Here is a 56,669-nt window from a genome sequence, read left to right as displayed (position 1 = left end):
CAGTCCAGGCGCTCGTTGCGTGCTTTCAGGCGCTCGACCACGGCCTTGGTGCCATGGTGGGCCGGGCCTTCCTCGTCGCTGGTGATCAGGAACGCGACCTTGCCGCGGTGGTCCGGGTAGTCCTGCACGAAGCGTTCGCTGGCAATCACCATGGAGGCCAGGCTGCCTTTCATGTCGGCGGCGCCACGACCGCAGAGCATGCCGTCGGCGTCGATCAGCGCTTCGAACGGCTCATGCTGCCATTGCTGCACCGGGCCGGTGGGTACCACGTCGGTGTGGCCGGCGAAGCACAGCACCGGGCCATCCTGGCTGCCGTGGGTGGCCCAGAAATTGTCGACGTCCTCGATGCGCATCGGCTCGAGCTGGAAGCCTACGGCGCCCAAGCGGTTCATCATCTGCGCCTGGCAGTCGGCGTCGACGGGGGTGACCGAGGGGCGACGGATCAGGTCGCAGGCCAGTTGAAGGGTAGGCGAGAGCTCGGCAGGGGCCGTCATGGGGAACTCCGGGGCAAGGCGGGGAAATCTGAGGGCGTTATCTTATATCAAACCGTCAGGCCAATGGGGCCGCTTTGCGGCCCATCGCGACACAAGGCCGCTCCTACAGGCGATCTCGCCATATCTGACGGGATGCGATCCCCTGTAGGAGCGGCCTTGTGTCGCGATAGGGGCGCAAAGCGCCCCCGGCAATCTCAGGCCTGCTGCGGCTCGGCGGCCTTTTCCCCAGGCTTGGGCAGCGAAGACAGGAACGCCATCACCAGCGCCGCCACATAAGGCAACGATTGCACCAGCAACATCGCCACCCAGAAGCGCATGTCCGAACTCGGCAGCCCCTGTACCAGGTAGATGCCCAGCGCTGCGCCCCACAGCAGCAACATGATGAACAGCTCTTCCCGCGCCTCGGAAATCGCCACCAGCAGCCCGTGGCTGTCGGCGTTCTTCGGTGTGCGGAAGAACGGCATGCTGCTGGTGAAGAACCCGTACAGCACCGCCTTGGCGATGGTATGCGACAGTGCCAGCCCGGCCAGCGCCGCAGCAAAGGCATCTTTCAGGTTCACCCCTACCGCGCGGCGGTAGAGGAAGATGATCTTGCCGACCTTGAAGAAGAACAGTGCCAGCGGCGGAATGGCAAAAATCATCAGCGGTGGGTCGACCCGGTGCGGCACGATGATCATCGCCGCCGACCACAGCAGCGCGCCGATGGTGAAGAAGATGTTCATGCCATCGGCGATCCACGGCAGCCAGCCGGCCAGGAAGTGGTAGCGCTGGCCGCGGGTCAGCTCGCTGCCCTTGCCGCGCAGCAGGGCGCTGGCGTGGTGCTTGATGATCTGGATGGCGCCGTAGGCCCAGCGGAAGCGTTGCTTCTTGAAGTCGATGAAGGTGTCGGGCATCAGGCCCTTGCCGTAGCTGTTGTGGGCATAGGCGGCCGACAGGCCCTTCTCGAATACCCGCAAGCCCAGTTCGGCGTCCTCGCAGATGCACCACTCGGCCCAGCCCAGCTCTTCCAGCACGCTGCGGCGGGTCATGGTCATGGTACCGTGCTGGATGATCGCGTCACGGTCGTTGCGGGTGACCATGCCGATGTGGAAGAAGCCCTTGTACTCGCTGTAGCACAGCTTCTTGAAGGCGCTTTCGTCCTGGTCGCGGTAGTCCTGCGGCGACTGCACCACGGCAATCTTCGGGTCGGCGAAGTGCGGCACCATGTGCTTGAGCCAGTTGCGGTCGACGCAGTAGTCCGAGTCGATCACCGCGATCACTTCGGCGTCCTTGGCGGTATGCGGGATCAGGTAGTTCAGTGCGCCGCCCTTGAAGCCGGCCAGGGGCGCGACGTGGAAGAACCTGAAGCGCTCGCCGAGCTTCTCGCAATGGGCCTTGAGCGGCTCCCACACGGCCGGGTCCTTGGTGTTGTTGTCGATCACCAGCACTTCGTAGTCTGGGTAATCCAGCGCGGCCAGTGCATCAAGGGTCTGTTTGACCATCTCCGGCGGCTCGTTGTAGCACGGCACATGCACCGATACCTTGGGCCGGTAGGCGCTATCGGCCTGCACCGGCAGGAATTCGCGCCGGCGCTTGTGTATCCATACTGCCTCGGCCAGTTCGTGGGCCTCGGTCAGCAGCACGATGAACACGCCCAGCGCGCCGAGGGCAAGCAGCACGCCTACGGTCAGGCTGAACCAGGTGCTGTATTGCTGGCTGTAGTCGTAGGCGATCCATACCAGCACCGACCCGCACAGGAAGGTGATGAAGGTCAGGAAGGTGCGGCCGCGCTGGCGCAGGGCCGAACCGTCGATGAACAGTACCATCAGGGCGATCATCGCCAGCACTACCGAGGCCACCGCCAGGGCGCGCCATTGTGGGATCGCCACCACCGGGCCGTCAAAGTTGAATTTCTGCTGGCGTTCGGCGTTGTACACGCCCCAGTAGGCGCCTACCGAGCCTTCGTCGCTGGCCTTCCACGGCTGGTCGTAGGCTTCGATGACGAAGTAATTGTAACCACGGCGGTTGAGGGTGTTGACCAGGGTACGCAGGTAGATGGCCTGGTCAGCCTGGGTGGCATCGGCGCCGCCGCGCATGCGGCCGTTGCTCGGCCAGCCGACTTCCGACAGCAGCAGGGGTTTGCGCGGGAACTGGTGCTTCAGCTCGCGGGCACGGTCGAGCACGAACTCGACCGAATCCTTCATTGGCACGAACTCCCAGTACGGCAGGATGTGCGCGGCAATCAGGTCGACGTGCTTGGCCAGCTGCGGGTTTTCCTTCCAGATGTGCCATTGCTCACTGGTGGTCACCGGCACCTTGACCGCTGCGCGTACCCGGTCCAGGTACTTGATCAGGTTTTCCGGGGTGACTTCTTCGCGGAACAGCGCCTCGTTGCCGACCACCACCCGCACCACGCTGCGCGAGGTGTTGGCCAGCTGGATGGCCGTGGCGATTTCGCGTTCGTTGCGCTCCAGGTCCGGGCTGATCCAGATGCCCAGCGTCACCCGCAGGCCGAATTCCTCGGCCAGGCGCGGGATATCCGCCTGGGTGCCCTCCACGGTGTAGATCCGGATGCTGTCGGTCAGTTTGCTCAACTGTTCCAGGTCCTGGCGCATCTCGTCGTCACTGGGGTACTGGCCCTTCTGCGGGCTTTCGCCCAGGCGGAACGGTGAATACGAGAAGCCAGAGATCTGCTCTGGCCAGGCGGGGGCGGAGACCGGGCGGTTGATCAGTGCCCAGAACCCGGTGAACAACGCGGCGATGGCCAGGACCACGACCAGGTTCAGGCCGAATTTACGTGAAGACATTGTCGTCCATATGTGTCGAAGTGATAGGACATTAAAGCAGGGTTGGTAGTCTCTTTCCTAACGATGCAGGCCATGGGCCCGCTGGCATATAATGCGCGCCGGTTTTTTGGGGTATGAACATGAGCACAGAAGATCCACGCTTCGCCGGCGTTGCCCGGCTGTATGGCGACCAGGGGTTGCACCGTCTGGGCCAGGCCCATGTGGCCGTGGTCGGTATTGGCGGGGTAGGCTCGTGGGCGGCGGAAGCGCTGGCACGCAGTGGCGTGGGCGAGATCACCCTGTTCGACCTTGACGATGTGTGCGTCAGCAACACCAACCGCCAGGCCCATGCCTTGGAAGGGCAGGTGGGGCGGCCCAAGGTCGAGGTCATGGCCGAGCGCCTGCGGGCGATCAACCCGGGGTGTACGGTGCATGCTGTCGCTGACTTCGTCACCCGCGACACCATGGTCGAGTACATCACCGAAAACCTCGACTGTGTGATCGACTGCATCGACAGCGTCATGGCCAAGGCGGCGCTGATAGCCTGGTGTCGGCGGCGCAAGATCGCCATCGTCACCACGGGGGGCGCCGGTGGGCAGATCGACCCGACACAGATCCAGATCGCCGACCTGAACAAGACCTTCAACGACCCGCTGGCCTCGCGGGTGCGTTCCACCCTGCGCCGCGACTACAACTTCTCGCGCAATGTCAGCCGCAACTATGGCGTGCCATGCGTGTTCTCAAGTGAACAGCTGCGCTACCCCAAGGGCGATGGCAGCGTTTGCCTGCAGAAAAGCTTCGTGGGCGAGGGCGTGCGGCTGGACTGCTCGGGTGGCTTTGGCGCGGTGATGATGGTGACCGCGACCTTTGGCATGGTGGCGGCGAGCAAGGCGGTGGAAAAACTGGTAGCGGGGGCGCGGCGGCCTTCAGAGCGGGTCAAGCCTGAATAGACCGCGTGGGCTTCTTCGCGGGCTTGCCCGTTACCACAGGTACTGCATCTCTCTCAAGAAAGGTGAAGATCCTGTGGCAGCGGGCGAGCCCGCGAAGAAGCCAGCACCGATTCAACAGTTGGACGCCAGCTCTGCCATCCGCTGCAACACTGCATGCAGCCCGTTGCTGCGCGACGGCGAAAGCTGGCGCTCCAGGCCAAGTTGAGTGAACCACTCACGCAGATCGAGCCCGGCAAGTTCTTCACTGGCCAACCCCTGCACCCGCACCAGCAACAACGCCAGCAGCCCGCGCAACAGGCGTGCATCGCTGCTGGCCTTGAACCTCCACAAACCCTCGGCCTGCTCGGCCACCAGCCATACCAGGCTTTCGCAGCCATGCACCCGGTTGGCCTCGGTCTTTTCAGTATCAGCCAGCGGTTCCAGCCGATCGCCCCACTGCATCAGCAGCCGCGCACGCTGTTCCCAACCCTTGCCCTGCTCGAAAGCTTCCAGCGCCTGGCGTGCCTGATCGGGCAAGGTCATCGCAACAGCTCCAGGCCTTGATCCAACGCCTCGAAGAAACGCTGCAAGTCATCGCTGTCGTTATACAGCCCCAATGACACGCGGATCGCGCCCTCCAGGCCCAAGCCCTTCAGCAGCGGCATCGCACAGTGGTGCCCGGCACGCACGGCAATGCCTTGCTCGGTCAGCAGGTGGGCGATGTCGGCGTTGTGCACGCCTTCGATGACGAAACTGGCAAGGGCCGCCTGTGGCGTCCCCAGGATGCGCACGCCATCGCGGTCTGCCAGGCCGCGCAGCAGGTGCTGGTGCAGGCTGGTTTCATGGGCTTCGAGTGCCTGGCCATCTAGGCTGGCCAGGTAGTCCAGGGTCGCACCCAGGCCGATCACCCCGGCGATCGGTGGCGTGCCAGCCTCGAATCCCAGCGGCGCCGGGCGGAAGCTGGCGCTGTGGTACTCGGCCAGTTGCACCATCTCGCCGCCGAACTGCCAATGGTGCAGCAGCTCCAGCGCCTGGCTGCGGCCGTACAGCACGCCCACGCCTTCCGGGCCGTACAGCTTGTGACTGGAGAACACATAGAAGTCGCAGCCAAGCTGCTGCACATCATGGCGGCCATGCACCACGCCCTGGGCACCATCGACCACGGTCAGCGCGCCTTGGGAGCGGGCGTGGGCCAGCAGTGCCGGTAAGGGTTGCCATGTGCCTAGCACGTTGGACAGCTGGCTCACCGCCAGCACCCGGGTGCGCGGGCCGATCAGTTGCAGCGCCTGGTCCAGGTCGATGCGGCCATGGGCATCCAGCGGCAGCACCACCAGACGCAGGTTGCGTCGACGCGCCAGCTGTTGCCAGGGCAGCAGGTTGGCATGGTGCTCCAGGGCACTGACGGCAATTTCGTCACCGGCCTCGAAGCGGTGTTCCAGGCCATAGGCCAGCAGGTTCAGCGCCGAAGTGGCGCCGTGGGTGAAGATGATCTGCCGCGAGTCCGGCGCATTGAGCCAGGCGGCAACCTTGTCGCGGCTGGTTTCGAAGGCCTGGGTCGCCAGTGCGCCGGGCAAGTGCTGGGCACGGTGCACGTTGGCTGCGCCATGGCCGTAGTAATGGCTCAGGGCATCGAGCAGGGCTTGCGGCTTCTGGGTAGTGGCGGCGCTGTCCAGGTAGGTCTGGTGCTGCCGTTGCAGGGCGGCGATGGCGGGAAAATCGGCACGCCAGGGGGAGGGCTGAAACATGGTCGCGGGGCCTGGAATGAAAATCGGGTCTGGCGTGGTGCCAGACCCGATCTTAACATTTCAAACGCTGAGAATCCGCTGTTCGCGAGCAAGCTCGCTCCGGCAGCGGTTGAAGGGTTCTCAGTTGTGCGCGTGCAGCGCCTCGTTCAGCTCGATGGCCGACTTGTGGGTCTTGCACTCCACCGCGCCGTTCAGCGAGTTACGGCGGAACAGCAGGTCGGTCTGGCCGGCCAGGTCGCGGGCCTTGACCACTTTGACCAGCTGGTTGTTCTCGTCCAGCAGGTTCACCTTGGTACCGGCGGTGATGTACAGGCCGGCTTCGACGGTGTTGCGGTCGCCCAGCGGAATGCCGATACCGGCGTTGGCGCCGATCAGGCAGCCTTCGCCAACCTTGATGACGATGTTGCCGCCACCGGACAAGGTGCCCATGGTCGAGCAGCCGCCGCCCAGGTCCGAGCCCTTGCCGACGAATACGCCAGCGGAAACGCGGCCTTCGATCATGCCCGGGCCTTCGGTGCCAGCGTTAAAGTTGACGAAGCCTTCGTGCATGATGGTGGTGCCTTCGCCGATGTAGGCGCCCAGGCGCACGCGGGCAGTGTCGGCGATACGCACGCCGGCCGGGACCACGTAGTCGGTCATTTTCGGGAACTTGTCCACCGAGAACACTTCCAGCAGCTCACCCTTCAGGCGCGCTTCCAGTTGCAGTTCGGCGAGTTCGGCCAGATCGACCGCGCCCTGGTTGGTCCAGGCCACGTTCGGCAGCAGCGGGAAGATGCCAGCCAGGCTCACGCCGTGCGGCTTGACCAGGCGGTGCGACAGCAGGTGCAGCTTGAGGTAGGCCTCTGGCGTCGAGGTCAGCGCGGCGTCTTCGGCCAGCAGGGTGGCGACCAGCGGCTTGTGGCTTTCGGCCAGGCGGGTCAGCAGGGCGGCTTGGGTGGCATCCACACCTTTCACGGCTTCGGCCAGTTGCGCGGCCTGGGCGTTGCTGAAGGCGATGGCCTGGTTGCCACCTTGGTAACCGAGAACAGGGGCTACTGCAGCGACCAGTTCGGCGCTCGGGTTGAGCAGCGGTTGTGCGTAGAACACTTCCAGCCAGGCGCCCTGGCGGTTCTGGGAGCCGACACCGAAGGCCAGGCTGAACAGGGTATTGGACATGTGATTACCTCGTGCGAAATAGGGTAGGGGCTCAGGCCAGGGCAGCGGCGTACAGGTCGGGCTTGAAGCCGACCAGGGTACGCGCGCCAAGGTCGAGCACCGGGCGCTTGATCATCGACGGCTGGGCCAGCATCAGCTCGACGGCCTTGGCTTGGTCGAGGTCGGCCTTGCTGGCGTCGTCCAGCTTGCGGAAGGTGGTGCCGGCACGGTTGAGGATGACTTCCCAGCCGTGTTCCTCGCACCAGCGGTTCAGGCTGTCACGGTCGATGCCTTGGGCCTTGTAGTCGTGGAATTCGTAGGCGATGGCCTGGTCTTCGAGCCAGGTACGTGCCTTTTTCATGGTGTCACAGGCTTTAATGCCGTAGAGCGTGTAGGTCATTGTGTGCATTGGGGTCACAGGCTGCCCCAATTTCTCCGTTTTCCGATTTCAGTCGCGGGATTATGCGGGAACGATCCTGTGAGCGCCACGGGTGTGCATGTCTTGGGTCTTGCAGTGTGTCGGAGACCGAGCGCCGCGCGGGCGGCGCTCGGTCTCCGACACACTGCAAGGCTCAAGGCATGCATCTGCTGGGCGATAAGGGGTCGAGCCTACGCCGTCATCAAGCCCAAGTATCATCATGTTACATATTCATCCACCACCTGCGACTATCGTGCAGCGGCCCCGAATCGCCCACCGCCGCTAACATATTGTTTCAATGGCGATGTTTCGCCCTGTTGTCGTTTCTGGTTCACAAAGGAAGCTTTCCCGGATGCAGTCCGCCTACACCGTCCTCATCCTGCTGACGCTGGTCAGCGTGTCGAAGCTGGTCGGCCGCATGATTCCGCTGCCCTTGCCGCTGGTACAGATCGCCGCCGGTGCCTTGCTCGCTTGGCCGACACTGGGCCTGCATGTGGCACTGGACCCCGAGCTGTTCCTGTTCCTGTTCCTGCCGCCGTTGCTGTTCGCCGACGGCTGGCGCATTCCCAAGCGCGAGTTGTGGCGCATTCGTGGGCCGGTGGTGGCGCTGGCCGTGGGGCTTGTACTGTTTACCGTGGTCGGGGCCGGTTACTTCATTCACTGGCTGCTGCCGAGCATCCCGCTGCCCGTGGCCTTCGCCCTGGCCGCAGTGTTGTCGCCAACCGACGCCGTGGCGGTTTCGGCCATTACCCAGGACCGCCTGCCCACCCCGCTGATGCACATGCTCCAGGGCGAGGCCCTGATGAACGATGCCTCGGGCCTGGTGACCTTCAAGTTCGCCCTGGCGGCGGCGATCACCGGGGTGTTCTCGCTGACCGACGCGAGCTTCAGCTTCGTACTGGTCGCCCTGGGCGGCCTGGCGGTGGGCGTGGCCCTGAGCTGGCTGATCGGCCGCCTGCGTGCCTGGATGATCGCTCGCGGCTGGGACGACCCGGCCACCCACGTGGTGTTCATGTTGCTGCTGCCGTTCGCTGCCTACGTGCTGGCCGAGCGCCTGGGCGTGTCCGGCATCCTTTCGGCGGTGGCCGCCGGCATGATGCAGAGCTGGCTCGACCTGCTGCCACGGCAGACCAGCACGCGCCTGCTCAACCGCAGTGTGTGGTCGCTGCTGGAGTTCGCTTTCAACGGCCTGATCTTCCTGCTGCTGGGCCTGCAGTTGCCGGACATCATCAAGGCCGTGGTCAGCCATGAACCCACCGTCTGGCCGACCTTGGCCTGGCGCTGTCTGGATGTGGTGGCGATCTTTGTGGCGCTGATCTTGCTGCGGTTCATCTGGGTCCAGAGCATCTGGCGCTCGATCGGTGTGGTACGCCGCTGGCGCGGCAAGCCGGCGCTGGTGCTGATGCCCACGGCGCGCTCCTGCTGGTTGCTGACCCTGGGTGGTGTGCGCGGTGCGGTCACCCTGGCCGGTGTAATGTCGATCCCATTGCTGATGGGAGCAGGCAAGGCCTTCCCGGAGCGTGACTTGCTGATCTTCATTGCGGCCGGTGTGATCCTGTTGTCATTGATCAGCGCCTGTATCGCGCTGCCGCTGTTGCTGCGCGGGGTGACCAAGAGCCCGGACGAGCGCTTGCACCAGGAGGTGCAGGAGGCCTGGCGACGCACGGCCGAGGCGGCGATCCATGCACTGGAGGCAGAGGAAGTGATCGACAGCAATGCGCCGCAGGATGCCGCCCAGGCGACCCTGGCGACCGAGTTGAAGGCGCGCTTGATGGCGGAATACCGCGATGAGCTGGACAGCTACAACGACAGTGCCGAAGCCAAGGCTCTGGCCGAGCAGATGGACCTGCTGGAGCGGCGTTTGCGCCTGCGGGCGCTGCGGGCCCAGCGGCTGGAGCTGTATGAACTGCATCGCCAGCATCTGGTGGGGGATGAAGTGGTGAGGCAGGTGCTGGGTGAGCTGGATATGAGTGAAGCAAACCTGGGGTCAGTCAGGTAGACCCCAAGGGGCCGCTTTGCGGCCCTGTGGGAGCGGGTTTACCCGCGAATCAGGCGACGCGGTGCATGGCACCGGCTGTGCCGGTGTTCGCGGGTAAACCCGCTCCTACAGGTACTGCACAACACTCGAGAGTTGTACGGCCCCTGTCGAATCAGCGGTTCTGCAGGAATTCGCGAATCCGCTCCGCCGCTTCGATACACTCGGCCAGCGGTGCAACCAGTGCCATGCGCACACGCCCGGCGCCCGGGTTCACGCCATCCACTTCACGCGACAGGTACGACCCCGGTACCACCGTCACATGCTGGGCCTCGAACAGGTCGCGGGTGAACTCGGCATCGCTGCCGGGTACCTTGGCCCACAGGTAGAAGCTGCCATCCGGGCGTTGCACATCCAGCACCGGCTGCAGGATATCCAGCACGGCGTCGTACTTGGCGCGGTACTGGTCGCGGTTCTCACGCACATGCGCCTCGTCCTGCCAGGCAGCGATACTGGCCAGCTGGGTTTGTACCGGCATGGCGCAGCCGTGGTAGGTACGGTACAGCAGGAACGGCTTGATGATCTCGGCGTCACCGGCGACGAAGCCCGAGCGCAGGCCCGGCAGGTTGGAGCGCTTGGACAGGCTGTGGAATACCACGCAGCGCTTGAAGTCGCTGCGGCCCAGTTCCGCACAGGCAGTCAGCAGGCCTGGTGGCGGGGCATCCTCGTCGAAGTACAGCTCGCTGTAGCACTCGTCGGCGGCAATCACGAAGTCATGTTCGTCGGCCAGGGCAATCAGCTTCTTCAGGGTGTCCATCGGCACCAGTGCGCCGGTGGGGTTGCCCGGCGAGCACAGGAACAGGATCTGGCAACGCTTCCACACTTCAGCCGGCACGGCGTCGAAGTCGGGGTTGAAGCCGTTGCTTTCCAGGCATGGCAGATAGTGCGGGGTGGCACCGGCCAGCAGCGCTGCGCCTTCGTAGATCTGGTAGAACGGGTTGGGGCTGACCACCAGGCCGTCATCGGCGCGGTTGACCACGGCCTGGGTGAAGGCGAACAGCGCTTCACGGGTGCCGTTGACCGGCAGGATGTGGCGGTCGGCATCCAGCCAGCCGGCCGGTACGCCGAAGCGCCGCTCGCACCACTGGCCAATGGCCTGGCGCAGGGCGGGCAGGCCGATGGTGCTTGGGTACACTGCCAGCTTGTCGAGGTTGTCGGCCATGGCCTGGGCGACGAACACCGGCGATTCGTGCTTCGGCTCACCGATCGACAGCGCGATGGCGCGCTTGTCCGCCGCAGGCTTCACGCTGCCCAGCAGGGCGCGGAGTTTTTCGAACGGGTAGGGCTGAAGCTGGGTCAAGGCATGGTTCATCGGCGCAAGGTCTCGTCAATCGTCTAATCGTTAAAAGGTCACGCGGGTAGGGCTGGCATCGCTGGCCTGGCCGGCCTGCAGCTGCTGGACGATGGCTTCCTGCAGTCGGCTGCACAGTTGCGGGTCGGACAGCGGCTGGTTGTCGGCATCGGTGATGAAGAACACGTCTTCCACCCGCTCGCCGAGGGTGGCGATCTTGGCGTTTTGCAGCGACAGGTCGAACTCCAGGAAGATCCGCCCCAGCCGGGCCAGCAGGCCAGGGCGGTCAGGTGCGGTGATTTCGAGGATGGTCACCGGCCGCTGGGCATCGTTGAGGATGGTCACCTGTGGCGGGAAGTCAAAATGCTTGAGCTGGCGCGGTACCCGGCGCTGGATGATGGTCGGGTAGTCCTCGGGGTTGCGCAGCGCTTCGGTCAGGCCGTCGCGAATCTGCTTGACCCGCTGCGGGTTGTCGCCGATCGAGCCGCCGTCGTTGTCCAGCACGATGTAGGTATCGAGGGTGAACTGGCTGCTCGAGGTGATGATCCGCGCGTCATGAATGTTCAGGTTCAACTGCGACATCGCCGCCACGGTCACGGCGAAGAAGTCGTGCTGGTCGGGGGCATAGATGAAGATCTGCGTGCCACCTTCGAATTCGCGCTGGGTGGTTTCCTTGATCAGCACCAGCGGCCCGCCATCGGCTGGCTGCTGGAGGATCGCGTCACTGTGCCAGGCCACGTCGGCAGCGGTGTGCTTGAGGAAGTAGTCATCCCCCAGCTGCGACCACAGCTGCTCGACATCGTCTGGGTCGGTGCCTTCGCGCACCAGGATATCCAGCGCCGCCGATTGGGTCTGGCGAATCTGCTCTTCGCGGTCCAGCGGGTTTTCCAGGCCTCGGCGCAGGGCGCGTTTGGTCTCGGTGTACAGCTGGCGCAGCAGGCTGGCCCGCCACGAGTTCCACAGGCTGGGGTTGGTGGCGTTGATATCGGCCACGGTCAGCACGTACAGGTAGTCCAGGCGTGTCTCGTCGCCCACGTGCAGGGCAAAATCGTTGATTACCTGAGGGTCGGACAGGTCCTTGCGCTGGGCGGTGGTCGACATCACCAGGTGGTTCAGCACTAGCCAGACGATCAGCCGGCTGTCCCAGGCCGGCAACTGGTGGCGCTCGCAGAACTTCTGCGCATCCACCGCACCCAGCTCGGAATGGTCGCCCTGGCGGCCCTTGCCGATGTCGTGATACAGGCCGGCCAGGTAGATCAGCTCGGGCTTGGGCAGGCGGCCCATGAGCTTGCTGGCCAGCGGGAATTTCTCGGACACCGGGGTGTATTGCAGCTTGCGCAGGTGCTTGATGAGGTTGAGGGTGTGCGCATCGACCGTATAGATGTGGAACAGGTCGTGCTGCATCTGCCCGACGATCAGGCCGAACTCCGGCAGATAGCGGCCAAGGATGCCGTAGCGGTTCATCCGCCGCAGGTTGCGGTGGATACCGATTTCACACTTGAACAGCTCGATGAACAGGCTGGTGTTGCGGATATCGGTGCGGAAAGTGTCGTCGATCAGGTGCCGGTGTTCGCGCAGCAGCCGCACTGTATCGGCGCGTACGCCCTTGATCTCGGGATGCTGAGCCATCAGCACGAAGATTTCCAGCATGGCGAACGGTGTGCGCCTGAACACGTTCGGCCTGACTGCCTCTATATAGCCATCATGCAGGCGGAAGCGCGCATTCAGCGGCTGGGTGGTGCCGCTGTCGTCATCGGCGAGGATGACCTCCTCGAAATGCTGGATGATCAGGTCGCACAGCTGGCTGATGCTCATCACCACCCGATAGTACTGCTGCATGAACTGCTCGATCGCCCGCTTGGGGTTGTCGTCGCTGTAGCCCAGCAGCGCGGCGATGCTGCGCTGGTGGTCGAACAGCAGGCGGTCCTCGGCGCGCCCGGCCAGCATATGCAAGGCGTAGCGCACCTTCCACAGGAAGTCCTGGGACGAGGCCAGCAGCTCGTTCTCGCTTTCCAGCAGGAAACCTTCGCCGGCCAGCGCGTGCAGGTTGAGGGTGCCGTACTGGCGGCGGGCCACCCACAGCACCGTCTGGATGTCGCGCAGGCCACCGGGTGAACCTTTCACATTGGGTTCGAGGTTGTACTCGGTGTCGTTGTACTTGTGGTGGCGGGCCTTGAGTTCGGCGCGCTTGGCCAGGAAGAAGTCCTTGCTCGGCCACATGTGCGCAGTGCTGGTCACCTCAAGCATGCGTTGGCGCAGAGCCTCGGGGCCGGCAATGGTGCGGCTTTCCATCAGGTTGGTGATGACCGTCAGGTCGGCGCGGGCCTGCTCGGCGCATTCGTCGACGGTGCGCACGCTCTGGCCCACTTCCAGGCCGATGTCCCACAGCAGGGTGAGAAACCTCTCTATGGCGTCGCGGTACTGCTCGTGTTCGGCAGCACCCAGCAGGATCAGCAGGTCGATGTCCGAATGCGGGTGCAGCTCACCGCGCCCGTAGCCACCGACCGCGACCAGGGCGATGCCGCTCTGGTCACCCCAGTCGAACTGGTTCCAGGCCTGTTGCAAGATGTTGTCGACGAGCCAGGCGCGGGCCTCGATCAGTGGGCGGATTTCGCTGCCACTGCGGAAACGCTTGTCGAGCACCTCGCCGGCCTGGCGGATGGCTTTCTTGAAGGCGGCGATGGGGCTCGCCTTGAGGGCCAGTTCCGCCTGGAACTGGCCGCGGTCGAACAGCTCGGGGTCCACCTGGGGCATCGCGTCACGTTCCTGTCGTGGGGGTGGCCTGTGGGAGTGCGGTCAGGCCGAGGTGCGCGGGATGGTGTCGTCCTTGCGCAGGGTGAAGATCTCGTAGCCGGTCGCGGTCACCACCAGGGTGTGCTCCCATTGGGCCGAGAGCTTGCGGTCCTTGGTGATGGCGGTCCAGCCGTCGCCCAGCACCTTGGTGTCGGCCTTGCCCTGGTTGATCATCGGCTCGATGGTAAAGGTCATGCCTTCCTTCAGCTCCATGCCGGTGCCGGCGCGGCCGTAGTGCAGGATCTGCGGCTCTTCGTGGAACACCTTGCCGATGCCGTGGCCACAGAACTCGCGTACCACCGAGAAGCCGTTCTTTTCAGCGTGCTTCTGGATCACTTCGCCGATGTCGCCCAGTCGGCAGCCCGGCTTGACCAGTTCGATGGCCTTGTACATGCACTCCTGGGTGACCTTGGACAGGCGCTCGGCCCATACCGGCACGGTGCCGACGTGGAACATGCGGCTGGTATCGCCGTGGTAGCCGTCCTTGATCACGGTGACGTCGATGTTCAGCGTGTCACCGTCCTTGAGCGGCTTGTCGTTGGGGATGCCGTGGCAGACCACATGGTTGATCGAGGTGCAGATCGACTTCGGGTAGCCCTTGTAGTTGAGCGGTGCCGGGATGGCCTGCTGGACGTTGACGATGTAGTCGTGACACAGGCGGTCCAGCTCTTCGGTGGTGACACCGGGCTTGACGTGTTCCTCGATCATTTCCAGCACCTCGGCGGCCAGGCGGCCAGCGATGCGCATCTTTTCGATGTCTTCTGCGGTCTTGATGGTGACGGTCATTACAGGCTCTCTACAGCGCCGTGCACGGCGCGAACAAACGGGAAAGGCCGGATTCTAGCAGAGCAGGGCGCCGATCGGTCGGGATAAAGGCGGCAATGCTGCTGTCTACAGCTGGCATTCTGGCGCGAAAGCCGGGGTGCTGCAAAAACCGCTGACGGACGCAACAGTATCCGGGTTCCGTTCGGTCGCGGTCTGTGGTATAAAATGCGCCGCTTTCGGGGACGACCCCGTCAGCACTTAACCCACACACGTGTCGACACGATGACCTGGGTGCCCCGAGTTGCAGAATTCGCGGGTTGGTCATTGGGATACGTGGAGGCCCAACCCGACTTATCAAGGAACTATCATGTCCCAAGTCAACATGCGCGATATGCTGAAGGCCGGTGTGCACTTCGGCCACCAGACCCGTTACTGGAACCCGAAAATGGGCAAGTACATTTTCGGCGCGCGTAACAAGATCCACATCGTCAACCTGGAAAAAACCCTGCCAATGTTCAACGACGCTCTGTCGTTCGTAGAGCGCCTGGCCCAGGGCAAGAACAAGATCCTGTTCGTCGGCACCAAGCGTTCCGCCGGCAAGATCGTCGCCGAGCAAGCTGCTCGTTGCGGTTCGCCGTACGTTGACCACCGTTGGTTGGGTGGCATGCTGACCAACTACAAGACCATCCGCGCTTCGATCAAGCGTCTGCGCGACCTGGAAACCCAGGCCGAAGACGGCACTTTCGCCAAGCTGACCAAGAAAGAAGCCCTGATGCGCTCCCGCGACCTGGAAAAACTGGATCGCAGCCTGGGCGGCATCAAGGACATGGGTGGTCTGCCAGACGCTCTGTTCGTTATCGACGTTGATCACGAGCGCATCGCGATCACCGAAGCCAACAAGCTGGGCATCCCGGTAATCGGCGTTGTCGATACCAACAGCAGCCCGGAAGGTGTTGACTACATCATCCCAGGTAACGATGACGCCATCCGCGCTATCGAGCTGTACATGACTTCGATGGCTGACGCAGTCATCCGCGGCCGCAACAACGTTGCCGGCGGCACCGAAGTTTACGCTGAAGAAGCGGCTGCACCTGCTGCCGAGTAATTAGACGCTAGCGTCGACTTGGCACGCAAAAAGGGGGCTCTGCCCCCTTTTTGCCACCTTGAAATCCTGCTGTCAGCATCGGCCCCGCATCATGGGCCCGCTGAGATAAACACAGTGGATTTGCAGAATTGAACGCCCGTGACGAACGGGTGGAATGGTTGAAAAACTTTCCAAGAGGATTTTGAAATGGCAGCAATTACTGCAGCGCTGGTCAAAGAACTGCGCGAGCGTACCGGCGAAGGCATGATGGATTGCAAGAAGGCCCTGGAAAAGGCCGGCGGCGACATCGAAAAAGCCATTGACGACATGCGTGCCTCGGGCGCCATCAAGGCCGCCAAAAAGGCTGGCAACGTCGCTGCTGAAGGCGCTATCGCCGTCAAGACCGACGGTAAATCCGCCGTCCTGCTGGAAGTGAACTCGCAGACCGACTTCCTGGCCCTGCAAGACGACTTCAAGGCTTTCGTAGCCGACAGCATCGAAGAAGCCTTCGCCCAGAAGCTGACCGACGCTGCTCCGCTGATCGCCTCGCGTGAAGCTGCTCGTGAAGCCCTGGTTGCCAAGTGCGGCGAGAACGTCAACATCCGTCGCCTGGTGCGCGTTGAAGGTGACGTTGTCGGTGCCTACCTGCACGGCAACAAGATCGGCGCTGCCGTTGTCCTGAAAGGCGGCGACGTCGATCTGGCCAAGAACATCGCCATGCACGTTGCAGCTTCGAACCCTGAGTTCCTGCTGCCGTCGGAAGTATCGGCCGAAGCCATCGAGCGCGAGAAGGGCGTCTTCCTGCAGCTGAACGCTGACAAGATCGCCGGCAAGCCGGAAAACATCGTCGAGAACATGATCAAAGGTCGTATCTCGAAGTTCCTGGCCGAAGCCTCGCTGGTCGAGCAAGCCTTCGTCATGAACCCGGAAGTCAAGGTTGGCGAGCTGGCCAAGAAAGCCGGTGCTGAAATCGTTTCCTTCACCTACTTCAAGGTAGGCGAAGGCATCGAGAAGCCAGTCGACGACTTCGCTGCTGAAGTTGCCGCTCAGGTCGCTGCTGCCAAGCAGTAAGACAGCCCCGTCTGTCGCCCCAAAGAGGCTGCCCGCTCACGCGCGCAGCCTCTTTGTCAAAACGGCGAAGGGTTTATAAGGCCCGTCGCCGCTGGCACCGAAGCGGTGCCACGCTACAGTTAGCAGGCTGCAAACAGCCCGCACGAATTTTCTAAAAGTACGCCGCAGGAGAGACTCGCAATGGCTCAGCAGGTGAGTGGTCGCCAACCTCGCTATAAACGCATTTTGCTCAAACTTAGCGGCGAGGCCCTGATGGGCTCGGAAGACTTCGGGATCGACCCGAAAGTGCTGGATCGCATGGCCCTCGAAGTTGGCCAGCTGGTAGGGATCGGTGTCCAGGTCGGCCTGGTGATCGGTGGTGGCAACCTGTTCCGCGGCGCCGCGCTCAGCGCAGCCGGCATGGACCGCGTCACCGGTGACCACATGGGCATGCTGGCCACCGTGATGAACGGCCTGGCCATGCGCGACGCGCTGGAGCGCTCGAACATCCCGGCCCTGGTCATGTCGGCCATTTCCATGGTCGGTGTCACCGATCATTATGATCGTCGCAAAGCTATTCGCCACCTCAACTCCGGGGATGTGGTAATTTTCTCCGCCGGTACCGGCAACCCGTTCTTCACCACCGACTCCGCGGCCTGCCTGCGCGCCATCGAAATCGATGCCGACGTGGTGCTGAAGGCGACCAAGGTCGATGGTGTGTACACTGCCGATCCATTCAAGGACCCGCATGCCGAGAAGTTCGATCACCTGACCTACGACGAGGTCCTGGATCGCAAGCTGGGTGTGATGGACCTGACCGCAATCTGCCTGTGCCGTGACCACAAGATGCCATTGCGGGTATTCAACATGAACAAGCCTGGCGCCCTGCTGAACATCGTGGTGGGTGGCGCTGAAGGTACTCTGATCGAGGAAGGCCAAGCATGATCAACGACATCAAGAAAGACGCGCAGGAGCGCATGGGCAAGTCTATCGAAGCCCTGGCTCGCAACCTCGCGGCAATCCGCACCGGTCGCGCCCACCCAAGCATCCTGGACAGCGTCAAGGTCACTGCCTGGGGTAGCGAGATGCCGCTGAACCAGGTGGCCGCGATCACCGTCGAAGATGCCCGCACCCTGAAGATCGTCGCCCACGACAAGAATCTCAGCGCCGCCATCGAGAAGGCCATCCTCACCTCCGACCTGGGTCTGAACCCGTCCAGCGCCGGCACCACCATCCGTGTGCCGATGCCGGCCCTGACCGAGGAAACCCGCAAGGGCTACACCAAGCAGGCCAGCGGCGTTGCCGAGGATGCCAAGGTGGCCGTGCGTAACGTGCGCCGTGACGCTCTGGCCGACCTGAAGAAGCTGACCAAGGACAAGGAAATCAGCGAAGACGAAGAACGTCGCGCCGCTGACGAGATCCAGAAGCTGACCGACAAGTACGTTGCTGAAGTCGATGCCGCCTTCAAAGCCAAGGAAAAGGACCTGATGGCCGTCTAAGGCCGGGGTTTTTTAATGGAAAAGACCAAGCCAGCGGCACCGTCCTCGGTGCCGCGTCATGTCGCGATCATCATGGATGGCAACAACCGCTGGGCGAAAAAACGCTTGTTGCCCGGTGTTGCCGGGCACAAGGCGGGTGTCGACGCCGTTCGCGCGGTCATCGAAGTCTGTGCCGAATCCGGGGTCGAGGTGCTGACCCTGTTCGCCTTCTCCAGCGAGAACTGGCAGCGTCCCGCCGAAGAGGTTGGTGCGCTGATGGAGCTGTTCTTCTCGGCCCTGCGCCGCGAGGCCAGGCGCCTCAACGAGAACAACATCAGCCTGCGTATCATCGGTGACCGTTCGCGTTTCCATCCCGAGCTGCAGGCCGCCATGCGCGAGGCCGAGGCGCTGACCGCCGGCAACAACCGCTTCATCCTGCAGATAGCGGCCAACTACGGTGGCCAGTGGGACATCGCCCAGGCTGCCCAGCGGCTGGCGCGGGAAGTGCAAGCCGGGCACCTGCGCCCGGAAGACATCACCCCGGGCCTGCTGCAGACCTGCCTGGCAACCGGCGAGCTGCCGCTGCCGGACCTGTGCATCCGCACCGGTGGCGAGCACCGCATCAGCAACTTCCTGTTGTGGCAGCTGGCCTACGCCGAGCTGTACTTCTCCGACCTGTACTGGCCGGACTTCAAACACGAGGCCATGCGCACCGCCCTGGCCGATTTCGCTTCGCGCCAGCGCCGCTTCGGTAAGACCAGCGAGCAGGTCGAGGCTGGAGCTCGTGCTTAATGCTTAAACAACGCATCATTACCGCGCTGATCCTGCTGCCGATCGCGCTGGGTGGCTTCTTCCTGCTCAACGGTGGGGACTTCGCCCTGTTCATCGGCTTCGTGGTGACCCTCGGCGCCTGGGAGTGGGCGCGTCTGGCCGGGCTCATGGCCCAGCCGCTGCGCATCGCCTATGCCGTGGTCGTCGCCGGAGCGCTGATGCTGCTGTACATCCTTCCGGAGCTGGCGCCCTGGGTGCTGGGCGCTGCGGTGATCTGGTGGGGGTTGGCCACCTGGCTGGTGCTTACCTATCCACGTAGTAGCGAGCTGTGGGCCAGTGCAGCCTGCCGGTTGCTGATCGGCCTGCTGGTTTTGCTGCCGGCCTGGCAGGGTCTGGTGCTGCTCAAGCACTGGCCGCTGGGTAACTGGCTGATCCTGTCGGTCATGGTGCTGGTGTGGGCTGCCGATATTGGCGCGTACTTCTCTGGCCGTGCCTTCGGCAGGCGCAAGCTGGCGCCTCAGGTCAGCCCTGGCAAGAGCTGGGAGGGCGTGTATGGCGGCCTGGCGGTCAGCCTGGTGATTACCCTGGTGGTCGGAATCAGTCGCGACTGGGGCTTCGGCCAGATTCTGCTGGGCCTGCTGAGTGCAGCCCTGGTGGTCATGTCTTCGGTGGTCGGTGACCTGACCGAAAGCATGTTCAAGCGCCGTTCCGGTATCAAGGACAGCAGCAACCTGTTGCCTGGCCATGGTGGGGTGCTCGACCGCATCGACAGCCTGACTGCGGCGATCCCGATTTTCGCCGTGCTGCTGTGGGCTGCCGAATGGGGTGTGATGTGAGCCGTCCGCAGCGTATTACCGTGCTCGGGGCAACCGGCTCCATCGGCCTGAGCACGCTGGATGTTATCGCGCGCCATCCCGACCGTTATCAGGTGTTCGCCCTGAGTGGCTATTCGCGTATCGACGAATTGCTTGCGCTGTGCGTGCGCCATCGGCCGACATTCGCCGTGGTACCGAATGCCGAAGCGGCAGCGCGACTGCGCGAAAGCCTGGTTGCGGCAGGTTGCGCCACCGAGGTGCTGGAAGGCGAGGCCGGGTTGTGCCAGGTGGCTTCTGCGTCGGAAGTGGACGCGGTGATGGCGGCCATCGTCGGCGCCGCCGGCCTGCGCCCCACCCTGGCGGCGGTCGAGGCGGGCAAGAAGGTATTGCTGGCCAACAAGGAGGCGCTGGTGATGTCCGGCGCGCTGTTCATGGAGGCGGTGCGGCGCAGTGGCGCCGTGCTGCTGCCGATCGACAGCGAGCACAATGCGATCTTCCAGTGCATGCCCGGCGACTACGCGCGCGGCCTGAGTGCCGTCGGCGTGCGCCGGATCCTGCTCACCGCCTCCGGTGGCCCGTTCCGCGAGACGCCCGTCGAGGCGTTGCTGGACGTCACCCCGGAACAGGCCTGCGCGCACCCCAACTGGTCCATGGGGCGCAAGATTTCCGTGGATTCGGCCAGCATGATGAACAAGGGCCTGGAGCTGATCGAGGCCTGCTGGTTGTTCGATGCCGCACCGGCCAAGGTCGAGGTGGTGGTGCACCCGCAGAGCGTGATCCACTCCCTGGTGGATTATGTGGACGGTTCGGTGCTGGCGCAGTTGGGTAACCCGGACATGCGCACACCCATCGCCAACGCCCTGGCCTGGCCCGAGCGGATCGATTCCGGGGTGGCGCCGCTGGACCTGTTCGCCATCGCCCGTCTGGACTTCCAGGCGCCCGACGAACAGCGCTTCCCTTGCCTGCGCCTGGCGCGGCAGGCTGCCGAGGCCGGCAACAGCGCACCGGCCGTGCTCAATGCGGCAAACGAGGTCGCAGTCGAGGCATTTCTCCAGCGGCGTATCCGCTTCCCGGAGATCGCGGGTATGATCGAACAGGTGCTCGATCAGGAGCCCGTCGTACCGCTGCCGTCGCTGGACGCGGTGTTCGCCGCCGACCAGCGTGCCCGGGAGCTTTCCCGTGAGTGGCTGAGGCGTCACGGTCGCTGATGCAGGCCCGCCACGGTTCACGAGGGGGCTGGGCATGATGCCAGCCCGCTGAACATCATTCGGAGATGGATATGACAGCGCTCTACATGATTATCGGCACCCTCGTAGCCTTGGGTGTACTGGTCACTTTCCATGAATTCGGCCACTTCTGGGTGGCACGCCGCTGCGGTGTCAAGGTGCTGCGCTTCTCGGTGGGCTTCGGCACGCCGCTGCTGCGCTGGCATGACCGCCATGGCACCGAGTTCGTGGTCGCGGCGATCCCGCTGGGTGGCTACGTCAAGATGCTCGACGAGCGCGAGGGTGACGTGCCGCCGGCGCTGATCGAGCAGTCGTTCAACCGCAAGACCGTACGCCAGCGCATCGCGATCGTCGCGGCGGGCCCGGTTGCCAACTTCCTGCTGGCCATCCTGTTCTTCTGGGTGCTGGCGATGCTGGGTACCCAGCAGATCCGCCCGGTGATCGGCGCGGTCGATGCGGGCAGCCTGGCAGCATCGGCAGGCCTGACCGCAGGTCAGGAAATCGTCTCCATCGACGGCAAGCCGACCAATGGTTGGTCTGCGGTCAACCTGCAACTGGTTCGCCGCCTGGGCGAGAGCGGCACCTTGCAGGTTGGCGTGCGTGAAGAGGGCGCCAGCGCCGAGCGCCAGCTGCAGGTGAAGCTGGACAGCTGGCTCAAGGGCGCCGACGAACCGGACCCGATCCAGTCCCTTGGGCTGCACCCTTGGCGCCCGGCGATCTTGCCGGTGTTGGCCGAGATCGATCCGAAGGGGCCGGCTGCCGCTGCGGGCCTGAAAACCGGTGACAAGCTGCTGGCGCTCGATGGCGTGGCAGTAAGCGAATGGCAGCAGGTGGTCGATGCCGTGCGGGCCCGCCCGCAAACCAAGGTTGTGGTGCGCGTCGAGCGCGATGGTGCTGTGCTGGACATCCCGGTCACCCTGGCGCGCAAGGGCGAGGGCAAGGCGGCCGGTGGCTATCTGGGCGCCGGGGTAAAAGGTGGCGAATGGCCTGCCAACATGCTCCGCGAAGTCAGCTACGGCCCGCTGGATGCGGTGGGTGAGGGCTTGTCACGCACCTGGAACATGAGCGTCCTGACCCTTGAATCGCTGAAGAAAATGCTGTTCGGGGAGCTCTCGGTAAAAAACTTGAGCGGACCGATAACCATTGCTAAAGTGGCGGGCGCTTCAGCCCAGTCCGGCGTGGGGGATTTCCTGAATTTCCTGGCCTACCTGAGCATAAGCCTGGGGGTTCTTAACCTGCTGCCCATCCCGGTTCTGGATGGGGGGCATTTGCTGTTTTACCTGGTCGAGTGGGTGCGCGGTCGTCCGCTGTCGGATCGGGTGCAAGGTTGGGGGGTCCAGATCGGTATCAGTTTGGTCATAGGGGTGATGTTGCTCGCCCTGATCAACGATCTGGGTCGACTATAAAGCTTCGCTCAATTGCGAAACCTGCCGTCTTGTCGCGGCGGGCTGTTTATTGCCAGTTGGAATAAAAGGACTTCATGAAACGTCTGCTGCTAACTGCGGTCATGTCCGCACTGATGATCGCTGAAGTTCACGCCGAGTCCTTCACCATCTCCGATATCCGCGTCAATGGCCTGCAGCGGGTTTCCGCCGGCAGTGTCTTCGGTGCCTTGCCGCTGAACGTCGGCGACCAGGCCGATGACCGCCGACTGGTGGAGTCGACCCGTTCCCTGTTCAAGACCGGCTTCTTCCAGGACATTCAGCTGAACCGCGATGGCAATGTCCTGATCATCAACGTGGTCGAACGCCCGTCGGTGTCGAGCATCGAGATCGAAGGCAACAAGGCCATCAGCACCGAAGACCTGATGAAAGGCCTGAAGCAATCCGGCCTGGCCGAAGGCGAGATCTTCCAGCGTGCCACCCTCGAAGGTGTGCGTAACGAGCTGCAGCGCCAGTACGTGGCCCAGGGCCGCTATTCGGCCGAGGTCGACGCCGAGGTGGTGCCGCAGCCGCGCAACCGCGTGGCGCTGAAGATCAAGATCAACGAAGGCACCGTCGCCGCCATCCAGCACATCAACATCGTTGGCAACAACGTGTTCGACGACGAGACCCTGGCGCAGCTGTTCGAGCTGAAGACCACCAACTGGCTGTCGTTCTTCAAGAACGACGACAAGTACGCCCGCGAAAAGCTCTCCGGTGACCTGGAGCGCCTGCGTTCCTACTACCTGGACCGCGGCTACATCAACATGGACATCGCCTCCACCCAGGTGTCCATCACGCCGGACAAGAAACACGTCTACATCACCGTCAACATCAACGAAGGCGAGAAGTACACCGTCCGCGACGTGAAGCTGTCCGGTGACCTGAAGGTGCCGGAAGACCAGGTCAAGTCGCTGCTGCTGGTGCAGCCTGGCCAGGTGTTCTCGCGCAAGGTGATGACCAGCACCTCCGAGCTGATCACCCGCCGCCTGGGTAACGAAGGCTATACCTTCGCCAACGTCAACGGCGTGCCGCAGCCGAACGATGAAGACCACACCGTCGACATCATGTTCGTGGTCGACCCGGGCAAGCGTGCCTACGTCAACCGCATCAACTACCGCGGCAACACCAAGACCGAAGACGAAGTGCTGCGTCGCGAAATGCGCCAGATGGAAGGCGGCTGGGCCTCGACCTACCTGATCGACCAGTCCAAGACCCGCCTGGAACGCCTGGGCTTCTTCAAGGAAGTGAACGTCGAGACCCCGCCGGTGCCGGGCACCGACGACCAGGTCGACGTCAACTACAGCGTCGAGGAACAGGCCTCCGGCTCGATTACCGCCAGCGTCGGCTTCGCCCAGAGCGCCGGCCTGATCCTCGGTGGCTCGATCAGCCAGAGCAACTTCCTCGGTACCGGTAACAAGGTATCCATCGGCCTGACCCGTTCGGAATACCAGACCCGCTACAACTTCGGCTTCGTTGACCCCTACTTCACTGCCGATGGCGTGAGCCTGGGCTACAACGCCTTCTACCGCAGCACCGACTACGACGACCTCGACGTCGACGTGGCCAGCTACGCGGTGGACAGCTATGGTGCAGGCGTCAGCCTCGGCTACCCGATCAGCGAGACCTCGCGCCTGACCTATGGCCTGAGCGTGCAGCAGGACAAGATCAAGACCGGCAAGTACACCGTTGACGAGATCTTCGATTTCCTCGAAGAGGAAGGCGACAGCTTCCTGAACTTCAAGGCCTCGATCGGCTGGTCGGAGTCGACCCTGAACAAAGGCGTGCTGGCGACCCGTGGTCACTCGCAAAGCCTGACCCTGGAATCCACCATTCCGGGCAGCGACCTGTCGTTCTTCAAGCTCGACTACCGCGGCCAGCTGTTCAAGCCGATTACCAACGACTACACCCTGCGCCTGCACACCGAGCTGGGCTATGGTGATGGTTACGGCAGCACCTCCGGCCTGCCGTTCTACGAGAACTACTTCGCGGGTGGCTTCAACTCCGTCCGTGGCTTCAAGGACAGCAGCCTGGGCCCACGCAGTACCCCAAGCCGCGGCGAGGCCAACGGTGGCAAGCCAGGCACCATCGCCGACCCGGACCAGGATCCGTTGCCGTTTGGTGGCAACGTGCTGGTACAAGGTGGTGTGGAGCTGCTGTTCCCGCTGCCATTCGTCAAGGATCAGCGTTCGCTGCGCACGTCCGTGTTCTGGGATGTGGGTAACGTGTTCGACACCAATTGCGGCAACCAGCCTGATTGCGAGAAGGTCGGTTTCTCGGGTATGGCCAGCTCGGTCGGCCTGGGCGTGACCTGGATCACCGCACTGGGCCCGCTGAGCTTCAGCCTGGCAATGCCGGTCAAGAAGCCGGACGATGCCGACACCCAGGTGTTCCAATTCTCTCTGGGCCAGACCTTCTGAGGTCGGCCCTCGCTTAATGACAACGGTTTATCCAGGAGTGCATCGTGCGTAAGTTGACCCAACTGGCCGTAGTGGCCGCGGCGCTTGTCGCCACCCCGGCTTTCGCCGAAATGAAGGTTGCCGTCCTGAACTATCAGATGGCCCTGCTGGAGTCGGACGCCGCCAAGAAATACGCGGTGGATGCCGAGAAGAAGTTCGGCCCGCAACTGACCAAGCTGAAAAGCCTGGAAAGCAGCGCCAAGGGCATCCAGGACCGTCTGATCAAGGGCGGCGACAAGATGCAGCAGCAGGAGCGCGAGCGCCTGGAACTCGAGTTCAAGCAGAAGGCCCGTGACTTCCAGTTCCAGTCCAAGGAACTGAACGAAGCCAAGGCCGTTGCTGACCGCGACATGCTCAAGCAACTGAAGCCGAAGCTGGATGGCGCTGTCGAGGAAGTGATCAAGAAAGGTGGTTACGACCTGGTCCTCGAGCGTGGCGCGGTCATCGATGTCAAGCCTCAGTACGACATCACCCGCCAGGTCATCGAGCGCATGAACCAAGCCCGTTGATATGACCGTGACCATGACGCTAGGCCAGTTGGCCGAGGCCCTCGGCGCCACTCTCAAGGGGCCCGAGGCGCTGCAGATTACCGGGCTGGCCACCTTGCAGGAGGCTGGCCCAGGTCAGTTGAGCTTCCTCGCCAACCCGCAGTACCGCAAGTTCCTGGATAGCAGCCAGGCGGCTGCGGTGCTGCTGAAGGCAGCGGACGCCGAAGGCTTTGCCGGCAATGCGCTGATCGTCGCCGACCCGTATCTGGCCTACGCGCGCATCTCCCACCTGTTCGACCCCAAACCCAAGGCTGTGGCGGGTATTCATCCCAGCGCCGTGGTGGCCGAGGACGCGCAGGTGGATGCCAGTGCCAGCATCGGGCCGTTCGCGGTCATCGAAAGCGGTGCGCGCATCGCGGCCAATGTCAGTGTGGGTGCACACTGTGTGGTCGGTGCCCGTTGCGTGATCGGTGAGGGCGGCTGGCTGGCCCCGAGGGTCACCCTGTACCATGATGTGACCATCGGCAAGCGTGTGGTCATCCAGTCAGGTGCCGTGATTGGCGGTGAAGGCTTCGGTTTTGCCAACGAGAAGGGCGTGTGGCGCAAAATTGCCCAGATCGGTGGTGTTACCATCGGCGACGATGTGGAAATCGGTGTCAACACTGCGGTCGATCGCGGGGCACTGTCGGATACGCGCATCGCTGATGGGGTCAAGCTCGACAACCAGATCCAGATCGCCCACAACGTGCAGATCGGTGAGCATACGGCCATGGCTGCATGCGTCGGGATTTCCGGCAGCACGCGCATCGGCAAGCATTGCACCATTGCCGGAGGTGTCGGCATGGTGGGTCATATCGATGTCTGTGATAACGTTTTCGTGTCTGGGATGACCATGGTGACCCGTTCGATCACCGAACCGGGTGCCTATTCTTCCGGCACTGCCATGCAGCCACTGGCTGAATGGCGCAAGAGCGCCGCGCGTATCCGCCACCTGGACGACATGGCCAAGCGTCTCCAGCAGCTGGAAAAACGCGTCGATACCGTGACCTCAGGTGGCCAGCCGACATCAGAAGGCTGATACCATTCCCTGAGCAAGAGTGAACAGTCGCTAGCTGGCTCCTCTTTGGACTGCAAAAGGAGCGTGTGGTCAGCACCTGCGCTCCCTATTCTTATTACAGGCTTCCCCCCCGAAATGATGGACATCAACGAGATTCGCGAATACCTGCCTCACCGTTACCCGTTCCTGCTGGTGGACCGCGTGACGGAGCTGGACTACGAGGCCCAGAGCATTCGTGCCTACAAGAATGTCAGCATCAACGAGCCGTTCTTCAACGGCCATTTCCCGGCGCACCCGATCATGCCGGGCGTCCTGATCATCGAAGCCATGGCACAGGCCGCGGGTATCCTCGGTTTCAAGATGCTCGACGCCAAACCGGCCGATGGCACCCTGTACTACTTCGTCGGCTCCGACAAGCTGCGTTTCCGTCAGCCCGTACTGCCGGGTGACCAGTTGGTGCTGGAAGCCAAGTTCCTCAGCCGCAAGAGCATGATCTGGAAATTCGAGTGCCGCGCCCTGGTCGACGGCAAGCCCGTTTGCTCGGCAGAAATCACCTGTGCGGAACGCTCCCTATGAATTCGATTGATCCTCGGGCCATTATCGACCCGTCGGCCAGGCTGGCCGATGGTGTCGAGGTCGGCCCCTGGTCGATCGTTGGCCCTGATGTGGAGATCGGGGAGGGCACCGTTATCGGCCCGCATGTTGTGCTCAAAGGGCCGACCCGCATCGGCAAGCACAACCGTATCTTTCAGTTTTCCTCGATCGGCGAAGACACCCCGGACCTCAAGTACAAGGGTGAGCCGACGCGCCTGGTGATCGGTGACCACAATGTGATCCGCGAAGGGGTGACCATCCACCGCGGTACCGTCCAGGACCGTTCGGAAACCACCGTCGGTGACCATAACCTGATCATGGCCTATGCCCACATCGGCCACGACAGCGTCATCGGCAACCACTGCATCCTGGTCAACAACACGGCCTTGGCCGGCCATGTGCACGTGGGGGATTGGGCGATCCTGTCCGGTTACACCCTGGTGCACCAGTACTGCCATATCGGTGCCCACGCGTTTTCCGGCATGGGCACGGCGATCGGCAAGGATGTCCCGGCCTTCGTCACCGTGTTCGGCAGCCCGGCCGAAGCCCGCAGCATGAACTTCGAAGGCATGCGCCGCCGGGGTTTCAGCGACGAGGTGATCCATGTGCTGCGCCGTTGCTACAAAATTGTCTATCGCCAGGGCCTGACCGTCGAAGACGCGCTCAAGGAGCTGGACGAACTGGCTGCGAAGCACCCTGAGGTCGATCTGTTCCGCCAGTCGATCGTGAACTCCGCCCGCGGCATCACCCGCTGACATGGCCCAGCTTTGCGTAGCCTTGGTCGCAGGTGAGGCCAGCGGCGATATTCTCGGTTCAGGCTTGATGCGTGCCATCAAGGCACGCCACCCCGATGTACGGTTCATCGGCGTTGGTGGTCCCTTGATGGAAGCCGAAGGCCTGCAATCCTATTTCCCCATGGAGCGCCTGGCCGTGATGGGCCTGGTCGAAGTGCTGGGGCGCCTGCGCGAGCTGCTCAAGCGGCGCAAGCTGCTGATAGAGACCCTGATCGGTGAAAAACCCGATGTGTTCATCGGCATCGATGCCCCCGACTTCACCCTCAACATCGAACTGAAACTGCGTCAGGCCGGGATCAAGACCGTGCACTACGTCAGCCCGTCGGTATGGGCCTGGCGGCAGAAGCGTGTGCTGAAGATTCGCGAAGGCTGCGACCTGATGCTGACGCTGTTGCCATTCGAGGCGCGGTTCTATGAAGAGCAGGGCGTGCCTGTGCGCTTCGTTGGCCACCCGTTGGCCGATACCATCCCGCTAGAAGCCGACCGCCCTGCGGCGCGTGCCGCGCTGGGCCTGGGCGAAGGGCCGGTAGTGGCGTTGATGCCGGGCAGCCGGGGCGGCGAAGTAGGGCGCCTGGGGGCACTGTTCCTGGATGCTGCCGAAAGGCTGCGCCAGCAGGTACCGGGCGTGCGTTTCGTACTGCCCTGTGCCAATGCCGCGCGTCGCGCCCAGGTCGAGCAGATGCTCGAAGGGCGTAAGCTGCCGCTGACCCTGCTCGATGGCCATTCGCACCAGGCCCTGGCGGCCTGTGACGCGGTGCTGATCGCCTCGGGTACCGCTACCCTCGAAGCGCTGCTGTACAAGCGGCCGATGGTTGTGGCCTATCGCCTGGCGCCCCTGACCTACTGGATCCTCAAACGCCTGGTAAAGAGCCCCTACGTTTCGTTGCCGAACCTGCTGGCCCAGCGTGCGCTGGTACCCGAGCTGCTGCAGGATGACGCTACAAGCGAAGCACTGGCCAATACCCTGGCGCCGCTGGTAGCCGATGGCAGCCGGCAGACCGGAAGTTTCGACGAAATTCACCGCACCCTTCGCCGTGACGCCTCCAACCAGGCGGCCGAGGCGGTACTGGCCTTGCTCAAGGACCGCTGACATGCAAATTGGACTGGACTTCAACCTGGTCGAGGACCTGGTCGCGGGCGTCGACGAAGTGGGCCGTGGCCCGCTGTGCGGTGCAGTCGTGACCGCGGCGGTAATCCTCGACCCGGCGCGCCCGATCCTCGGCCTGAACGATTCGAAGAAACTCACCGAAGCCAAGCGCGAAGCGCTGTTCGACGAGATCTGCGAAAAGGCCTTGAGCTTCTGCATTGCGCGTGCCGAGGTCGAGGAAATCGACCGCCTGAATATCCTGCATGCGACCATGCTGGCCATGCAGCGCGCGGTGGAAGGCCTGCACATTACACCGAAGCTGGCCCTGATCGACGGTAACCGTTGCCCGAAACTGGCCGTACCGGCGTCGCCGGTAGTCAAGGGCGATAGCCAGGTGCCGGCCATCGCGGCGGCGTCGATCCTGGCCAAGGTGACCCGTGACCGGGAGATGAGCGCATTCGAGCTGATCTACCCAGGTTATGGCATTGGTGGGCACAAGGGCTACCCGACCCCGGTGCACCTCGAGGCGCTGGCACGGTTGGGGCCTACGCCCATTCATCGGCGTTCCTTTGCCCCGGTGCGGGCCGCGTGGGACGCACGTGAAGGCGTTACCGACTCCCTGATCTGACCTCTGGGGCCGCCTTGCGGCCCTTCGCGGGCACGCCCGCTCCCACAGGTATGGCGCCGTTCCCGAGGGCGATGATATTCCTGTGGGGGCGGGCGTGCCCGCGAAGGGCTGCGAAGCAGCCCCAAAAAACATCCCCATTTACGCTACAATCCCGCCCTTGTCGTTCAGCACTGCTACAGGATCTTCCATGTCGGTTCCCTTCGTTCACCTGCGCGTCCACTCCGAATTCTCGCTGGTCGACGGCCTGGTGCGGATCAAGCCGCTGGCCAAGGCGCTGGCCGGGATGAACATGCCGGCGGTGGCGATCACCGACCAGAGCAACATGTGCTCGTTGGTCAAGTTCTACAAGACTGCCATGGGCGCGGGCATCAAGCCGATCTGCGGCGCCGACCTGTGGCTGGCCGCTGCCGACCCGGAAGCACCGCTGTCGCGTATCTGCTTCCTGGCCATGAACCCCAAGGGGTACCGCAACCTCACCGAGCTGATCTCGCGCGGCTGGACCGAGGGCCAGCGCAACGGCCTGGTGATCCTTCAGCGTGAATGGATCGCCCCGGCCAGCGAGGGCCTGATCGCCCTGTCCGCTGGCAAGGAAGGTGACATCGGCATGGCCTTGCTGGCGGGGCGGCAAGATGAAGCCGAGGCCCTGCTGCAGGACTGGATGGCGATGTTCCCCGAGCGCTTCTATGTCGAGGTGCAGCGCACCAACCGCGCCCGCGACGAGGAATATGTGCACGCTGCCGTGGCCTTGGCCGACAGGTTCGGCGCTCCGCTGGTGGCAACCAACGATGTGCGTTTTATCAAGCAATCGGACTTCGATGCTCACGAAACCCGCGTATGCATCGGTGAGGGCTGGACCCTTGACGACCCGCGCCGTCCAAGGATGTACAGCGACCAGCAGTACCTGAAGTCGGCCGAAGAAATGACCGAACTGTTCAGCGACCTGCCCGACGCCATTGCCAACACCGTCGAGATTGCCAAGCGCTGCAACATCCAGGTGCAGCTGGGCAAGTACTTCCTGCCCGACTTCCCCACGCCCAACGGCATGGGCATCGATGATTACCTGCGGCATGTGTCCCACGAAGGCCTGGAAGAGCGCCTGGCAGTGCTGTGGCCGAAAGAGACCACGCCCAACTACGAAGAGAAGCGCCAGGTTTACCTGGACCGCCTGAAGTTCGAACTGGACATCATCATCCAGATGGGCTTCCCCGGTTACTTCCTGATCGTGATGGACTTCATCAAGTGGGCCAAGAACAATGGTGTGCCTGTCGGCCCGGGCCGAGGGTCGGGTGCTGGCTCGCTGGTGGCCTATGTACTGAAGATCACCGACCTCGACCCGCTGGCCTACGACCTGCTGTTCGAGCGCTTCCTCAACCCTGAACGTATTTCCATGCCCGACTTCGACGTCGACTTCTGCATGGATGGCCGTGACCGGGTGATCGACTATGTGGCCGAAGCCTATGGCCGCAACGCGGTCAGCCAGATCATCACCTTCGGTACCATGGCGGCGAAGGCGGTGGTGCGGGACGTGGCGCGGGTACAGGGCAAGTCCTACGGCCTGGCCGACCGCCTGTCGAAGATGATCCCGTTCGAAGTGGGCATGACCCTGGAAAAGGCCTACGAGCAGGAAGAGATCCTGCGCGACTTCCTCAAGGGTGACGAAGACGCTCGCGAAATCTGGGACATGGCCCTGAAGCTCGAGGGCGTGACACGCGGTACCGGCAAGCACGCCGGTGGTGTGGTCATTGCCCCCACCAAGCTCACCGACTTCTCGCCGATCGCCTGTGATGAAGAGGGCGGCGGCCTGGTAACCCAGTTCGACAAGGATGACGTCGAGGCCGCCGGCCTGGTGAAGTTCGACTTCCTCGGCCTGCGGACCCTGACCATCATCAAGTGGGCGATGGAGATCATCAACCGCGAGCAGGCGAAGAAGAACCTGCCCGATGTAAACATCGACTTCATCCCGCTGGACGACCGCAAGACCTACGAGCTGTTGCAGAAGGCCGAAACCACGGCGGTGTTCCAGCTTGAATCGCGCGGCATGAAGGAGCTGATCAAGAAGCTCAAGCCCGACTGCCTGGAAGACCTTATCGCACTGGTGGCGTTGTTCCGCCCAGGCCCGCTGCAGTCGGGCATGGTGGACGACTTCATCAACCGCAAGCACGGCCGCGCCGAGCTCGCCTACCCCCATCCGGACTACCAGTACGAAGGCCTGAAGCCGGTGCTGGCACCGACCTACGGCATCATCCTGTACCAGGAACAGGTGATGCAGATCGCCCAGGTGATGGCTGGCTATACCCTCGGCGGCGCCGACATGCTGCGCCGTGCGATGGGTAAGAAGAAGCCCGAGGAGATGGCCAAGCAGCGCGGTGGTTTCATCGAAGGTTGTGCCAACAACAATATCGATGCAGACCTGGCAGGTAACATCTTCGACCTGGTGGAAAAGTTCGCCGGTTACGGCTTCAACAAATCCCACTCCGCCGCCTATGGCCTGGTGTCGTACCAGACCGCGTGGCTGAAAACCCACCACCCGGCGCCGTTCATGGCTGCGGTGTTGTCGGCGGATATGCACAACACCGACAAGGTGGTAGTGCTGGTCGAGGAAGTGCGCAGCATGAAGCTGCGCCTCGACGCGCCCGATGTGAACTTCTCCGACTTCAAGTTCACCGTCAACAATGACGGGCGCATCGTCTACGGCCTGGGCGCCATCAAGGGCGTCGGCGAGGGCCCGGTGGAGGCGATCGTCGAGGCCCGCGCCCAGGGTGGCCCATTCAAGGACCTGTTCGACTTCTGTGAGCGCATCGACCTCAAACGGGTCAACAAGCGTACCCTCGACGCGCTGATCCGCAGTGGTGCGCTGGACCGCCTGGGCCCGCACTTCCATGACGAGATCAAGGCCTACCACGCCAACATCGACATCAACCGTGCAACCCTGCTCTCGGCGCTGGGCGAGGCCATCAAGGCAGCCGAGCAGGCCGCCCACACCGCTGACAGTGGGCACGTCGACCTGTTCGGCGGCATGTTCGAAGAGGCGGATGCCGACGTCTACGCCAACCACCGCAAGGTGCGCGAACTGACCCTCAAGGAACGCCTGAAGGGCGAAAAGGACACCCTTGGCCTGTACCTCACCGGCCACCCGATCGACGAGTACGAGACCGAGATCCGCCGCTTCGCCCGCCAGCGCATCATCGACCTCAAGCCGTCACGCGATACCCAGACCATCGCCGGCATGATCATTGCCCTGCGGGTGATGAAGAACAAGAAGGGCGACAAGATGGGCTTCGTCACCCTGGATGACCGCTCCGGCCGCATCGAAGCATCGCTGTTTGCCGATGCCTTCATGGCGGCACAGTCCTTGCTGCAGACCGATGCCATGGTGGTTGTCGAAGGCGAGGTCAGCAACGACGATTTCTCCGGTGGCCTGCGCCTGCGGGTGAAGCAGGTGATGACCATGGAAGATGCGCGCACCAAGCTGGCCGAGAGCCTGCGCCTGAAGGTGGCACACGAAGCGCTCAAGGGCGACCGGCTGAAGTGGCTGGGCGAGTTGATTACCCGCCATCGCGGCGCTTGCCCGATCACCCTCGAATACACCGGCAGCGACGCCAAGGCCATGCTGCAGTTCGGCGAGCAGTGGGCTATCGACCCTGCCGATGGGCTGATTCAGGCGCTGCGTGACCAGTTCGGGCGTGAGAACGTCTTCCTGCAATATCGTTGAACCGACAAAAATTTAATCTCGACCTGAATGCGCCTGATCCCTTAAGGTAGGGCGCCAAACGGATCAACCGGCCGGCCGCCTGGCCGTAGACCCAAGACGGATGACTATGAACCCGAATTTTCTCGATTTCGAACAGCCGATTGCCGACCTGCAAGCCAAGATCGAAGGCCTGCGCCTGGTAGGCAACGACAACTCGCTGAACATCAGCGATGAAATTGCCCGTCTGCAAGACAAGAGCAACACCCTGACCGAAAGCATCTTCGGCAACCTGACCAGCTGGCAGATCGCCCGCCTGGCTCGTCATCCGCGTCGTCCTTACACCCTGGACTACCTGGAGCACATCTTCACCGAGTTCGAAGAGCTGCACGGCGACCGCCATTTCTCCGACGACGCTGCCATCGTCGGCGGTACTGCGCGCCTGGACGGCAAGCCGGTCATGGTCATCGGTCACCAGAAGGGCCGCGAAGTGCGCGAGAAGGTACGCCGCAACTTCGGCATGCCGCGCCCTGAAGGCTACCGCAAGGCCTGCCGCCTGATGGAAATGGCCGAGCGCTTCAAGATGCCGATCCTGACCTTCATCGACACCCCGGGCGCCTACCCGGGCATCGACGCCGAAGAGCGCAACCAGAGCGAGGCCATCGCCTGGAACCTGCGCGTGATGGCGCGCCTGAAAACCCCGATCATCGCCACCGTGATCGGTGAGGGTGGTTCCGGCGGTGCGCTGGCCATCGGTGTGTGCGACCAGTTGAACATGCTTCAGTACTCCACCTACTCGGTGATCTCGCCGGAAGGCTGCGCCTCGATCCTGTGGAAGACTGCCGACAAGGCAGCCGACGCAGCCGAAGCCATGGGCATCACCGCCGAGCGCCTGAAGAGCCTGAACATCGTCGACAAGGTCATCCAGGAGCCGCTGGGCGGCGCCCACCGTGACCCGGCGAAGATGTCGGAAAGCATCCGTGCCGACCTGGTACAGCAGCTGGACATGCTCGGCAAGCTCGACCATGACGCGCTGCTGGCCCGCCGTTACGATCGCCTGATGAGCTACGGTATCTGATAGCGAGATGAATGGCACCGGCTTCGCCGGTGTTCGCGGGTGAACCCGCTCCCACAGGTACTGCGCAGCCCTCTGAAACGGCGCGATCCCTGTGGGAGCGGGTTCACCCGCGAATGCATTCTCGAATTGAGTGCGGGTTCGATGATCAACCTCACCCCTTGGCTCAACGCCCCAGCCTGGTACATCGCTTTCTCCGGCGGCCTCGATTCCACCGTCCTCCTGCACCTGCTGGCCGACTACGCCCGCAATCACGCATCCCCTCCATTGCGCGCCATCCACGTCCACCACGGCCTGCAACCCGCCGCCGATGCCTGGCCCGCCCACTGCCAAACCGTCTGCGACAATCTTGGCATCGAACTCCAGGTCATCCATGTCCAGGTCACCCCCGGCGCCAGCCTCGAACAGGCTGCCCGCGACGCCCGCTATGCTGCCTTCAGGCAAACGCTCGGTCCAGGCGACATCCTGTTCACCGGCCAGCACCGCGACGACCAGGCCGAAACCCTGCTGTTCCGCCTGCTGCGCGGCGCAGGCCTGCGTGGCATGGCTGCAATGCCGGGGCAGCGGGCGCTAGGGCAGGGTAGCCTGGTCAGGCCATTGCTGGGCTGTTCCCGCCAGCAACTGCAGGACCACGCCCAGGTCAATGGGCTGGCCTGGATCGAAGATCCGACGAACGCTGACACACAATTTGCCCGCAACTACCTGCGCAGCGAAGTCTTTCCGCTGCTTCGGCAACGTTGGCCGCAGGCCAGCCAGAACCTGGCCCGCGCCGCCGAGCACCTGAGCGAAGCCCAAGGCCTGCTGGACGAGCTTGCCCAGGACGACCTGGTGCTCGCCGGGGAGGGCGCGCCGCTGGCTTGGCCGGGGCTGGACTCCCTCGACCTGGCTACCCTGGTGGCACTGTCGCCGGCCCGTCAGCGCAATGCCCTGCAGTACTGGCTGAGCCGCCGTACCCGCCTGCCCGACACCCGACACTGGGCCGGCTGGGCGGACCTGCGCGATGCCGCCGCCGATGCCCGGCCCGCCTGGCAGCTTGCCGATGGGCAGTTGCTGCGCAGTCATGGCCGCATCTGGTGGTTGAGTGGTGACTGGCTGCAGCTGCCCGTCGGCGAACTGCCCTGGGCCGATCCCGCCAAGCCTTTGCTGTTGCCGGGTAACGGCAGGGTGCGTCTTGTTGGCGCAGCGCCGCTGGACGGCTTGCGCATTGCCTACCGCCAGGGCGGTGAAGTGCTGGATGTCCCCGGCCGCGGCCGACGCGACCTCAAGCGCCTGTTAAACGAACTGCAGGTGCCGCTTTTCCTGCGCCCGCGCCTGCCACTGCTGTACCAGGGCGAACGCTTGCTGGCGGTGGCCAACCTGCCCGGGCTGGTGCAGGCTGATTGCCAGCTGTCCTGGCAGTTGCCGACGAACGCGCAAGGTTTGAGCTGAAGGGTACATTCGGGTAGACTACCCTCCCTTCTTGATACAGCTTCTGTGGGTTCCGCGAAAACACAGGAGTTGCCGATTACCAAGCAGTTTTTTGCTGGGCTGATTCTGGAAATGACGAGCGAGCTCCATGCCGGGGATACCCCTGGTTTGTACAGACGCGGCAGTTTTTCGAGATGCACTGTGATTGACGCAGGTGATCGGGGGCTTCGGCCTTCCTTCGCTTTCTCCGGCGGCGCTGGCCGCCTTAACGCAGACTTCTAGGGTTTTTCATGACGCGCTACATATTCGTCACGGGCGGTGTTGTTTCTTCATTGGGGAAAGGCATTGCCTCGGCTTCCCTGGCGGCCATCCTGGAAGCGCGGGGCCTGAAGGTCACCATGCTCAAGCTGGATCCGTACATCAACGTCGATCCGGGCACCATGAGCCCGTTCCAGCACGGTGAAGTGTTCGTCACCCACGATGGCGCCGAGACCGACCTCGACCTGGGCCACTACGAGCGGTTCATCCGCACCACCATGACCCAGAACAACAACTTCACCACCGGCCGCATCTACGAGCACGTACTGCGCAAGGAGCGTCGTGGTGACTACCTGGGCGCGACCATCCAGGTCATCCCGCACATCACCGATGAAATCAAGCGTCGCATCATCAAGGGCGCCGGCGATGCCGACGTGGCCCTGGTGGAAATCGGCGGTACCGTCGGTGACATCGAGTCGCAGCCGTTCCTCGAAGCCATCCGCCAGCTGCGCGTCGAAGTGGGCTCCAAGCGCGCCATGCTGATGCACCTGACCCTGGTCCCGTACATCGCCACCGCTGGCGAGACCAAGACCAAGCCGACCCAGCACTCGGTCAAGGAGCTGCGCTCCATCGGCCTGCAGCCTGACGTGCTGATCTGCCGCTCTGACCACCCGGTCGATGCCTCGTCGCGTCGCAAGATCGCGCTGTTCACCAACGTTGAAGAGCGTGCGGTGATCTCGCTGGAAGACGTCGACACCATCTACAAGATCCCGGGCGTGCTGCACGCACAGGGCCTGGACGATTTCGTCGTCGAGCGTTTCGGTCTGCAGTGCAATGGCGCCGACCTGTCCGAGTGGGACAAGGTGGTCGATGCCAAGCTCAACCCTGAGCACGAAGTGACCATCGCCATGGTCGGCAAGTACATGGAGCTGCTGGATGCGTACAAGTCGCTGATCGAAGCGATGAGCCACGCCGGCATCACCAACCGCACCAAGGTCAACCTGCGCTACATCGACTCGGAAGACATCGAGAACCAGGGCACCAGCCTGCTCGAAGGCGCCGATGCCATCCTGGTGCCGGGCGGTTTCGGCCTGCGCGGCGTGGAAGGCAAGATCACCGCGGTGCAATACGCCCGTGAGAACAAGGTGCCGTACCTGGGTATCTGCCTGGGCATGCAGGTGGCCGTGATCGAATTCGCCCGTAACGTGATGGGCTGGAAGGATGCCAACTCCACCGAGTTCGACCGCAACAGCGGCCACCCGGTAGTCGGCCTGATCACCGAGTGGGCCGATGCCACCGGTGCCGTCGAAACCCGCAGCGAAGCCTCCGACCTGGGCGGTACCATGCGTCTGGGCGCACAGGACTGCCAGCTGGCGGCCGGTTCCAAGGTGCACGATTGCTACGGCAAGGACGTGATCACCGAGCGTCACCGCCATCGCTACGAAGTGAACAACAACCTGCTGCCGCAACTGATCGATGCCGGCCTGGTGGTTTCCGGCCGCTCTGAAGACGGCGCGCTGGTGGAAGTGGTGGAGTCCAAGGACCACCCATGGTTCGTCGCCTGCCAGTTCCACCCGGAATTCACCTCGACCCCGCGTGACGGCCACCCGCTGTTCAGCGGCTTCGTCAAGGCAGCCCTGGCTCAGAAGAACAAGGCCTGATCAATGACCCAGAAGATCATTCGCGTCGGTAACATCGAGATAGCCAACGACAAGCCGTTCGTCCTGTTCGGCGGCATGAACGTCCTGGAGTCCCGTGACCTGGCAATGAAGGTCTGCGAAGAGTACGTGCGGGTGACCGAGAAGCTCGGTATCCCGTACGTGTTCAAGGCCAGCTTCGACAAGGCCAACCGTTCGTCGGTGACCTCGTACCGTGGCCCGGGCATGGAAGAGGGGCTGAAGATCTTCGAAGAGATCAAGCGCACCTTCAACGTGCCGGTCATCACCGACGTGCACGAGCCTTATCAGGCCGAGCCTGTAGCCAAGGTGTGCGACATCATCCAGCTGCCGGCCTTCCTGTCGCGGCAGACCGACCTGGTGGTGGCCATGGCCAAGACCGGCGCAGTGATCAACATCAAGAAGGCCCAGTTCCTCGCGCCCCAGGAAATGAAACACATCCTGACCAAGTGCGAAGAGGCCGGTAACGACCAGTTGATTCTCTGCGAGCGTGGTTCGAGCTTCGGCTACAACAACCTGGTGGTGGACATGCTCGGCTTCGGCATCATGAAGAAGTTCGAGTACCCGGTGTTCTTCGACGTGACCCACGCCCTGCAGATGCCGGGTGGTCGCGCCGATTCCGCCGGTGGTCGCCGCGCCCAGGTCACCGACCTGGCCAAGGCCGGCATGAGCCAAGGCCTGGCAGGGCTGTTCCTCGAAGCACACCCCGATCCGGACAACGCCAAGTGCGATGGCCCATGTGCCCTGCGCCTGGACAAACTGGAGCCATTCCTGGCCCAGCTCAAGCAACTGGACGACCTGGTGAAAAGTTTTCCGACGGTAGAAACCGCGTAAAGCTCAATTCTCGGGTAAAGTACCGTCCGATCCACCCCTGACCAGTCGGTCAGGGGTTCCCTTCACCCGGCCTGCCCACTGCAATTCCGCCCGGTGAACGGCAAGAATTCCCTAAGCTAAGTTGTTTTCGTCAATTCTGGAGTGCTTACAACAATGGCAAAAATCGTCGACATCAAAGGTCGTGAAGTTCTCGATTCGCGTGGCAACCCCACCGTGGAAGCCGATGTACTGCTCGACAACGGCATCATCGGCAGCGCCTGCGCGCCGTCCGGTGCTTCCACTGGCTCGCGCGAAGCGCTGGAGCTGCGTGATGGCGACAAGAGCCGTTACCTGGGCAAGGGCGTGCTGAAGGCTGTCGCCAACATCAACGGCCCGATCCGTGACCTGCTGCTGGGCAAGGACCCTGCCGACCAGAAGGCCCTGGACCGCGCCATGATCGAGCTGGACGGTACCGAGAACAAGGCCAAGCTGGGCGCCAACGCCATCCTGGCCGTTTCCCTGGCTGCTGCCAAGGCCGCTGCCCAGGACCAGGACCTGCCGCTGTACGCGCACATCGCCAACCTGAACGGCACCCCTGGCCAGTACTCGATGCCGGTACCGATGATGAACATCATCAACGGTGGCGAGCACGCCGACAACAACGTCGACATCCAGGAGTTCATGGTACAGCCGGTTGGCGCCAAGACCTTCTCTGACGGCCTGCGCATGGGTACCGAAATCTTCCACCACCTCAAAGCCGTGCTCAAGGCCCGTGGCCTGAACACCGCCGTTGGTGACGAAGGTGGTTTCGCCCCTAACCTGGCTTCCAACGAAGACGCCCTGGGCGCCATCGCCGAAGCCGTTGAGAAAGCCGGCTACAAGCTGGGCACCGACGTGACCCTGGCCTTGGACTGCGCGGCTTCCGAGTTCTACGAAGACGGCAAGTACAACCTGTCCGGCGAAGGCAAGTCGTTCGACGCTGAAGGCTTTGCCGAGTATCTGAAAGGCCTGACCGAGCGCTTCCCGATCATCTCGATCGAAGACGGCCTGGACGAGTCCGACTGGGCTGGTTGGAAGATCCTCACCGACAAGATTGGCACCAAGGTGCAGCTGGTTGGCGACGACCTGTTCGTCACCAACACCAAGATCCTCAAGGAAGGCATCGAGAAGGGCATCGGTAACTCGATCCTGATCAAGTTCAACCAGATCGGCTCGCTGACTGAAACCCTGGAAGCCATCCAGATGGCCAAGGCTGCTGGCTACACCGCAGTGATTTCGCACCGTTCCGGTGAAACCGAAGACTCGACCATTGCCGACCTGGCCGTGGGTACCGCTGCCGGCCAGATCAAGACTGGCTCGCTGTGCCGTTCCGACCGCGTTTCCAAGTACAACCAGCTGCTGCGCATTGAAGAGCAACTGGGTGCCAAAGCGGTTTACCGCGGTCGTGCCGAGTTTCGCGGTTAAGCAAGAGATGGTAAAAAGACAGCAGCCGGAGTTGTGGGAACGTTCGTACTGAACTTTCCTACATTTCAACGGGTTTCTGTCGACGAAGCCTGGCCTCGGCCAGGCTTCGTGCTATTCGAGGCCCGGAAGTAAAAATACCCGGCAGCCTTTTTAACCTGGATAACGTGATGCGCAGTCCCTATTGGTTGTTCCTCGTCCTGCTCCTGCTGCTGGGTGGCCTGCAGTACCGCCTGTGGGTGGGTAATGGCAGCCTGGCGCAAGTGACCGAGCTGAAGCAGCAGATTGCCGAGCAGCATGCCGAAAACGAGCGCTTGCTCGAGCGCAATCGCGTGCTCGATGCCGAAGTGCTGGAGCTGAAAAAAGGCATGGAGACCGTTGAAGAGCGGGCTCGCCACGAATTGGGAATGGTCAAAGAGGGCGAAACCCTCTTCCAGTTGCCACAGAAATGATCGAAACCTTACCGGCCTTCTGGGCCGTGATTCCTGCTGCGGGCGTAGGTGCCCGCATGGCTGCCGACCGCCCCAAGCAGTATCTGGAGCTGGCCGGGCAGACCATTCTCGAGCACAGCCTCGACTGTTTTCTTGGCCACCCTATGCTCAAGGGCGTGGTGGTCAGCATTGCCGAAGATGACCCGTACTGGCCTCGCCTGCGCTGCGCCAGCGACTCGCGCATCCAGCGCGCCGTGGGAGGGCGCGAGCGTGCCGACTCGGTGCTCAATGCCTTGCTGATGCTGCATGCCCAAGGGGCGGCGGACAGCGACTGGGTGCTGGTGCATGATGCCGCGCGACCAAACCTGGCGCGCAGCGATCTGGACAAGCTGTTGTCGGAGCTGGCGGACGACCCGGTGGGTGGCCTGCTGGCGGTGCCGGCGCGCGATACCCTCAAGCGGGCCGATGCTGATGGGCGGGTGGGCGCTACTGTAGACCGCAGTACCATCTGGCAGGCCTATACACCGCAGATGTTCCGCCTTGGGGCGTTGCATCAGGCGCTGGCCGAGTGCCTTGTGTCGGATGTGCTGGTGACCGACGAGTCCTCTGCCATCGAGTGGTCCGGCCAGGCGCCGCGGCTGGTCGAAGGGCGCAGCGACAACATCAAGGTGACCCGGCCGGAAGACCTGGAGTGGTTGCGCCAGCGTTGGGCAGGGCGCCGCTGAATTTCTTGCTCCTGTGCCGGCCTCTTCGCGGGTAAACCCGCTCCCACAGGTATCGCACATCCCTTCAGGTTTGCGCTGTACCTGTGGGAGCGGGTTTACCCGCGAAGAGGCCAGAGCAGCCAGCACAAGGTTTCAGTTCAAGCGATACTCCGGCAACCCCGCCAACCCTTCTTTCAGGTAATCCACCAGCCGCCGTACCTTCGGCGACAGGTGCCGCTGCTGCGGATACAGCGCCCACACCGCGGTATTCGGTGGCTGGTGCGCCTCAAGCAACGACACCAACGCACCACTGTTCAAGTGCTCCAGCACGTAGTAATCCGGCAACTGGCACAACCCCATCCCCTGCAGCGCTGCGTCCAGCACTGCCTGCCCGCTGTTGCAACGCCAGTTGCCCTGGACTCGCTGGCTGATCTCGCGGCCGTCCTGCTGTAGCGCCCACAAATCCGAACTGCCTACCAGGCAGTTGTGCCGCGCCAGTTCCGACAGGCTGTGCGGCCGACCATAACGTTCCAGGTAGGCCGGCGAAGCGCACAGGTACATGCGCCGGGGTGCCAGGCGGGTTGCCACCAGTCGTGAGTCGGCCAGCCGGCCCAGGCGGATGGCCAGGTCCATGCCTTCATGCACCAGGTCGAGGGTATGGTTGCTCAGTTCCACATCCACCCGCAGCTGCGGGTACAGCGCCATGAACCGCGTCACCAGCGGCACGATGAAACGCTCGCCGTAGGCCACCGCGCAGGTCATGCGCAGCAGCCCCTTGGGCTCGCTGGCCAGATCGCCCATGGCGCGTAGAGCTTCCTCGCGGCCATCCTGCAGGCGCTGGCAGTGCTGCAGGAATGTCTGCCCGGCCTCGCTCAGGGTCACCCGCCGGGTACTGCGGTACAGCAGGCGCGTCTGCAGCCGCTCCTCCAGCCGGGCGATCTGCCGGCTGATGTGCGATGAGGAAACGCCCAGGCGCTCGGCGGCTGCAGTGAACTGGCCCGACTCGGCCACGGCGACGAATTCGTCGATGCCCTCCCAGCGGCTGCTCATTGATTATCCCTGTATGGCAATAATGTTTTGTCTTTACCCGGATTATTCATCAAAAGGCGGTGAATTACACTGCCAGACTGAATCGACACTCTGTCTGGAGACCTATGATGATCAAGTCCCGTGCTGCCGTAGCCTTCGAAGCCAAGAAACCCCTGGAAATCGTCGAAGTCGACGTGGCCATGCCCAAGGCCGGTGAAGTGCTGCTGCGCGTGGTCGCCAGCGGTGTCTGCCACACCGACGCCTACACTCTGTCGGGCGCCGACCCGGAGGGCATCTTCCCGTCGATCCTCGGTCACGAAGGTGGCGCGATCGTCGAGGCGATAGGCGAGGGCGTCACCTCGGTCGCCGTCGGTGACCACGTCATTCCGCTGTACACCCCGGAATGCGGCAAGTGCAAGTTCTGCCTCTCGGGCAAGACCAACCTTTGCCAGGCCATCCGCGCCACCCAGGGCAAGGGCCTGATGCCGGACGGCACCACGCGCTTCTCCTACAAAGGTCAGCAGCTGTTCCACTACATGGGTACCTCGACCTTCTCCGAGTACACCGTGCTGCCGGAAATCTCCGTGGCCAAGATCCAGAAAGAAGCGCCGCTGGAAAAGGTCTGCCTGCTGGGTTGTGGCGTCACCACCGGTATCGGCGCGGTGCTCAACACCGCCAAGGTCAAGCCGGGTGACACCGTGGCCATCTTCGGTCTGGGCGGCATCGGCCTGTCGGCAGTGATTGGTGCGGTCAAGGCAAAGGCGTCGCGCATCATTGCCATCGACATCAACCCGGCCAAGTTCGAGATCGCCCGTCAGCTGGGTGCTACCGACTGCATCAACCCGAAAGACTACGACCGCCCGATCCAGGAAGTGATCGTCGACCTCACCGACGGCGGCGTGGACTTCTCGTTCGAGTGCATCGGCAACGTGCAGCTGATGCGTGCTGCGCTGGAATGCTGCCACAAGGGTTGGGGTGAGTCGGTGATCATCGGCGTGGCCGGTGCCGGCCAGGAAATCGCCACCCGTCCGTTCCAGCTGGTCACCGGTCGCGTATGGCGTGGTTCGGCGTTCGGTGGCGTGCGTGGCCGCAGCGAGCTGCCAAGCTACGTGGAAATGTCCGAGAAGGGCGAGATCCCGCTGGATACCTTCATCACCCACACCATGGGCCTGGAAGACATCAACAAGGCCTTCGACCTGATGCATGAAGGCAAGAGCATCCGCAGCGTCATCCACTTCTGAGGTTTGCCATGAGCCTGGATAACATCTCCTGCCAGAAGAGCTTCGGCGGCTGGCACAAGCGTTACCGGCATCACTCCAAGGTGCTGGGTTGCGACATGGTGTTCGCCGTCTACCTGCCGCCGCAGGCCGAACAGGGCGAAAAGCTGCCGGTGCTGTACTGGCTCAGCGGCCTCACCTGCACCGACGAGAACTTCATGCAGAAGGCCGGTGCCCAGCGCCTGGCCGCGGAGCTTGGGTTGATCATCGTCGCCCCCGACACCAGCCCGCGTGGCGAGCAGGTGCCGGGCGACCCGGACGGTGGCTGGGACTTCGGCCTGGGTGCCGGGTTCTACCTCAATGCCACTCAGCAGCCCTGGGCCCAGCACTACCGCATGCACGACTATGTGGTGGAGGAGTTGCCCGCGTTGATCGAGGCGCACTTCCCGGCTTCGGGCGAGCGCAGCATCAGTGGCCACTCCATGGGCGGGCATGGCGCGCTGGTGTGCGCCTTGCGCAACCCGGGGCGCTACCGCTCGGTGTCGGCGTTCTCGCCGATCAGCAACCCGATGGATTGCCCGTGGGGCGAGAAAGCCTTCAGCCGCTACCTGGGTGAAGACCGTGCGCGCTGGCGCGAGTGGGATGCTAGTGTGCTGCTGGCCGAGGCTCCGGCCGGCGAATGCCCGCCGTTGCTGGTGGACCAGGGCGACCGTGACGACTTCCTCGAAAAGCAGCTCAAGCCTGAAGCGCTGGAGCAGGCGGCACGCAAAGGTGGGCATGAACTGACGCTGCGCCTGCAGCCTGGCTATGACCACAGCTACTACTTCATCGCCAGCTTCATCGAGGAGCACCTGCGTCATCATGCGGTGGCCTTGGGGCGGGTGTAAGGCGTAGCTGCGCGATCGCCTGCAGGAGCAGCCTTGTGCTGCGAATGGGCTGCGAAGCAGACCCTGGGTCTAACGCTATCGCCGATATTGCCGGGGCCGCTTTGCGGCCCATTCGCAGCACTAGGCTGCTCCTACAACGACGGCCCCAATACCGGTTAAAGCAGGTAGAATCACGCCCTGACTCATTCAGGGCGTTTTTCTATGCGTATTGGCCACGGCTACGATGTGCACCGTTTCTGCGACGGTGATTTCATTACCCTGGGCGGGGTGCGTATCCCCCACAAATACGGCCTCCTGGCCCACTCCGATGGCGACGTGCTGCTGCACGCCCTGAGCGATGCCTTGCTGGGCGCGGCAGCGCTGGGTGACATCGGCAAGCATTTCCCTGACACTGACCCGCAGTTCAAGGGCGCCGACAGCCGTGTTCTGCTGCGCCATGTGGTCGGCATCGTCCAGGCCAAGGGCTGGAAGGTCGGCAACATCGACGCCACCATCGTCGCCCAGGCGCCGAAGATGGCCCCGCACATCGAAACCATGCGCAAGCTGATCGCCGAAGATCTGCAGGTCGAACTCGACCAGGTCAATGTCAAGGCTACCACCACCGAGAAGCTGGGCTTCACCGGCCGCGAGGAGGGCATCGCCGTGCATTCGGTAGCCCTGCTGCTGCCAGCATGACGGAACTTGAACTGCTGGGCCCGCGTGCATCGGGTGAACCACTGGGTACCGCCGTTCTCAAGGCAGTGGCCGAAGATTTCCAGGTCGACGAAGTACTGGACATCCCGCTGTCGGGACAGGGCGAGCACTTGTGGTTGTGGGTCGAAAAGCGTGACCTGAACACCGAGGAGGCGGCCCGTCGGCTGGCCCGTGCCGCTGGGGTGCCGGTGCGCACGATCAGCTACGCCGGCCTCAAGGACCGCCAGGCCCTGACCCGCCAGTGGTTCAGCCTGCACCTGCCCGGCAAGGCCGACCCGGACCTGTCGCGTGCCGAGGATGCCAGCCTGCGTGTGCTCAAGCAGGTGCGCCACCAGCGCAAGCTGCAGCGCGGTGCGCATTCGGCCAACGGCTTCACGCTGCGCCTGACTGCCCTGGCTGCCGATCACCAGGCGGTGGATGCGCGCCTGGAACAGCTCAAGCAGCACGGTGTGCCGAATTATTTCGGCACCCAGCGCTTCGGCCACGGTGGCGGCAACGTTCACGACGCTCTTGATTGGGCCGCACGCAATGCCCTGCCCGAACAGCGCAACATGCGTTCGCGGTTGCTCTCGGCCGGGCGTAGCTACCTGTTCAACCAGGTGCTGGCCGCCCGTGTTGCCGACGGCAGCTGGGCGCGTGCGCAGGTGGGCGACCTATTGGCGTTCACAACGAGTCGTAGCTTCTTTCCTGCTGGGGAGTCGGAATGTTCCGATCCTCGGCTGGCGATTCTTGACCTGCATCCGACCGGCCCGCTGTGGGGGGCAGGCGATTCGCCGGCTACGGGGAATACTGCGCAACAAGAGGATGCGATCGCCGCACGGCAGCCGGCACTTTGCCAGTGGCTGGCCCTGGCGGGCATGGATCACGAACGACGCATTCTGCGGCTCCCTATTGGCGGTCTTACGTGGCATTATCCCGAGCCTGATATCCTGCAACTGGAATTCGTCCTTCCGGCCGGATGCTTCGCCACCGTGGTGGTGCGCGAAGTCGTGGATCTGGTGTCGGCGGGGCAGACGGACAGCTCATGCGTATTCTGATTTCGAACGACGACGGTGTTACCGCACCCGGCATCGCCGCGCTGCATGCTGCGCTGGTGGATTACGCCGAGTGCGTGGTTATTGCCCCGGATCAAGACAAGAGCGGCGCCAGCAGTTCGCTGACGCTGGACCGGCCACTGCACCCGCAGACCTTGGCCAATGGCTTCATCAGCCTCAACGGCACGCCGACCGACTGCGTGCATCTGGGGCTCAATGGGCTGTTGCCACAGGCGCCGGACATGGTTGTGTCGGGGATCAACCTCGGTGCCAACCTGGGTGACGATGTGCTCTATTCGGGCACGGTCGCGGCCGCGTTGGAAGGCCGTTTCCTCGGCGGTACCTCGCTGGCGTTTTCGCTGTTGTCGCGCCAGCCGGACAACCTGCCCACCGCGGCCCACATCGCCCGCCGCCTGGTCGAGGCTCAGTCGCGCCTGGCCTTGCCACCGCGCACCGTGCTCAACGTCAATATCCCCAACCTGCCGCTGGAGCACATCCGTGGTATCCAGCTCACCCGCCTCGGTCACCGGGCGCGGGCGGCCGCGCCGACCAAGGTGGTCAACCCGCGCGGCAAAGAAGGCTACTGGATCGCTGTCGCCGGGGATGCCGAGGACGGTGGCCCGGGTACCGACTTCCATGCGGTGATGCAAGGCTATGTATCGATCACTCCGCTGCAGCTCGACCGCACCTTCAGTGATGCCTTCGAGCAGCTCGACGGTTGGCTGGAGGGCCTGCTCTGATGCGCGAGGACGATATGCTGCGGCGTGGCATCGGCATGACCTCCCAGCGCACCCGGGAGCGGCTGATCCAGCGCCTGTGCGAGGAGGGCGTTTCGAACACCAAGGTGCTCGACGTCATCCGTCGTACCCCGCGCCACCTGTTTGTCGACGAGGCGCTGGCGCATCGCGCCTACGAAGACACCGCTCTGCCGATCGGCCACAACCAGACGATCTCCCAACCGTTCATGGTTGCCCACATGAGTGAACTGCTGCTCGAGGCCGGGCCGCTGGACAAGGTGCTGGAGATCGGTACCGGCTCGGGCTACCAGACGGCAATCCTGGCTCAGTTGGTCGAGCGGGTGTTCTCGGTGGAACGCATCAAGGTGTTGCAGGACCGGGCCAAGGAGCGCCTGGTGGAACTGAACCTGCGCAACGTGGTGTTCCGCTGGGGGGATGGTTGCGAAGGCTGGCCGGCGCTGGCGCCGTACAACGGCATCATCGTCACCGCCGTAGCGCCGGAAGTGCCGCAGGCACTGCTCGACCAGCTTGCGCCGGGTGGCCGTATGGTGATCCCGGTGGGCCCAGCCGGCGAAACCCAGCAGCTGATGCTGATCGTGCGCGAGGAGCATGGATTCTCCCGCCGCGTGCTGGGGGCTGTGCGCTTCGTACCGCTGCTCAACGGCCCGCTGGCCTGAACACTGCTGGTTCGAGTCGCGCGATATTTTTGCGCCAGCACCGAATTCTTGCTGCAACGCCCTGTCTATCTGGCGGGGTGAAGCGCTAGCGCACAGCGTGTTGCAAGGCTTTGCAGCAGTCTTTCACCAACCCTGCCAATGCGGGCGGGCTTGGTTATAATTGCAATAATATTGCATTTGTTGTCATTTCGTTTTCGGCACCATGAGGGGAGCGCGGGTGGGTCACACAGTCATTCGGCAGCGCAAGGACGGGTCGGGTTTCACGCTTCTGGTGATTGCACTGGCCATGGGCACGCTACTGGTAGGTTGCTCGAGCACCAGCAGCAACAGCGCGCGGGTGGTCGACCGCAACAACACCGTGCCCAAGCGCCCGGCGGTAACCACCGGGCAGTACATCGTCAAACCTGGCGATACGCTGTTCTCCATCGCCTTCCGTTATGGCTGGGATTACAAGGAACTGGCTGCGCGCAACGGTATCGCGGCGCCTTACACCATTCGCCCGGGGCAAGCGATTCGTTTCAGCAGCGGCTCTACCGGCAGCACCACGGTGGTGTCCAGCCCGTCGTCGTCGAGCAAGACCACGGTCATCCGGCGGCCTGTGGGAAGCACCAGCACACCTCCTGGCAACACCAGCAAACCGGCCACGCCGGCAGCCTCCAGCAGCGCCCCGGTGGTCGCCACGGTGCCTGCCGCGGAGCGTGCGGTAGGTGGCTGGACCTGGCCCGCCAACGGCGTGCTGATTGGAAAATTCGCTTCAAACGGTAGTTTGAATAAAGGCATTGATATCGCCGGTGATTTGGGACAGCCTGTTTTTGCTGCGTCTGATGGTGCAGTGGTGTACGCCGGGAGTGGCTTGAGGGGCTACGGCGAACTGATCATCATCAAGCACAGCGATACCTACGTCAGTGCCTACGGCCATAACCGCAGGCTGTTGGTTCGGGAGGGGCAGCAGGTCAAGGCAGGGCAGTCGATTGCTGAAATGGGGTCCACGGGCACAGATCGGGTGAAGCTGCATTTCGAGATTCGCCGCCAGGGCAAACCCGTCGATCCGCTCCAGTTCCTGCCACGTCGTTGACCGTTGTACCCGGCCTGTTCCTGTGATGTAGAGGGGACAGGCTCCAGCGCTGCCAGGGAGATAGGTGCCGCTCGAGTCTGAGTTCGAACTCAGCAAAGGACTATAACAATGGCTCTCAGTAAAGAAGTGCCGGAGTTTGACATCGACGATGACCTGCTTCTGATGGAGACGGGTATCGTTTTGGAAACGGATGTGGTGTCAGACGAACCTGCTGTATCTTCGGTTCGGACGAGGGCCAAGTCGGGCTCTTCGCTCAAGCAACACAAGTACATCGATTACAGCCGGGCGCTCGATGCCACCCAGTTGTATCTCAACGAGATAGGATTCTCGCCTCTGCTTTCGCCGGAAGAGGAAGTGCACTTTGCGCGCCTGTCGCAAAAGGGCGACCCTGCCGGCCGCAAGCGCATGATCGAAAGCAACCTGCGCCTGGTTGTAAAAATTGCCCGTCGTTACGTGAACCGCGGCCTGTCGCTGCTCGACCTGATCGAGGAGGGCAACCTTGGGCTGATCCGTGCGGTCGAGAAGTTCGACCCGGAGCGTGGTTTCCGGTTCTCGACTTATGCGACCTGGTGGATTCGCCAGACCATCGAACGGGCGATCATGAACCAGACCCGCACCATTCGCCTGCCGATCCACGTGGTCAAGGAACTGAACGTCTACCTGCGCGCTGCGCGCGAGCTGACCCAGAAACTGGACCACGAACCCTCGCCAGAAGAAATCGCCACGCTGCTGGAGAAACCGGTCGCCGAGGTCAAGCGCATGCTCGGCCTGAACGAGCGGGTGTCTTCGGTGGATGTGTCGCTCGGCCCGGACTCGGACAAGACCCTGCTCGATACCCTGACTGACGACCGCCCGACCGACCCATGCGAACTGCTGCAGGATGATGACCTGTCGCAGAGCATCGACCAGTGGCTGGGCGAGTTGACCGACAAGCAGCGTGAAGTGGTGGTGCGCCGCTTTGGCTTGCGCGGGCATGAAAGTAGCACCTTGGAAGATGTCGGACTGGAGATTGGCCTGACCCGCGAACGGGTGCGGCAGATCCAGGTCGAGGGGCTCAAGCGTTTGCGCGAGATTCTCGAGAAGAACGGCCTTTCCAGTGAGTCGTTGTTCCAGTAGCGGAAGCCTGTAACACAAAGCGCCCCGATGATTTCGGGGCGTTTTTGTATGCCTGTTTGAAATTGCCGGGGCGCGCGCAGTGCAGCCCCAAAAAGACAGATATCGTTTATGTACCGCGCTACCCCTATAACATCGCATGTAAGCCTTTGCTTACTTGTTCTGTAAGCCTTTTATGTACGCTTCAGTAAATCATTGTCGTATCCAGATCCTGCGTTTTCCCAACCTCTTGAAAATCCTGACTTATTCAGCTGTGAGGAAATGTGTCACCTGCAACACCCTGTGAGGTTTCGCGGTTGCCGGCCAAGCTCAAGTCGCTAGTATTCGAACTGTGCACAGGGACATGCACAGGCTTTCAGGAGGAAAGCCAGGGACATCGCAAGACGCGATTTCATCAGGATGATGTTTGGGACAAGCAGGGACTACGGAAAAAATGTGGGCGGGTCAAACCGCCCCTTTTTTTGCCTGCAGAAAACAAAAAAGGCCCCAAGGGGCCTTTTTAGTGTCCGGACGCTATCAGCGCTCCAGATCTGCAATCTTGCCAGTCTTGCCATCCCATTCCTCAGCGTCCGGCAGGGCGTCCTTACGCTCGGTGATGTTCGGCCAGATTTCCGCCAGTTCGGCGTTCAGCTCGATGAAGTTTTCCATGCCCGCAGGCACTTCGTCTTCCGAGAAGATGGCTTGCGCTGGGCATTCCGGCTCGCACAAGGCGCAGTCGATGCACTCGTCCGGATGGATGACCAGGAAGTTCGGGCCTTCGTAGAAGCAGTCCACCGGACAGACTTCCACGCAGTCGGTGTATTTGCATTTGATGCAGTTGTCGGTGACGACGAAGGTCATTTCTAGTTCTCTCCTCAGGCGACGGCGGCGGCCCTTCCTCTCAGGGCCGCGCGGTTTACGGGTATGTGGCTGCAGGCCAGGCTAATAACCTGCAGCACCAGCAAACCGCGGCGGATTCTACCAGCTTGTAGTGGGCGCCGTTATAACAGGTTCTTTAGTTGATATAGCATTTCGATAGCTTGACGCGGGGTCATGTCGTCCAGCTGCAGCTTGCCCAGCTTCTCGATGGCCGGGTGCGGCAGGCTGGCGAACAGGTCGCTCTGGTGCGGGACCTGTGGCACGTCCTTGGCCTTTTGGGCCGGTGGTTGTTCATGCGGCAGGCTGGTGGTTTCCAGCCTCGCCAGGTGTTCACGGGCACGCTGGATGACGGCCGTCGGCACGCCGGCCAGCTGCGCCACGGCCAGGCCGTAGCTCTGGCTGGCAGGGCCAGGCAGCACGTGGTGCAGGAATACGATGCGTTCGTTGTGTTCGGTGGCGTTCAGGTGCACGTTGGCCACCAGTGGCTCGCTTTCCGGCAGCACGGTGAGTTCGAAGTAGTGCGTGGCGAACAGCGTGTAGGCGCGCAGCTGGGCCAGGCGCTCTGCGGCGGCCCAGGCCAGCGACAGGCCGTCGAAGGTACTGGTGCCGCGGCCCACTTCATCCATCAGCACCAGGCTGCGGTCGGTGGCATTGTGCAAGATGTTGGCGGTTTCGCTCATCTCGACCATGAAGGTCGAGCGGCCGCCGGCCAGGTCGTCGCTGGAGCCGATGCGGGTGAAGATGCGGTCGACCAGCGACAGCTCGCAGCTGGCAGCCGGCACGAAGCTGCCGATATGCGCCAGCAGCACGATCAGGGCGGTCTGGCGCATGTAGGTGGACTTACCGCCCATGTTCGGGCCGGTGATGATCAGCATGCGCGTGCTGTTGTCCAGGCCCAGGTCGTTGGCCACGAACGGTGTGGTCAGTACCTGTTCCACCACTGGGTGACGGCCCTGCTCGATGCGCAGGCACGGCTCGTCTACGAAGCGTGGGCAGTTCAGGTCGAGGTTCAGTGCACGTTCGGCCAGGTTGCTGAGCACGTCCAGTTCGGCCAGGGCGGCGGCGCTGTCCTGCAGCGGTGCCAGGTGGCTGATCAGGGTTTCCAGCAGGGCATCGTAGAGCATCTTCTCGCGGGCCAGGGCGCGGCTCTTGGCCGACAGCGCCTTGTCCTCGAACGCCTTCAGCTCCGGGGTGATGAAGCGCTCGGCGCCCTTTAGGGTCTGACGGCGGATGTAGTCACCCGGGGCCTGCTCGGCCTGCTTGGTCGGCAGCTCGATGAAGTAGCCATGCACCCGGTTGTAGCCGACCTTGAGGTTGGCCAGGCCGGTGCGGGCCTTTTCCCGGGCTTCCAGGTCGATCAGGAACTGGCCGGCGTTTTCGCTGATCGCCAGCAGTTCGTCCAGTTCGTTGTCATAGCCGGCCTTGAGCACGCCGCCATCGCGGATCACCGCCGGCGGGTTGTCGATGATCGCCCGCTCCAGCAGGCTGGCCAGTTCGGGGTAGGTGCCGGTAATGGCGGCCAGGCGTGCCAGGTGCGGCGCCTCCAGTTCGGCCATGGCGTTCTGCAGTTCGGGCAGCGCGCCCAGGGCATCGCGCAGGCGTGCCAGGTCACGTGGGCGGGCGTTGCGCAGGCCGATACGGGCGAGAATCCGCTCGATATCGCCAATTTCCTTGAGTTGCGGCTGCAGCTTCTCGAAGCGGTAGCCGTCGAGCAGGCAGCGGATCGAGTCCTGGCGCGCCTGCAGCACCTTGAGATCGCGCAACGGACGGTTCAACCAGCGGCTCAGCAAACGGCTGGCCATGGCGGTCTGGCAGCGGTCGACCACCGACTGCAGGGTGTTGTCTCGGCCGCCGGCCAGGTTGATGTCCAGCTCCAGGTTGCGGCGGCTGGCACCGTCGAGAATGACCGTGTCGTCCAGGCGTTCGTGGCGCAGGCTGCGCAGGTGCGGCAGGGCGGTGCGCTGGGTTTCCTTGGCGTAGATCAGCAGGCAACCGGCGGCGCCGATGGCCAGGGTCAGCTTGTCGCAGCCAAAGCCCTTGAGGTCCTTGGTCGCGAACTGCTGGCACAGGGCCTTGCGCGCCGAGTCGCGGTCGAAGTCCCATGGCGCACGGCGACGGGCGCCCGGTCGTTTCTCGGCAGGCAGGTCGCGCGGCCAGTCGTCGGGGATCAACAGCTCGACCGGGTTGAGGCGCTCGAGCTCGGCCAGCAGGTTTTCCCAGCCCTTGATCTCCTGCACGCTGAAGTTGCCACTGGTGATGTCCAGTACGGCCAGGCCGAACAGGCGCTCGTCCCCGAGCAGCGCGGCAATCAGGTTGTCGCGACGCTCGTCGAGCAGGGCCTCGTCGCTGACCGTACCCGGGGTGATGATGCGCACCACCTGGCGTTCCACCGGGCCCTTGCTGGTGGCGGGGTCGCCAATCTGCTCGCAGATCACCACCGATTCGCCGAGCTTGACCAGCTTGGCCAGGTAGCCTTCCAGCGAATGGAACGGAATCCCGCACATGGGGATGGACTGGCCGGCCGACTGACCGCGCGCGGTCAGGGTGATGTCCAGCAGCTTTGCGGCTTTTTTCGCATCTTCGTAGAAGATCTCGTAGAAGTCGCCCATGCGGTAGAACATCAGCTGGTCCGGGTGCTGGTTCTTCAGCTTCCAGTACTGCTGCATCATCGGTGTGTGGTCGGAAAAACTGGACATTCAAGGCCTTGGAGCTGTGCGTCTATTAGACAAATGCGAAACGTCTAATACTACAGGCTTTTTCTAGCGTCTGGCAGCTTCGTGAGCACAGCCCTATCGCTACCTCCGGCTTTGCACCTTCTGGTAAGATTTTCGTCCTAAGGCAAACTGACATCACTGGAAGGGAAGTCGAATGCAAGAACCAGCCGCAGAGCCCGCAACCAATCCATCAAGGCGAGGTTTCTGGACATGGGGGAGTTTCCGAGACATAAGCATCGGTCTAGTGATGCTCGTTGTAGCAGTAAGACTGGCATTTGCAGAAACTACTATAGATCTTAGTGGGTTCAATTTTACAGATCTCTTGAGCCTGATACTTGCTCTAGCTGCTGTAGCCCTATCGGCAGCGTTCTATTTTAAGGCGGATGAGTCTGCCAGAAGTTTCTATAATAATACCTATCATTTCACGAAAGAAGTTTCCGAGATCTTGGGTCGGATAGAGGCTGGGTTTGGAAAGCAGTTAGAACATATAAATCAAAGCTATGTAGGATTGAATGATAAAATTGATCGGATGCCATTCGATCCGGCCTTCATTCGTGAGCAGGAAGCAGCTAAGCGCTCTGAAATTCAAGAGCAAGAAGCTGAGCGGGACGATATTATTCAAGATCTGATGCAGCGCGCACAGATGGACGACGCAGAGAAAGCATCGCTGCAAGCAAAACTCGATGCTCTTTCTAATGAGCTTGAATACTCTAAAGGACAGCTCGCATACTTTCAGGCGCTTGAGCCAGAAAATGTTGAAGCCTTTGGATTTAGCGTGTCTGGCATGGAATGGTTGGCTGACAAAATCGCTGAATTCTATCCGAAAAACATCATAATCCCCGATAATTCCGTAGTCATGCGGTTTAAAAAGGCCGTTAGGAGTGGCGCCTTGGAGCCCAGTGTGCTTATGCATATGGAGCAAGTTGGTTTGGTTTCGGGAGAAGTGCTAACTCCGACCGGTGTCTCATTTATTCGATCTCTTCTGAAGAGGCGCCGCGCTTCGCAGAAATGAGTTTTGGAGGATGAGCAATTGAGATTTCTCTCAGTCGTAGATATCGCTTTGTCATTCGAGCATCCGTATGTCCGCCTAATTTTTGAGCATCGTTCCCCTGTTTATCGGTGTCAGTAAGCGACTTGGCTCTTAGGTCGTGGATTGTTGCTCCACTGACCTTTGCTTTCTCGCAGGCTTTCCTGAATGCATCTTTGACCGTCTCATAAGACACGGGCTTGCCGCCACCACGGGTGCAAAACAGGGTCAGGCCACGTACTTTCCTAGGGAGAGCCTTTGCCCTTTGGATCAGTTGCTCAAGGTCTGGCGTCATGCCCACGATAAGCTTGGCTCCTGTTTTCTGCTGGTCGAAGGCAATCCCCTTGTCGCTGATGTCCGAAAACTTGATGGCCAGCACATCGCCAATGCGCTGCCCCGTGAGGTAGCACATTTCGAGGATCGAGCGGATGTATGGCGACGCAGCGCCGCAGATTGCTGCGAACTCCTCGTCGGTGATGTATCGGTCCCGCTTCTTCTCGACATGTCGCTTTATGCCGGTGCAGGGGTTTGAGTCGACAATCTGCTGTTCCAGCGCGTAGGCGAATACCATCCGCAGGAACGAAATCACCCGGTTGGCCATGTTCGGCGTGTCGGACATGTGCAGCTTGAGTGCGGCCACATGCCTCGGCAGCACCTGGCGTGGCTCGAACTCTGCCAAGTTCTTCTTGAGCTTCAATGCGGCGGCCTCGTACTGCTTCACGGTGTTTTCCGCCAGGCGCCCGCGCATCGCGTCCAGCGCGTCATCGATCAGTTTCGGCATCCCGCCCTGGCCTTTGCCGCCCATGATCTTGGCGTAGGCGAGCAGGGCGCCCTGGTAGTCCTTGTCCAGGCGCTCCCACTTTCCTTTCCTGACCAGGTAGTACGCCCCGTGCTTCATGTACATGCACGGCGGCAGGTGCCTGTCCTTCTTTCGCGGCCTCATCGGTCGTCCCTTCTATCAAAACCGGAGTTCCGGTCCTTTCTTCTCAGCATGGCCGCCCAGGCGGGCGAGCACGACTTGTCTCAGCACCTTCGGCTTGCCGTCGGCTCCCAGCACATACCCAAATTTCTCTGCCTGCAACCAGCGGACCTGGTCCTTTGGGCGGAGGTAGCCCGTCATGTCGGCTACCTCATCCGGTGTCATGAACATGGTTTATCTCCACGCCGCTGGTGGCGGCAGGTTGGTGGTCAGTCGGGAGTCTTTTCGAGCACCGTGTCGGCGACTTTGAGTGCAGCCTGGGCGTCGTTGACATAGGCCGGGTCGAAGCCCCCGGCGTAGTGGATGACGCGCTGGCAGGCGTCCAGTTCTTTGCGCGCTAGGCGCAGCGCCTGGGTCAGTTCTTCCTGCAGCGCACCCTCGGCACGGCCGATATCCCAGAACTCTTTGCCCCAATGGCCTTCCGGAGGCGGGTTGCTGTTTTGCTTGCCGAAGGCCATGGCGCCGATGATGGCGTCACAGAGCAGCCGCTTGTAGATGTTCTCGCCATCCAGACCCAGGCCACCGCGTCGACGCAGAGTGCTGACGACCTCGTCGACGCTCAGGCCGCTATCCTTGAGCACAATGTCGAGCTCTGGCTTGTTCGGGGTGTAGATGACCAGGGCGAGCTTGGCTTCGGGCCAGAGGTCGGCCGCGATGCGCTCCAGGCAGTCATTGGCGGTTTGATGAAATTGCTGAGTTGCGGACATAGAGAATCCTCGCCCGCGCATGTCAGCGGGCTTGAGCAGTAGGGGGGAGGGTTAGCGTTGGGATCAGCCGCAGCGGATGCGCGGAGAGTGGAACGTCTGGAGGCGAGCAGGGCGGACAGCCTCGAAGTAGAGGTTCCACATGTCGTCCCAGGCCTCTTTCATCGTTGAGCCCTGGCCGGTGCACCCCATCCTCCGGCACCACCAGGAGCCGTTGCAGTAGGTCATGCGTGCTTTCATGGTCGCGGTCCTTTGTAGATCAGGTAGGCCATGTAGGCGAGGGCGATCATGACAGCAGCTCCTTCGGCACCTGGACGGTATCGCCGAGCTTGTAGTGGACGAGTCCGCGGCAGAACGCGACCAGTGCAGTAGGGCCATAGAGCCAGACCCCTGCTCCGGCCGGCCCGCCGCTGTAGCAGGCCTCCTCAGCCAGGCCCGGCGAGTGCTGGGTGCTGCCGCGGTGCTCATCGATCAACAGGCCGCCCTGACTCCAGTCCTTCGACGGCTGATAGAGGTTTGTCCAGCAGCCACCTTCGGGTGTGTCGTAGATGCAGATGACGCCATGCTCACCGATTGCGATTTCGGCTGCGTCAGTTGCCACGGCCACCGCCCAGTCCAAGGGCGCGCCGATCAGCCTGGCCGTCTTCACTTCGATCAGGTCGGTCATGGCTGCACCGCCTTCGGTTCAAGCCTGGCAAGCCGATCGCGCAGCGAGTTGATTTCGTCCTGGTATTCGTCGGCTAGCTTGGCCAGGTCATCGAAGTGGACCCAGTTTCCGTGCTTGTCTGGCACGCGTATGACGCTTCCTTTCTCGTCCTCGCCGCCGCGCCAGAAGTTGAACCTGGGGAGCTGGTGCGCCTTGTCCCATAGGTCATATCCTTCTCGGGTCTTGATGTTCCTCACAGCTGATACCTCTCATCAATCCAGCGCCCAGGCGCCAGAGCGGGTGTAGGTTCGGGTTGGGTTTCGTGCGGGGAGAGCTGACGCTCGTTGCCGGCCTGCAGCTGGCTGTCGGGGATGCAGCTGATGCCGACCCCATTCAGCAAGTAGCAGGTGACGCCGCGCTGGCTGTCGTGCTGCACATCGATGAT

At 62.7% G+C, this 56,669-nt stretch carries 53 protein-coding genes (1 of these 53 running past the window's edge); 34 read left to right on the top strand and 19 right to left on the bottom strand.

The window, feature by feature from the left end:
• Positions 1–494, bottom strand: partial view of a succinyl-diaminopimelate desuccinylase gene (gene dapE / locus RR51_RS23225; protein ID WP_013971240.1) — the 5' end (the start) only. It extends 658 nt beyond the left edge of the window; 494 of the gene's 1,152 nt are visible here — the first part of the coding sequence; its start codon is at positions 492–494; its stop codon lies off the left edge, out of view.
• Positions 495–688: 194 nt separating this feature from the next.
• Positions 689–3,280: a glycosyltransferase gene (locus RR51_RS23220; RefSeq protein ID WP_039614801.1), complete on the bottom strand. Its 2,592-nt coding sequence runs from the start codon at positions 3,278–3,280 to the stop codon at positions 689–691.
• A 119-nt stretch (positions 3,281–3,399) separates the two neighbouring features.
• On the opposite strand from RR51_RS23220, the gene tcdA reads away from it, so the two are divergent.
• A complete protein-coding gene (gene tcdA / locus RR51_RS23215) occupies positions 3,400–4,209 on the top strand; it encodes a tRNA cyclic N6-threonylcarbamoyladenosine(37) synthase TcdA (protein ID WP_161795758.1) in 810 nt (269 codons plus the stop codon).
• 111 nt (positions 4,210–4,320) lie between these two features.
• Here tcdA and RR51_RS23210 read toward each other — a convergent pair whose 3' ends face one another.
• From RR51_RS23210 to RR51_RS23195, 4 genes are all read right to left on the bottom strand, one after another.
• Positions 4,321–4,731 carry a SufE family protein gene (locus RR51_RS23210; RefSeq protein WP_039614800.1) on the bottom strand — a complete coding sequence of 137 codons (411 nt, stop codon included), beginning with the start codon at positions 4,729–4,731 and terminating at the stop codon, positions 4,321–4,323.
• Entirely contained in the window at positions 4,728–5,933 is a 1,206-nt protein-coding gene (locus RR51_RS23205) for a cysteine desulfurase (RefSeq protein WP_039614799.1), read from the bottom strand. The genes RR51_RS23210 and RR51_RS23205 overlap by 4 nt, the downstream gene beginning before the upstream one ends.
• A gap of 120 nt (positions 5,934–6,053) precedes the next feature.
• Entirely contained in the window at positions 6,054–7,088 is a 1,035-nt protein-coding gene (gene dapD, locus RR51_RS23200; protein ID WP_013971245.1) for a 2,3,4,5-tetrahydropyridine-2,6-dicarboxylate N-succinyltransferase, read from the bottom strand.
• Between the two features lie 31 nt (positions 7,089–7,119).
• Positions 7,120–7,467, bottom strand: a complete 348-nt coding sequence (locus RR51_RS23195; RefSeq protein WP_013971246.1) for an ArsC family reductase — start codon at positions 7,465–7,467, stop codon at positions 7,120–7,122.
• A gap of 370 nt (positions 7,468–7,837) precedes the next feature.
• On the opposite strand from RR51_RS23195, the gene RR51_RS23190 reads away from it, so the two are divergent.
• Positions 7,838–9,484: a Na+/H+ antiporter gene (locus RR51_RS23190; protein ID WP_013971247.1), complete on the top strand. Its 1,647-nt coding sequence runs from the start codon at positions 7,838–7,840 to the stop codon at positions 9,482–9,484.
• Positions 9,485–9,635: 151 nt separating this feature from the next.
• Here RR51_RS23190 and dapC read toward each other — a convergent pair whose 3' ends face one another.
• Genes dapC through map form a run of 3 tightly spaced genes read right to left on the bottom strand, consistent with a single transcriptional unit; the run spans position 9,636 to position 14,390 of the window.
• Positions 9,636–10,832: a succinyldiaminopimelate transaminase gene (gene dapC / locus RR51_RS23185; protein WP_039614798.1), complete on the bottom strand. Its 1,197-nt coding sequence runs from the start codon at positions 10,830–10,832 to the stop codon at positions 9,636–9,638.
• Positions 10,833–10,862: 30 nt separating this feature from the next.
• The gene (locus RR51_RS23180; RefSeq protein WP_023662319.1) at positions 10,863–13,565 is read right to left on the bottom strand and encodes a [protein-PII] uridylyltransferase; all 2,703 of its coding nucleotides are present in this window, start codon (positions 13,563–13,565) and stop codon (positions 10,863–10,865) included.
• A gap of 42 nt (positions 13,566–13,607) precedes the next feature.
• Positions 13,608–14,390, bottom strand: coding sequence for a type I methionyl aminopeptidase (map, locus tag RR51_RS23175; protein ID WP_004375406.1), 783 nt, complete (start codon positions 14,388–14,390; stop codon positions 13,608–13,610).
• Positions 14,391–14,736: 346 nt separating this feature from the next.
• On the opposite strand from map, the gene rpsB reads away from it, so the two are divergent.
• The 23 genes from rpsB (at position 14,737) to ispD (ending at position 40,855) form a co-directional block, all read left to right on the top strand.
• Entirely contained in the window at positions 14,737–15,474 is a 738-nt protein-coding gene (rpsB, locus tag RR51_RS23170) for a 30S ribosomal protein S2 (RefSeq protein WP_003252287.1), read from the top strand.
• Between the two features lie 186 nt (positions 15,475–15,660).
• Entirely contained in the window at positions 15,661–16,524 is an 864-nt protein-coding gene (tsf, locus tag RR51_RS23165) for a translation elongation factor Ts (RefSeq protein ID WP_039614797.1), read from the top strand.
• Positions 16,525–16,704: 180 nt separating this feature from the next.
• Complete coding sequence (gene pyrH, locus RR51_RS23160) at positions 16,705–17,448, top strand: UMP kinase (protein ID WP_003252294.1); 744 nt, start codon at positions 16,705–16,707, stop codon at positions 17,446–17,448.
• The gene (gene frr, locus RR51_RS23155; RefSeq protein ID WP_004375414.1) at positions 17,445–18,002 is read left to right on the top strand and encodes a ribosome recycling factor; all 558 of its coding nucleotides are present in this window, start codon (positions 17,445–17,447) and stop codon (positions 18,000–18,002) included. The genes pyrH and frr overlap by 4 nt, the downstream gene beginning before the upstream one ends.
• A 15-nt stretch (positions 18,003–18,017) precedes the next feature.
• Positions 18,018–18,773: a polyprenyl diphosphate synthase gene (uppS, locus tag RR51_RS23150; protein ID WP_039614796.1), complete on the top strand. Its 756-nt coding sequence runs from the start codon at positions 18,018–18,020 to the stop codon at positions 18,771–18,773.
• Complete coding sequence (locus RR51_RS23145; RefSeq protein ID WP_039614795.1) at positions 18,773–19,588, top strand: phosphatidate cytidylyltransferase; 816 nt, start codon at positions 18,773–18,775, stop codon at positions 19,586–19,588. The genes uppS and RR51_RS23145 overlap by 1 nt, the downstream gene beginning before the upstream one ends.
• Positions 19,585–20,775 (top strand): 1-deoxy-D-xylulose-5-phosphate reductoisomerase, encoded by a 1,191-nt coding sequence (gene ispC / locus RR51_RS23140; RefSeq protein ID WP_024086395.1) that lies wholly within the window; start codon positions 19,585–19,587, stop codon positions 20,773–20,775. The genes RR51_RS23145 and ispC overlap by 4 nt, the downstream gene beginning before the upstream one ends.
• 71 nt (positions 20,776–20,846) lie before the next feature.
• Positions 20,847–22,199, top strand: a complete 1,353-nt coding sequence (gene rseP, locus RR51_RS23135) for an RIP metalloprotease RseP (RefSeq protein WP_039614794.1) — start codon at positions 20,847–20,849, stop codon at positions 22,197–22,199.
• Positions 22,200–22,273: 74 nt separating this feature from the next.
• Complete coding sequence (gene bamA / locus RR51_RS23130; protein WP_013971256.1) at positions 22,274–24,634, top strand: outer membrane protein assembly factor BamA; 2,361 nt, start codon at positions 22,274–22,276, stop codon at positions 24,632–24,634.
• A 44-nt stretch (positions 24,635–24,678) separates the two neighbouring features.
• Positions 24,679–25,182, top strand: coding sequence for an OmpH family outer membrane protein (locus RR51_RS23125; protein ID WP_015269197.1), 504 nt, complete (start codon positions 24,679–24,681; stop codon positions 25,180–25,182).
• Position 25,183: 1 nt separating this feature from the next.
• Positions 25,184–26,239 (top strand): UDP-3-O-(3-hydroxymyristoyl)glucosamine N-acyltransferase, encoded by a 1,056-nt coding sequence (lpxD, locus tag RR51_RS23120; protein WP_013971258.1) that lies wholly within the window; start codon positions 25,184–25,186, stop codon positions 26,237–26,239.
• 114 nt (positions 26,240–26,353) lie between these two features.
• Entirely contained in the window at positions 26,354–26,794 is a 441-nt protein-coding gene (gene fabZ, locus RR51_RS23115; protein WP_004375427.1) for a 3-hydroxyacyl-ACP dehydratase FabZ, read from the top strand.
• Positions 26,791–27,567, top strand: a complete 777-nt coding sequence (gene lpxA, locus RR51_RS23110; protein ID WP_023661474.1) for an acyl-ACP--UDP-N-acetylglucosamine O-acyltransferase — start codon at positions 26,791–26,793, stop codon at positions 27,565–27,567. The genes fabZ and lpxA overlap by 4 nt, the downstream gene beginning before the upstream one ends.
• A 1-nt stretch (position 27,568) precedes the next feature.
• Complete coding sequence (lpxB, locus tag RR51_RS23105; protein ID WP_039614793.1) at positions 27,569–28,696, top strand: lipid-A-disaccharide synthase; 1,128 nt, start codon at positions 27,569–27,571, stop codon at positions 28,694–28,696.
• A 1-nt stretch (position 28,697) separates the two neighbouring features.
• The gene (gene rnhB / locus RR51_RS23100; protein WP_013971261.1) at positions 28,698–29,321 is read left to right on the top strand and encodes a ribonuclease HII; all 624 of its coding nucleotides are present in this window, start codon (positions 28,698–28,700) and stop codon (positions 29,319–29,321) included.
• A 187-nt stretch (positions 29,322–29,508) separates the two neighbouring features.
• Positions 29,509–33,033: a DNA polymerase III subunit alpha gene (gene dnaE / locus RR51_RS23095; RefSeq protein WP_013971262.1), complete on the top strand. Its 3,525-nt coding sequence runs from the start codon at positions 29,509–29,511 to the stop codon at positions 33,031–33,033.
• Positions 33,034–33,139: 106 nt separating this feature from the next.
• The gene (gene accA, locus RR51_RS23090; RefSeq protein WP_013971263.1) at positions 33,140–34,087 is read left to right on the top strand and encodes an acetyl-CoA carboxylase carboxyl transferase subunit alpha; all 948 of its coding nucleotides are present in this window, start codon (positions 33,140–33,142) and stop codon (positions 34,085–34,087) included.
• Between the two features lie 141 nt (positions 34,088–34,228).
• Positions 34,229–35,512, top strand: a complete 1,284-nt coding sequence (gene tilS, locus RR51_RS23085) for a tRNA lysidine(34) synthetase TilS (protein ID WP_039614792.1) — start codon at positions 34,229–34,231, stop codon at positions 35,510–35,512.
• 269 nt (positions 35,513–35,781) lie between these two features.
• Positions 35,782–37,410: a CTP synthase gene (locus tag RR51_RS23080; protein ID WP_004375437.1), complete on the top strand. Its 1,629-nt coding sequence runs from the start codon at positions 35,782–35,784 to the stop codon at positions 37,408–37,410.
• Positions 37,411–37,413: 3 nt separating this feature from the next.
• Positions 37,414–38,259 carry a 3-deoxy-8-phosphooctulonate synthase gene (gene kdsA / locus RR51_RS23075; protein WP_015269202.1) on the top strand — a complete coding sequence of 282 codons (846 nt, stop codon included), beginning with the start codon at positions 37,414–37,416 and terminating at the stop codon, positions 38,257–38,259.
• 153 nt (positions 38,260–38,412) lie between these two features.
• Positions 38,413–39,702 (top strand): phosphopyruvate hydratase, encoded by a 1,290-nt coding sequence (gene eno / locus RR51_RS23070; RefSeq protein ID WP_015269203.1) that lies wholly within the window; start codon positions 38,413–38,415, stop codon positions 39,700–39,702.
• Between the two features lie 167 nt (positions 39,703–39,869).
• On the top strand, positions 39,870–40,151 hold the full coding sequence (gene ftsB, locus RR51_RS23065) for a cell division protein FtsB (RefSeq protein ID WP_004375443.1): 282 nt from the start codon (positions 39,870–39,872) through the stop codon (positions 40,149–40,151).
• Positions 40,148–40,855 (top strand): 2-C-methyl-D-erythritol 4-phosphate cytidylyltransferase, encoded by a 708-nt coding sequence (gene ispD / locus RR51_RS23060; RefSeq protein ID WP_039614791.1) that lies wholly within the window; start codon positions 40,148–40,150, stop codon positions 40,853–40,855. The genes ftsB and ispD overlap by 4 nt, the downstream gene beginning before the upstream one ends.
• Before the next feature lie 132 nt (positions 40,856–40,987).
• Here the strand turns inward: ispD and RR51_RS23055 are convergent, their stop codons facing one another.
• Positions 40,988–41,884 carry a LysR substrate-binding domain-containing protein gene (locus RR51_RS23055; protein WP_015269205.1) on the bottom strand — a complete coding sequence of 299 codons (897 nt, stop codon included), beginning with the start codon at positions 41,882–41,884 and terminating at the stop codon, positions 40,988–40,990.
• A 107-nt stretch (positions 41,885–41,991) separates the two neighbouring features.
• Between RR51_RS23055 and RR51_RS23050 the strand changes: the two genes are divergently transcribed.
• The 8 genes from RR51_RS23050 (at position 41,992) to rpoS (ending at position 49,299) form a co-directional block, all read left to right on the top strand.
• Complete coding sequence (locus RR51_RS23050; protein WP_039614790.1) at positions 41,992–43,104, top strand: S-(hydroxymethyl)glutathione dehydrogenase/class III alcohol dehydrogenase; 1,113 nt, start codon at positions 41,992–41,994, stop codon at positions 43,102–43,104.
• Positions 43,105–43,112: 8 nt separating this feature from the next.
• Entirely contained in the window at positions 43,113–43,967 is an 855-nt protein-coding gene (gene fghA / locus RR51_RS23045; RefSeq protein ID WP_039614789.1) for an S-formylglutathione hydrolase, read from the top strand.
• Between the two features lie 201 nt (positions 43,968–44,168).
• Positions 44,169–44,642, top strand: coding sequence for a 2-C-methyl-D-erythritol 2,4-cyclodiphosphate synthase (ispF, locus tag RR51_RS23040; protein ID WP_015269207.1), 474 nt, complete (start codon positions 44,169–44,171; stop codon positions 44,640–44,642).
• The gene (truD, locus tag RR51_RS23035; protein WP_039614788.1) at positions 44,639–45,697 is read left to right on the top strand and encodes a tRNA pseudouridine(13) synthase TruD; all 1,059 of its coding nucleotides are present in this window, start codon (positions 44,639–44,641) and stop codon (positions 45,695–45,697) included. The genes ispF and truD overlap by 4 nt, the downstream gene beginning before the upstream one ends.
• Positions 45,685–46,434, top strand: a complete 750-nt coding sequence (gene surE / locus RR51_RS23030; protein WP_013971274.1) for a 5'/3'-nucleotidase SurE — start codon at positions 45,685–45,687, stop codon at positions 46,432–46,434. Before truD ends, surE begins: the two co-directional genes overlap by 13 nt.
• 35 nt (positions 46,435–46,469) lie before the next feature.
• Positions 46,470–47,108, top strand: a complete 639-nt coding sequence (locus tag RR51_RS23025) for a protein-L-isoaspartate(D-aspartate) O-methyltransferase (RefSeq protein ID WP_015269209.1) — start codon at positions 46,470–46,472, stop codon at positions 47,106–47,108.
• Positions 47,109–47,325: 217 nt separating this feature from the next.
• The gene (locus RR51_RS23020; RefSeq protein ID WP_023662488.1) at positions 47,326–48,183 is read left to right on the top strand and encodes a peptidoglycan DD-metalloendopeptidase family protein; all 858 of its coding nucleotides are present in this window, start codon (positions 47,326–47,328) and stop codon (positions 48,181–48,183) included.
• Positions 48,184–48,291: 108 nt separating this feature from the next.
• A complete protein-coding gene (gene rpoS / locus RR51_RS23015) occupies positions 48,292–49,299 on the top strand; it encodes an RNA polymerase sigma factor RpoS (protein ID WP_013971277.1) in 1,008 nt (335 codons plus the stop codon).
• A gap of 513 nt (positions 49,300–49,812) precedes the next feature.
• Here rpoS and fdxA read toward each other — a convergent pair.
• On the bottom strand, positions 49,813–50,136 hold the full coding sequence (fdxA, locus tag RR51_RS23010; RefSeq protein WP_004375459.1) for a ferredoxin FdxA: 324 nt from the start codon (positions 50,134–50,136) through the stop codon (positions 49,813–49,815).
• Between the two features lie 140 nt (positions 50,137–50,276).
• The gene (gene mutS / locus RR51_RS23005) at positions 50,277–52,850 is read right to left on the bottom strand and encodes a DNA mismatch repair protein MutS (protein WP_039614787.1); all 2,574 of its coding nucleotides are present in this window, start codon (positions 52,848–52,850) and stop codon (positions 50,277–50,279) included.
• 172 nt (positions 52,851–53,022) lie between these two features.
• Here mutS and RR51_RS30820 point away from each other — a divergent pair, with 172 nt between their 5' ends.
• Positions 53,023–53,880 (top strand): hypothetical protein, encoded by an 858-nt coding sequence (locus RR51_RS30820; protein WP_152619929.1) that lies wholly within the window; start codon positions 53,023–53,025, stop codon positions 53,878–53,880.
• Here the strand turns inward: RR51_RS30820 and RR51_RS22995 are convergent.
• The 7 genes from RR51_RS22995 to RR51_RS22970 form a co-directional block, all read right to left on the bottom strand.
• Positions 53,837–54,838 (bottom strand): tyrosine-type recombinase/integrase, encoded by a 1,002-nt coding sequence (locus RR51_RS22995; protein WP_039614785.1) that lies wholly within the window; start codon positions 54,836–54,838, stop codon positions 53,837–53,839. The two genes, RR51_RS30820 and RR51_RS22995, sit on opposite strands and share 44 nt — an antisense overlap.
• Before the next feature lie 15 nt (positions 54,839–54,853).
• Positions 54,854–55,045 (bottom strand): DUF4224 domain-containing protein, encoded by a 192-nt coding sequence (locus RR51_RS22990; protein ID WP_039614784.1) that lies wholly within the window; start codon positions 55,043–55,045, stop codon positions 54,854–54,856.
• Between the two features lie 38 nt (positions 55,046–55,083).
• Positions 55,084–55,581: a hypothetical protein gene (locus RR51_RS22985; protein ID WP_039614783.1), complete on the bottom strand. Its 498-nt coding sequence runs from the start codon at positions 55,579–55,581 to the stop codon at positions 55,084–55,086.
• Between the two features lie 63 nt (positions 55,582–55,644).
• Positions 55,645–55,818 (bottom strand): hypothetical protein, encoded by a 174-nt coding sequence (locus RR51_RS31085; protein WP_161795757.1) that lies wholly within the window; start codon positions 55,816–55,818, stop codon positions 55,645–55,647.
• 46 nt (positions 55,819–55,864) lie between these two features.
• Complete coding sequence (locus RR51_RS22980; RefSeq protein ID WP_039614782.1) at positions 55,865–56,245, bottom strand: phage protein NinX family protein; 381 nt, start codon at positions 56,243–56,245, stop codon at positions 55,865–55,867.
• Positions 56,242–56,481 carry a hypothetical protein gene (locus RR51_RS22975; protein WP_028697918.1) on the bottom strand — a complete coding sequence of 80 codons (240 nt, stop codon included), beginning with the start codon at positions 56,479–56,481 and terminating at the stop codon, positions 56,242–56,244. Before RR51_RS22975 ends, RR51_RS22980 begins: the two co-directional genes overlap by 4 nt.
• Positions 56,478–56,669: hypothetical protein (locus RR51_RS22970; RefSeq protein ID WP_039614781.1), on the bottom strand; the 192-nt coding region annotated here is incomplete at its 5' end. The genes RR51_RS22975 and RR51_RS22970, both read right to left, overlap by 4 nt.

Origin of the sequence: Pseudomonas sp. C5pp (genome assembly GCF_000814065.1) — a bacterium.
GTDB classification, from domain to species: Bacteria; Pseudomonadota; Gammaproteobacteria; order Pseudomonadales; family Pseudomonadaceae; genus Aquipseudomonas; species Aquipseudomonas asiatica.
Note: the sequence above shows the minus strand (reverse complement) of the source record. Positions and strands in the feature narration are given on the sequence as shown.

What these genes read in the sequence shown, in the direction of transcription:
- RR51_RS23220 (WP_039614801.1), bottom strand. Translation starts at nt 3,280, where the DNA reads ATGTCTTCACGTAAATTCGGCCTGAACCTGGTCGTGGTCCTGGCCATC.
- tcdA (WP_161795758.1), top strand. Translation starts at nt 3,400, where the DNA reads ATGAGCACAGAAGATCCACGCTTCGCCGGCGTTGCCCGGCTGTATGGC.
- RR51_RS23210 (WP_039614800.1), bottom strand. Translation starts at nt 4,731, where the DNA reads ATGACCTTGCCCGATCAGGCACGCCAGGCGCTGGAAGCTTTCGAGCAG.
- RR51_RS23205 (WP_039614799.1), bottom strand. Translation starts at nt 5,933, where the DNA reads ATGTTTCAGCCCTCCCCCTGGCGTGCCGATTTTCCCGCCATCGCCGCC.
- dapD (WP_013971245.1), bottom strand. Translation starts at nt 7,088, where the DNA reads ATGTCCAATACCCTGTTCAGCCTGGCCTTCGGTGTCGGCTCCCAGAAC.
- RR51_RS23195 (WP_013971246.1), bottom strand. Translation starts at nt 7,467, where the DNA reads ATGACCTACACGCTCTACGGCATTAAAGCCTGTGACACCATGAAAAAG.
- RR51_RS23190 (WP_013971247.1), top strand. Translation starts at nt 7,838, where the DNA reads ATGCAGTCCGCCTACACCGTCCTCATCCTGCTGACGCTGGTCAGCGTG.
- dapC (WP_039614798.1), bottom strand. Translation starts at nt 10,832, where the DNA reads ATGAACCATGCCTTGACCCAGCTTCAGCCCTACCCGTTCGAAAAACTC.
- RR51_RS23180 (WP_023662319.1), bottom strand. Translation starts at nt 13,565, where the DNA reads ATGCCCCAGGTGGACCCCGAGCTGTTCGACCGCGGCCAGTTCCAGGCG.
- map (WP_004375406.1), bottom strand. Translation starts at nt 14,390, where the DNA reads ATGACCGTCACCATCAAGACCGCAGAAGACATCGAAAAGATGCGCATC.
- rpsB (WP_003252287.1), top strand. Translation starts at nt 14,737, where the DNA reads ATGTCCCAAGTCAACATGCGCGATATGCTGAAGGCCGGTGTGCACTTC.
- tsf (WP_039614797.1), top strand. Translation starts at nt 15,661, where the DNA reads ATGGCAGCAATTACTGCAGCGCTGGTCAAAGAACTGCGCGAGCGTACC.
- pyrH (WP_003252294.1), top strand. Translation starts at nt 16,705, where the DNA reads ATGGCTCAGCAGGTGAGTGGTCGCCAACCTCGCTATAAACGCATTTTG.
- frr (WP_004375414.1), top strand. Translation starts at nt 17,445, where the DNA reads ATGATCAACGACATCAAGAAAGACGCGCAGGAGCGCATGGGCAAGTCT.
- uppS (WP_039614796.1), top strand. Translation starts at nt 18,018, where the DNA reads ATGGAAAAGACCAAGCCAGCGGCACCGTCCTCGGTGCCGCGTCATGTC.
- RR51_RS23145 (WP_039614795.1), top strand. Translation starts at nt 18,773, where the DNA reads ATGCTTAAACAACGCATCATTACCGCGCTGATCCTGCTGCCGATCGCG.
- rseP (WP_039614794.1), top strand. Translation starts at nt 20,847, where the DNA reads ATGACAGCGCTCTACATGATTATCGGCACCCTCGTAGCCTTGGGTGTA.
- bamA (WP_013971256.1), top strand. Translation starts at nt 22,274, where the DNA reads ATGAAACGTCTGCTGCTAACTGCGGTCATGTCCGCACTGATGATCGCT.
- lpxD (WP_013971258.1), top strand. Translation starts at nt 25,184, where the DNA reads ATGACCGTGACCATGACGCTAGGCCAGTTGGCCGAGGCCCTCGGCGCC.
- fabZ (WP_004375427.1), top strand. Translation starts at nt 26,354, where the DNA reads ATGATGGACATCAACGAGATTCGCGAATACCTGCCTCACCGTTACCCG.
- lpxA (WP_023661474.1), top strand. Translation starts at nt 26,791, where the DNA reads ATGAATTCGATTGATCCTCGGGCCATTATCGACCCGTCGGCCAGGCTG.
- lpxB (WP_039614793.1), top strand. Translation starts at nt 27,569, where the DNA reads ATGGCCCAGCTTTGCGTAGCCTTGGTCGCAGGTGAGGCCAGCGGCGAT.
- rnhB (WP_013971261.1), top strand. Translation starts at nt 28,698, where the DNA reads ATGCAAATTGGACTGGACTTCAACCTGGTCGAGGACCTGGTCGCGGGC.
- dnaE (WP_013971262.1), top strand. Translation starts at nt 29,509, where the DNA reads ATGTCGGTTCCCTTCGTTCACCTGCGCGTCCACTCCGAATTCTCGCTG.
- accA (WP_013971263.1), top strand. Translation starts at nt 33,140, where the DNA reads ATGAACCCGAATTTTCTCGATTTCGAACAGCCGATTGCCGACCTGCAA.
- tilS (WP_039614792.1), top strand. Translation starts at nt 34,229, where the DNA reads ATGATCAACCTCACCCCTTGGCTCAACGCCCCAGCCTGGTACATCGCT.
- RR51_RS23080 (WP_004375437.1), top strand. Translation starts at nt 35,782, where the DNA reads ATGACGCGCTACATATTCGTCACGGGCGGTGTTGTTTCTTCATTGGGG.
- kdsA (WP_015269202.1), top strand. Translation starts at nt 37,414, where the DNA reads ATGACCCAGAAGATCATTCGCGTCGGTAACATCGAGATAGCCAACGAC.
- eno (WP_015269203.1), top strand. Translation starts at nt 38,413, where the DNA reads ATGGCAAAAATCGTCGACATCAAAGGTCGTGAAGTTCTCGATTCGCGT.
- ftsB (WP_004375443.1), top strand. Translation starts at nt 39,870, where the DNA reads ATGCGCAGTCCCTATTGGTTGTTCCTCGTCCTGCTCCTGCTGCTGGGT.
- ispD (WP_039614791.1), top strand. Translation starts at nt 40,148, where the DNA reads ATGATCGAAACCTTACCGGCCTTCTGGGCCGTGATTCCTGCTGCGGGC.
- RR51_RS23055 (WP_015269205.1), bottom strand. Translation starts at nt 41,884, where the DNA reads ATGAGCAGCCGCTGGGAGGGCATCGACGAATTCGTCGCCGTGGCCGAG.
- RR51_RS23050 (WP_039614790.1), top strand. Translation starts at nt 41,992, where the DNA reads ATGATCAAGTCCCGTGCTGCCGTAGCCTTCGAAGCCAAGAAACCCCTG.
- fghA (WP_039614789.1), top strand. Translation starts at nt 43,113, where the DNA reads ATGAGCCTGGATAACATCTCCTGCCAGAAGAGCTTCGGCGGCTGGCAC.
- ispF (WP_015269207.1), top strand. Translation starts at nt 44,169, where the DNA reads ATGCGTATTGGCCACGGCTACGATGTGCACCGTTTCTGCGACGGTGAT.
- truD (WP_039614788.1), top strand. Translation starts at nt 44,639, where the DNA reads ATGACGGAACTTGAACTGCTGGGCCCGCGTGCATCGGGTGAACCACTG.
- surE (WP_013971274.1), top strand. Translation starts at nt 45,685, where the DNA reads ATGCGTATTCTGATTTCGAACGACGACGGTGTTACCGCACCCGGCATC.
- RR51_RS23025 (WP_015269209.1), top strand. Translation starts at nt 46,470, where the DNA reads ATGACCTCCCAGCGCACCCGGGAGCGGCTGATCCAGCGCCTGTGCGAG.
- rpoS (WP_013971277.1), top strand. Translation starts at nt 48,292, where the DNA reads ATGGCTCTCAGTAAAGAAGTGCCGGAGTTTGACATCGACGATGACCTG.
- fdxA (WP_004375459.1), bottom strand. Translation starts at nt 50,136, where the DNA reads ATGACCTTCGTCGTCACCGACAACTGCATCAAATGCAAATACACCGAC.
- mutS (WP_039614787.1), bottom strand. Translation starts at nt 52,850, where the DNA reads ATGTCCAGTTTTTCCGACCACACACCGATGATGCAGCAGTACTGGAAG.
- RR51_RS30820 (WP_152619929.1), top strand. Translation starts at nt 53,023, where the DNA reads ATGCAAGAACCAGCCGCAGAGCCCGCAACCAATCCATCAAGGCGAGGT.
- RR51_RS22995 (WP_039614785.1), bottom strand. Translation starts at nt 54,838, where the DNA reads ATGAGGCCGCGAAAGAAGGACAGGCACCTGCCGCCGTGCATGTACATG.
- RR51_RS22990 (WP_039614784.1), bottom strand. Translation starts at nt 55,045, where the DNA reads ATGTTCATGACACCGGATGAGGTAGCCGACATGACGGGCTACCTCCGC.
- RR51_RS22985 (WP_039614783.1), bottom strand. Translation starts at nt 55,581, where the DNA reads ATGTCCGCAACTCAGCAATTTCATCAAACCGCCAATGACTGCCTGGAG.
- RR51_RS31085 (WP_161795757.1), bottom strand. Translation starts at nt 55,818, where the DNA reads ATGAAAGCACGCATGACCTACTGCAACGGCTCCTGGTGGTGCCGGAGG.
- RR51_RS22980 (WP_039614782.1), bottom strand. Translation starts at nt 56,245, where the DNA reads ATGACCGACCTGATCGAAGTGAAGACGGCCAGGCTGATCGGCGCGCCC.